Here is a 55,482-nt window from a genome sequence, read left to right as displayed (position 1 = left end):
CCTCCCTCCCCCCCCCCCCCTCCACCGCAATCCACTCGCCCTATGCAGAGCGAGACATAAATCTGCATCGTACCTAAATTACATCCTGTCCATATCTCTCCACTCGCCCTATGCAGAGCGAGACATAAATCTACATCGTACCTAAAGTAGAAGTTGTCCATTTCAATCCACTCGTCCTATGCAGAGCGAGACATAAATCTGCATCGTACCTAAAGTAGAAGTTGTCCATTTCAATCCACTCGCCCTATGCGGAGCGAGACAGCGATTTACGGATATCAAACGATATGCACACTAAAAGTTGCATTAGTTTATCCCAAAATCTATTACGCTCACATTCCATTTTATGTGAAAATTATTTCATTGACAATATTTTTAAGTGCGAATTTTCTGTTCACTTAGAACCTGTACTTCGACATCTTGTTAAGTAGACAAACGTTCTTTACGTTTAAGTCACTCAAAAGAGTCCAGTACTGAACGTACGTTACAACAATAGAGAGATGATTTCATTCGGTTTGTTAAATGGCTGACCATATCGTTTAGCACAGCGGAAATCGTTAAAGCCTCTTGTACGATCCAATTACTACCTGATTGCCATTTATCACTCATACGCATGTTCGGTACAAACAAAACCACGATGAAGAGTAAATTCACCGTGGCTTTTTTGTATTTTCATAAGGGGTTTTTCAAAAATCTATTCTTAGTGTTTTGTAATACATGTATTACACTTTTCTTCTATTGTTGTCAATGTGTTGTCGTTAAGCTTTCGTTCTTTTAAATCGGATATTCACGGTAGCCATTTTGAACGCCAATCCATTTTACCGTTGTGAACTTTTCAATCGCCCATTCTCCATTAAAGCGACCAACACCCGAGTCTTTTTCGCCACCAAATGGAACGTGCGCCTCATCATTTACAGACTGGTCATTAATGTGCACCATACCCGTTTTGATTTGTTTAGCAAGTTCTACGCCGTGATGTAAATTTTCTGTAAAAATAGAGCCTGTTAAGCCATACGGAGAGTCGTTGGCAATCGTCAGCGCATGTGCTTCATCGTTCGCTTTAATAATACTTGCAACCGGACCAAATGCTTCTTCTTTGGCAATTGGCATATCATTTGTGACATTCGTTAACACGATTGGCGGAAGGACACAATCTTTTACAGCTCCTTCCACTTCAACAGTAGCACCTAGCGCAACACTTGCTTGTACATCTGCTAAAATGCGCTCGACTTGCTCACGATTAATGAGTGGCCCAATAAATGTATCTGCTTCATGTGGATTGCCGACTTTAAAACTACGAACAATCGCTGTAAAGGCATCGACAAATTCATCGTGCACATCTGCTTCCACAATAATACGGTTTAATGACATACAAATTTGTCCTTGGTGCATAAAAGAACCAAATGCAGCTGCACGTGCTGCGCGTGCAATATTAGCATCCTTTAATACAATCATTACATTGTTCCCACCAAGCTCTAACGCCACATCTTTTAAATGATAGCCCGCTAACTCGCCAATGCGACGCCCTACCTCTGTAGAGCCTGTAAATGAAATTAAACTCGGTACGGGGTGCTTGACAAATGCATCGCCAATTTCTGAGCCACGCCCGACGATAACATTGACTAAACCAGTTGGGAACCCTGCTGCTTCAAAAATTTCACCAAATAATAAGCCTGATGTCACGGGTGTATCAGAAGCCGGCTTAATCACAACACCATTTCCTGTCGCAATGGCAGGCGCAATTGAACGCATCGCTAGTAAAAATGGGAAGTTCCACGGCCCGATAACACCGATAACTCCTTTAGCATTACGGTAAATACGGTTTTCTTTATTTGGTATATATGATGGTAATATTTCACCTGTAATGCGCGTTAAAAAGCTGGCTGCTTCTTTCACCATACGTACCGATGAATCAAATTCGGCATTCGCTTTTAGCTTCGTGCTTCCTGCCTCATCGATCAGCCAGTTTGTAATATGCTCGCGTTTTTCTAGCAATACTTCGACTAATTGTTCAAAGCGTTGTTTCTTTTCCACGAGCGGTGACTGTTCCCATACTTTTTGAGCGCGGGCAGCCGCTGCGTACGCATCATCTAAATCTTGTTCATTTGCAGCTTGAATCGTTATAAGCTCTTCTCCTGTATACGGGTTATAGCTTGTAATCGTCTTCTTGCTTGCACCTTCTCGCCATTCACCATTAATAAATTGCTTCGTCAATTGTTGCTGTGTTAATTGTTCCATCTCTATCCCTCATTTCGATTATGAGTTTGCGAGCGCATGCTGCTTGCGTGCGCGATAAATTGTTTCAAAAATACCTCCGTTATGATACAGCTCAATTTCAAGTTGTGTATCTAAACGTAAATAGACGTCAATCGTCAATTGTTCCCCGGTTGGACGCGTCACATGCATGTGTACACGTTGTTTTGGGGTAAGACTTGCTGGCAACTCAATTGTATATGTTTCTTCGCCTGTTAACGCATACATGGCCGCATGCTCTCCGTCAATAAATTGAAGGGGCACTACGCCCATCATTGCTAAATTGCTACGATGGATGCGTTCAAAGCTCTCGGCGACAACCGCTTTGACACCAAGAAGAGCTGTACCTTTCGCAGCCCAGTCACGCGCACTTCCCGTACCATATTCTTTTCCGGCAATGATAATAAGAGGTGTACGTTGTGCTTCATAGCGCTTTGCGGCTTCATAAATATCAACCGTGTCATGTGTTGGTAGATAGCGTGTGTAGCCGCCTTGTTTATCCACAAGCGCATTTTGTAGACGTGGATGCGCAAACGTACCACGCACGAGCGCTTCAAAATTACCGCGACGTGCGCCGTATGAATTAAAGTCTCGATAACTCACACCTTGCTCCGCTAAATAACGACCTGTTGCGCTATCTTGTTCAATGTGCCCAACAGGTGAAATATGATCGGTCGTAATCGAATCACCAAGCTTTAACAGCACACGCGCATCTGTTATCGAGCGATTCGCTTGCAAGTTAAAGAACGGTGACGGCTTGAAGTACGTAGAGTGACGATTCCATGTAAATGTTGGGGTCGCTTCATATGGCAAAGCTTGCCACGTAGCATCGCCTGTCAACACATTGGCATATGCTTTTTCAAATAAAGCAGGCGTAATTATTTGTGATATTAAGCGCTCGACTTCTTCATGTTGTGGCCAAATATCTGCTAAGTAAACCGGACGTCCGTCTTGTGCGTAAGCAAGCGGTTCTGTTGTGACATCAATATACATTGTCCCTGCTAAGGCATACGCAATCACAAGTGGTGGGGACGCTAAATAATTTGCTTTTACAAGGCGATGGATACGTCCTTCAAAGTTACGGTTGCCACTTAATACAGCCGCTACTGTTAACTGATGCTTCTCAATCGCCGTGCGTACATCTTCTGCTAGCTCCCCTGTGTTCCCGACACATACTGAGCATCCGTAGCCCGTAACATAAAAGCCCAGTTTTTCTAAATACGGCAACAACTGTGCTTTCGCTAAATAATCCGTCACCACTTTTGAACCTGGTGCTAAACTTGTTTGAATAGTTGCATCTACAGTCAAGCCATATTCAACTGCTTTTTTAGCGAGCAAACCTGCCGTCATCATATTGTATGGATTGGCAGTATTCGTACAGCTTGTAATCGCGGCAATCACAAGCGAACCATCTCCCAATGTGCGATTACGTACTTGCGCATGTTTCGTCGTATGCGTAAACTGACCTTTTACATCGCGTAACGCTAAGCGGTCTTGCGGACGTTTTGGCCCGGCAATACTTGGTGTAATCGCGGCAACGTCAATCGTAATTACCTTCGTATACTGTGCTTCCTTCGTCGCGTCATAAAATAAACTTTGTGCTTTACAATACGTTTCGACGCGTAAGACGTCTTCTTCCTTTTTACCGCTTAAGCGTAAAAAACGAAGTGTCTCATCATCTACGGGGAAAAAGCCGCATGTCGCACCGTATTCTGGAGCCATATTTGCAATTGTTGCACGGTCTGGAATGCTAAAATGAGCTAAATCACCAAAATACTCCACAAATTTCCCAACGACATTTTCATTACGCAATGTTTCAGTAATTGTAAGGGCAATATCTGTTGCGGTTACACCTACTTGTGGCTCCCCAATTAGCTTCACGCCGACAACCTGTGGAAGTGCCATACTTGTTGCAACGCCCATCATCGCAGCCTCTGCTTCAATTCCGCCTACACCCCAACCAAGTACGCCAAGCGCATTGACCATCGTTGTATGAGAATCTGTGCCAATGACAAGCTCCGGATGTACAACTCCGTGTTGCTCGGTCACAACATGCGTTAAATATTCCATATTCACTTGATGAATAATACCGTTTGCTGGTGGAATAATGACGACGTTTTCGAAAGCTTGTTGTGCCCATTTCAAAAAGGCATAACGCTCTTCATTGCGTGCATATTCCTCAGCTAAGTTTTCAGAAAAGGCATGGGCATGTCCGAATGTATCTACTTGGACTGAATGGTCAATGACAAGCGCCACCGGAATGACAGGATTCACACTTTGTGGATCAACCCCATCATGCGCTAATGTTTCACGAAGCGTGACTAAATCAACGAGCGCTGGAACACCGGAAGCATCCTGCATAATCACACGCGTTGGTAAAATGGGAATGTCCACGCTTTGGCCTGTTGCTACTTGCTTGATGAGCGCTTCACATTGCTCATTTGTTAGCTTCAACTTTTGTGCATTGCGCATCAGTGATTCAAGCACAATCTTAATCGTATACGGTAATGTGTGAAGCGGCACACCGATTATTTGTTCAAGCGATTGTAAACGGTATAGCTGCATCGCTTCAAATGTTTGTTGTTTCATCGCGTATGCCCCCTACTTACGACTCTACTTTTACTTGCGCTGTTGGTGTTGCTGATAAATCAGAGCTTTTTCCTGCTTTCAAAATAAAGCTATCAATGTATGCTGGTAGCTGTTCTTGAATCACTGCACCCGCATGAATGACGGCATCAAGCGATACATTCGTTGGAATCCCCATCGCTTCAAAGCCATGAATTAAATCCTCAGATGCGATGTTGCCGCTTGCTCCTGGTGCATACGGACAGCCGCCTAAACCACCTGTTGAGCTATCAAAATGACGAATACCTTCTTCATAACCTGCTACTGCATTCGCAAATGCCATGCCGCGCGTGTTATGTAAATGCAAGGTGAAAATAAGCTGCGGGAAACGCGCCTTTAACACACGAACCGTCTCTTTAATCTGTGTTGGATTGGCCATCCCTGTCGTATCCGCAAGTGACACTTCTTCAATACCAAACGCTGCGTAGCGCTCGCAAATCATCACTAAGCGCGCGAGTGGTACTTCACCTTCATAAGGGCAACCAAATGCGACCGAGATTGAGCCAGCAATTTCAATATCGCTGTCTTTTGCGCGTTCAATTAACGGCTCAAATTGTGCAAGTGCTTGTTCTGTCGTACAGTTTGCATTACTAATACTGTGCGAATCAGATGCAGATAACATGAGCTTTGCTTTATGTACACCTGCATGAATGGCACGCTCTAAGCCACGAACATTTGGCACAAGTGCACGGAATGTCACACCAGGTGGACGTTTAATTTGTGCAAGTACTTCATCTGCATCCTTTAACTGTGGAATGGCTTTTGGATGCACAAAAGACGTGACTTCAATTTGCTTGTAGCCACAGTCAATTAACGTATTTATAATTTTGACTTTGACATCGGTTGGAATCCATTCACGAATGCTTTGGAAACCATCACGTGGACATACTTCCGTTAAATGAACAGCTGTTTTCGTCATAGTGTGATGCTCCTTTAAATAATATTTTTTTCTTTCAATTGCGCAATTTCTTCTACGCTATAGCCAAGTAAGCCATGTAAAATCGCTTCGTTATGATCCCCTAAATCAGGCGCAATTTCGCGAATCGAGCCAGGTGTTTCTGAAAACTTCGGCACAACGCCTGGAATTTTCACTTTCCCTAAGCGTGGGTGCTCCACTTCGACAATATTTTCACGTGCTTGATATTGTGGATCATTAAAAATATCTTCAATACTATAAATAGGGCTCATTGGTACGCCACATTCATCTAAATAGCTTTGTAGTTCGTCTTTTGTTTTCGTCTTCACCCAATCTGCGACAATACCATTTACTTCGTCAAAACGCTGTAATCGCTCTGAGTTTGTATGGTAGCGTGGATCGGTTAACATATCTGCTCGGTCCATCGCATGCGCTAAACGCTCAAACGTTTTATCAGAGCTTGTGACTAAAATAATCCAACTTCCATCTTTTGTTAAAAAGTTCCCTGCAGGTGCAGAGTGTCCACTAAGCCCTGGTGAACGTTGTTTAATGTGACCGGTTTGATCGTAATCCGTTACTAAAAACTCCATCATACGGAACATCGATTCATATAGGCTCACATCAACTGATTGCCCAACGCCATCTTGACAATCGCGGTAATATAATGCGGTCATCGTCGCAAACGCTACATAAATACCCGTCACATAATCTGTTAATGAAAACGATGGACTAATCGGTGGACGGTCCTCATAACCGTGTAAATACGTAAAGCCACTAAACGCGGTTGCCGGAGTACCAAAGCCTGCTTTATGTGCATACGGTCCTGTTTGACCATAGCCTGTGACACGTACCATCACTAAATCGGGATTCACTTCTTTTAACACATCATAGCCAATGCCCCATTTTTCAAGTGTGCCCGTACGGAAATTTTCAATGACAACATCTGATTTTTTGACAAGTTCTTTTAAAATTTCTTTCCCTTGCTCTTGTCGTAAATCCAGCGTTAATGACTTTTTATTGCGTGCAATACCTGACCAGCGTAGGCCTTCCCCTTCATAGTACGGACCTAAATTACGTAATGGGTCTCCAACGCCTGGCATCTCCACTTTGATAACCTCTGCGCCAAAATCACCTAGCAATGTCGCTCCAAATGGTGCTGCAATAACGGTCGATAAATCTAATATGCGAATGCCATCAAGTGCGCCTCGCTTCATTTGAACTGTCATGTCCTCACATCCTCCATGTACATAAAATAAAGAAGGAGCTATATCCTCCACTACGTAACAGAATATAGCCCCCTTGCTTATTGATCGTGCTACGCGTTACACAGACGCTGGTTTTCGTTCTTTATATAACCACTCTAAATACGTGTAGTCATCTGCGCGACGGTTTAACATAATTGTGTCACGTAATAAGCGTGTCACATCATCTTCTGCGTGTTTAATTTCGCCCCATTGACGTGCACCACGTTGTACTTGCGCTGTACGTGGCATACGTTCTTGCTCGTAGGCATGGAAAGCATCTGCTACATTCGAAGCATCGCGTAATTTATCCACTAAACAAGCGGCATCTTCTAATGCTTGGCATGCACCTTGCGCTAAATATTGCAGCATCGCATGCGCACTATCGCCCAGCAATGTCACACGATTCGTTGACCATTTTTCCAATGGCTCAATATCATGTAATTTTGAAACGAAGCCTTCTTGAACGAATTTTAGTGATTCTTGAATTGTTGGACAACAATCTTTGAACATTTCACGTAGTTCGTCTAATGAGCCCCAATCATCTGTTTCTTCGTTATAGCGATAGCTTTTAAATACAGCGACTTGGTTAATGACACTTTTATGGCGTACTGGGTACTGCACAAGATGAATCCCAGGACCAATCCATGTTAATTTTTCATCCCAATCGATGTTAATCGTCATTTCATCCATTGGTACAGTGAAACGGTAAGCAACATATTTTGATGGCACTGGCCCAGCTTGCGTAAATAATTTACGCGTTGCTGAGTGAATACCATCTGCTCCGACAACTGCTTCGCCGCGCAATACTTGGCCACCTGCACATGTTAACTCAACATAGTCCGGTGTTTCATTTACGTCCACCACTTTATGATCGGTATAAAACGTAATGTTCGGCAATTGCTGGCAATGCGTTAATAAAACATGGTGTAGATCTGAGCGATGAATCACGATATACGGATAGCCAAAGCTATCTTTAAACTTATCGCCAAACTCAACCGCTGATAATGCTGTACCTGCTAATGCATCCATAAACACATGCTTACGTGGGAATACTGCTAGCTTATACACCTCTTCTAATACACCAAGCTCATCTAATGCACGTAAACCGTTTGGTGCTACTTGTAAACCAGCACCTACTTCGCCAAATTTTTCTGCTTGCTCTAATACAGCGACACGTTTGCCAAGCTTAGCGATACCATAAGCTGCCGCTAAGCCACCAATTCCGCCACCAATTACGATTACTTCCTCCACATTCATGCGTTTCACCTCATTTTGTTATTCAATAACTACAGAGTCTTCTGCGAAATCTGGCTCAAACACTTTAACGATGTGTTGATGCCCTTCATTTTCACTGTACGCTTCTTCGCGTTCAAAGCCGAATAACTCCATGATTGGTAAGTCATTTGTTGAGAATAAAAATGCTTCTTCTGTTTCTGATGTATTCACATGCTCATGCACAGCCCATACCGGTACGACGAAGAAATCGCCCGCTTCCCAGTCGAAACGCTCGCCGTTAATTACTGTGTAGCCGCTTCCTTTATGCACAACATATACTGAGCTATGTGTATGACGATGCGCTTTACCTTTAAAGCCTGGTGGTAACCCTTGCATACGTGCACCAATGCGTCCATTTGCATCTTTACCAGTTGTTGGATTAATGTACTCTACTGCATAGCCATCAAATGGATCTGCTTCAAATTCACTTTGCCCATCAATTGCTTGCTTCGTTAAATCCCATGTATAACGACCAATTGGTGCTGGTGATGGCTTACGGTCAGAGATTGGACGCACCATCCCGCCTGCATAACGTTTTGTTCCGTAATCTTCTGGGAAATCAATTGGCTGTTTTTCCGCTGGATACATTTCAAAGAATGAGCTCGTTAACGCAGATGTGAATGGAATATCTAAGCAGTCCATCCATAAAACCGTTTCGTCTCCTTCGTTAATATGATCATGCCAGCACCATTCTGGTGTAATCACATAATCCCCTGGCTCGAAATTGTATTTCACGCCATTTACAACACCAGATGCACCTTTCCCTTCCATAATGAAGCGTAAGGCAGATGTCATATGACGGTGCGGTGGTGCAATTTCACCTGGATTTAATGCTTGTACAGCTGCATATAACGTTTGTGTTGCACCGCCCCAGCCATGTGGTTGTAAGTATTTCATCCCTGGGTTGACTAAATAAACCGCACGACGATCAATCGAACCTGTTCCTACTTGCAATAAGTTTTTCGCTTTCTCCAACATATCTAAAATTAATTGTTTCTTCCATAAGTATGGAATCGCACGTGGTGTTGGTTGCGATGAACTAAATACAGATGCCCAAAGTGGTCCCATATTTTTTGCTTGCAGTTCCTCGTGAAATTGTAGTAACTCTGGTGTCCATTGTTGATCTAATTTGTGTTCTGCCATTGTATATTCCTCACTCTCATATAAGTAATGGTGTCAATAACGTACAAACGCTGCTTCAATTAAATGCCTGGCTTATAGTCAACGTGCACCGAGAACTCACCGATACGCTCGATGTGAATGCGCACTGTATCCCCTTGTGTAATTGGCGCTACGCCTTCAGGAGTGCCAGTCGTTACGATATCACCTGGTAATAATGTCATGACACTTGATGCGGCTTCTAAAAACTTGTAGCAATCATAAATTAAGTCACTTGTATTTGCAGACTGGCGAATCTCATCATTCACCCATAAATTCATTTGTAATTCATTTGGATTTTGTACTTCATCATTTGTGACAATCCATGGACCAATTGGTGTGAATGTATCAAATGATTTACGCCATGGACGATCTTCTTTTCCACGCACTGTAATGTCCATTAATGCTAAGTAGCCAAAAATATAATCTGCTGCGTCTTCTGCTTTCACATCTTTTGCTTCTTTCCCAATTACGAATGCAATTTCTGCTTCATGGTCCACACGGCGGTCTTTAAATGGTAATAACACCGTATCATTTGGTCCGATAATTGATGAAGGTGATTTTAAGAAGAAGCCAAGACGGTCTACTGTTAACGCTGTATTCATTTCTTCTTTGTGTAAAATATAGTTAATCGGTGCTGCAACAATTTTACTTGGATTTGGAATTGGTGCACGTAATGAAATTTCATCAATTGTATACACCGGGCAATCATTTAAGCTCGTTTCAATTTTTGGCTTTAAATCATTGAAATTCCCCATAAATTTCACAAGAGAACCTTGTGGATCTTGTTTATCCCAACCTGTTAATTCGGTTACATCTACTATATTTTCACCATTTACGACCCCAACTGAATTTTCATTAAATAATGCAATTTTCATCAACTTACGCCTCCCTAATTTTTCAGTACTGGTGCTTGAATTGTTGTATATACCGTTTGTAGCCAGTCATCGAAGCTTGTATATTGCTCTAGCTTCATGCCATCTTCATAACACTGTATATACGCGTCTGTATGTACATCAGACGTATAAAACTGTAAACAGCTCACCCATTTATCACGATGTTCCGCTTCAGATAACGGTAATTCAACGGAGCCTGGCGCAATTGGTACAGCATGTTCATATACGTGTCCGTTTGCTGTAATACGCAACGTAACCGGTAATAGCCCTTTTACAGGCTCATTTGGCTCCTCAAGTGGTAGCACCGTCACTTTATGAAATGCTTGCTGAATGTGTGGGCGCTGTACTTGTTCGTCTGTAAAGCTTGTTAGTGATACATGTCCATCTTCAAGTGCTGCTAACACCGTATATTCGGCACTAAATTTGCCTTGTAGCCCACTTTGTGGACGTGAATGGACAAGTGGTAATAAGCTGCGCGACTGTGCATGAAGCACGATGTCCTCTACATTATCGAGCGTTAAATGATGTGCTTCTTTTAATGTAAGCATGCCATGAATGAAGCGATGCGTCGCAAAACAACATGGGAACTTCTTAACCGCTAAGCTTGTCAATAAGTCATACGGCGACCCAAGTATAAAGGCGCTACTTTTTTGCGCTACGTCTTCCTCAGTCATGCCACCATACGCTAAGAAAAAGCCACGGTCGTTAAAAATATAACGATTGCCGGTAAAGTTTGCGGCTGCTAATTTGACAGCTTGAATACCATTAGAAGCTGCCAGCCCGACATGTAACGGCTTTGTCATCGAACCGAAGTTCTTTTGTAAACCGCCACTCATCGATGCAGCAATTGCTACTGCGTGAGCACATTGCTCGTCTGTTAATTGTTCTAAATATGCGCACGCTGCGGCTACGCCAAGCGTGCCTAACGTATCCGTTGCGTGCCAACCAAGACGATAATGCTGAACCCCCATTACTTCGCCAATACGAATCATCACTTCTGTTCCAATTGCATAGGCTGTAATGACATCTTTGCCACTGCTTTGTAAACGCTCCGCTACCGGTGTAATCGCCGCTAAAATCGGTGCGCTTGGATGAATAATAACCCCTGCAGATGCATCGTCGTAATCAAGTACATGCGATGCTGTGCCGTTAATGAGTGCCGCAATTTCTTCCGGTACGGTACGCGCCTCTCCCCAAAGAGAAGCATCGCCTGACTGTGTACCATATACAGCAATAATCTTTTGTACCGCTTCTTCTTGCCAACCAGCAATCGATACACCGAGCGTATCAATAATTGCTTGTTTCGCTAGCGTGACAAGTTGTGTTGGCAACGAATCGTACGTCGTTTGTTGAATAAACGTAACGATTTTGTCCATGATGTCGTTATTGGTTTTTCCATTTTGGTTTACGCTTTTCATTGAAAGCCGCAACCCCTTCCAGACGGTCTTCAGATTTTACAAGTAAGTTATACGCGGCAATATCAAGTGCATACGCGCTATGATAATCCGTTTCTGAGCCGTTATTGATCGACACTTTCGCAGCACGTACAGCCATTGGTGCGCTGGCTGCAATTTTAAAGGCAATTTCAATTGCTTTGTCACGCGCTTGTCCTTTTGGTACGACTTCATTTACAAGACCCCATTCATACGCGAGACTCGCATCTAATTTGCGCCCTGTATAAATAACTTCTTTCGCACGACGTACACCAATTGCACGCGCCAAGTTTTGTAAACCACCACCGCCTGGTAAAATACCGCGCAGTGCTTCAGATAAGCCAAATACTGCTGTTTCAGAAGCAATAATAAAATCACTTGATAATGCAAGCTCACAGCCACCTGCTAATGCATATCCTTCAACAGCTGCAATAATTGGCACCGGGAAATCTCGCGTTAACAAGACTAACTCTTCAATAATCTGGTGCTGATTCCCCCATGATTTATTGCCCATGTTATTGCGCTCTTTTAAATCGCCACCTGCACTAAATGCTTTATCACCCGCGCCTGTGATGACGATGCAACGCAATTCACTGTTATATGCTTGCTCGCGGAACAACGCTAAGCGTTCCTCGAGCATTTTTGTATTCATCGCGTTCATTACATCGGGACGGTTTAGCGTGACAACCATCACTTCTTGATCTTCACCAAGAAATTCGACCTTTAAGGTTTCATACGTTTGTGTTTCGACTGTCATGTGCGAAAACTCCTTTCAAATTATTAATAAGAACGAGGCATTTTTAAAACGTGTTGACCAACATAGCTTAAAACTAAGTTTGATGAAATCGGCGCGATTTTCATCATGCGCGCTTGCATCCATTTACGATTTACATGGTATTCATTCGCTGCTGCGTATCCACCGAATGTTTGCATACATGCTTCTGCTGCGTGGTAAGCTGCATCTGATGCTAAGTATTTAGCCATGTTTGCATCTGCACCAGCTGTTGGATCTTGCGCATCAAATTTAGCAGCTGCTTCATACATTAATGCTTCCGCCGCACGTAGTTCCATATACGCTTGTGCAATTGGGAACTGTACGCCTTGGTTTTGTGTAATCGGACGATCGAATACTACGCGGCTGTTTCCGTATTTTACTGCTTGGTCGATAAACCATTTACCGTTTCCAAGTGCTGAACCTGATACTAATAAACGTTCTGCCACCATGCCGTCCATTACGCAATATAAACCGCGACCTTCTTCACCAATTAAGCAGTCTTCTGATACTTCTAAGTCATTGAAAAATAATTGGTTTGTATCACCGCCAAGCATCGTTGGAATTTTTGTTGCTTCAATACCATCGCCTACCTCGCGTGTATCAATTAAAAATAGACTAATACCATGTGTTTTCTTTTGTACTTGGTCAAGTGGCGTTGTACGTGCTAATAACAGCATTAAATCTGTATTGTTAAAGCGTGAAATGAAGATTTTTTGCCCGTTAATAATATATTTGTCACCTTTTTTGACAGCATATGTCGTTAATTTCGTTGTATCTGTTCCTGCATCTGGCTCCGTTACAGCAAATGTTTGTAAACGTAAATCACCTGATGCAATTTGTGGTAAATACTTTTGTTTTTGTTCTTCACTACCGTGACGTAATAGCGCACCCATCGTGTACATTTGCGCATGTACTTGGTTAGCGTTACCACCAGAGCGGTTTACTTCCTCTAAAATAATAGCGCCCTCTGTGAAGCCTAAACCTGCTCCGCCGTACTCTTCTGGAATTAATGCACCTAACCAGCCTGCATCGCTCATTGCTTTTACGAATTCTGTTGGGTATAAATTTTCTTCGTGCGATTTGCGCCAGTACTCTAAGTCAAAACGTGCACATACTTCGCGCACCCCGTTACGAATATCTTGTTGTAAATCTGAATAAGCTACTACCATGTTCCATTCCTCCAATGTGTATGTTTAATTATCCTTGCACGTGTTTCCATGTATGTGGGCGAATGTGTGCTTGTAAGCCGCCCTTTGTTAAATGTCCTGGCAATGCCCGACCGACAAGTTCTTCTGCTAGATTTGCACAATCAATTAACGCTGGTAAATGTAAGCCCGTATCAATGCCCATCTGCTCGCATAAAAATGCGACATCTTCCGTGGCAATATTCCCTGGTGCGCCTTTTACTGCTGCAAACGGACAGCCACCTAGGCCACCGATTGCGGTATCAAACTCCCATAAACCTTCTTGTAAGCCTGCATACACATTCGCTAAACCTAAGCCACGTGTATCGTGTAGATGCAGGTGAATATCTAAATGTGGCCATTTATCTTGAATCGTTTGGACTGTACGTTTAATTTGTTCCGGATTAGCCCAGCCCATCGTGTCAGCAAGCTTGACTTTTTGAATGCTTTCTCCTGCATCTGCTGCTAAGTTCATCACATTATCCATAAGCTTCATTAAATGTGACAATTCAATATAGCCTTCGAAATTACAGCCAAATGATGCCATAAAGCCCATTTGCTTCACGCGAATATTCGCTGCCTTGTACGCCTCAATCCATTGTGGCAATTTCGCAAACATATCTGCAGTTGTCGTGTTCATATTGCGCTGTGAAAATGCATCACTCGCTGATAACACTAAGCTGCCATCTAGTGTCACATCACTTTGTAGTGCGCGTTGTAAACCTTGTATATTTAAGTATGCCGCGCGATAAATAACGCCCGGTTCGCGCTCAATATCGCGCAGTAGTGCTTCAGCATCCGCCATTTGTGGCACCCATTTCGGGCTCACAAATGACGTCACTTCAATATGTCGTAAACCTGTACGACTTAACGCATTCACAAAGGCTACCTTTTTTTCGGTGTCGAGTACTGGCTCTGATTGAAAGCCTTCACGTGGCCCGACTTCGTATAATTGTACGCGTGCTGGTAACGTCATGTACGTCGCCCTCCTATCGCACAACAGATGCTTGTTGTAAGTGCTCTAATTGTTCTTCCGTTAAGTTTAAGCTACGTAAAATTTCGTCTGTATGCTCACCAAGAAGTGGTGGTAATGATTGAATATGACCACGCTCATCATTAATGCGGAACGGTAAGTCCACGATACGGAAATCTTCTACACGGAAATCCTCTACATCTTTAATCATGTTTAACGCATGAACTTGCTCATCTTTTAATACGCGGTCTAATGTATTAATTGGGCAGCTCGGTACGTTGTATTTCGCCATTAATGCTACTAAATCATCGACATCATACGTAACTGTACGTGCTTCGATTAGCTCTTGTACTTCTTTTCGGTGCTCCACACGCGCTGAGTTTGTTGCAAAGCGCGGGTCATCCACCATATGTTGTAAATCAAGCGCTTCGCATAATGCGCTGAACAAACGGTTATTTCCTGCTGCAATAATTGCCCATTGATCGCCTTTTGTTTTAAATGCTTGGTACGGTACAGTTGTCGCCATGCCCGTTCCCCATTTACGCGGTAAACGTTTTGATGCCATATATGTTGATAATTGAAGCGTTGTCCATGCTAAGCCTGTTTCTAATAAACTGCTTGCTACTTTACTACCTTCACCTGTTTGATGACGATGCTGTAGCGCGCTTAAAATACCGATTAAACACCACATACCTGTAGCCATATCCACAATTGATACCCCAACACGAGCCGGTGCATCACCTTCATTACCTGTTAAGCTCATAATGCCGCTATAGGCTTGAATTAATGGGTCATAGCCTGGCTTATTTTTCATTTTGCCTACATCTCCAAATGCACTGATAGATGCGTAAATAAGCGATGGGTTGTTTTTTGACAATTGTTCATATCCTAAGCCACGTGATTCTTCACTACCTGGCTTTAAACTGTGAACAAAAATGTCAGCTGTTTCGCATAGCTTCTGCACAATTTCTTGTCCAACTGGGTCATTCAAATCGACACATACACTTTTTTTGTTACGATTTAACGCTAAAAACGTTGATGATTCCTCGCCCCATAATGGTGGATGCCAATGTCTCGTATCATCACCATGCCCTGGACGTTCAATTTTAATGACCGTTGCGCCTAAGTCTCCTAAAATTTGTGAACAAAATGGACCTGCTACGTTTTGTGTTAAGTCAATTACTGTCAAACCTTCTAATATGTTCGCCATCAAATTTCCTCCTTTATACTGCTGGAACCTTTTTAAATTCTTCTGTTAGTAGTGGTACGACTTCAAATAAATCACCAACGATACCGTAATCCGCTACTTTAAAAATTGGCGCGTCTGGATCTTTATTAATGGCAATAATAATTTTTGAGTTTGACATACCGGCTAAATGTTGCACCGCACCTGAGATACCACATGCAATATATAAATCTGGTGTTACAACTTTTCCTGTTTGCCCAACTTGCATTGAATAATCACAATATCCTGCGTCACATGCTGCACGAGATGCGCCAACTGCTGCACCTAGTACGTCTGCTAGTTCTTTAATTGGTGCAAAGCCATCTGCACTTTTTACACCGCGTCCACCAGAAACGATAATTTTTGCTTCTGTTAAGTCAATCGTACCTGTTGTTTTACGTACAATATTTTGAATAACTGTGCGGATATTTGTTACGTCCACTGCTGTTTCAGTAACCTGTGCTGTGCGGCTTGTGTCCGGCTCAGCAAGTTCGATATTGTTTGGACGAATTGTCGCAAAAATCGTGCCGCTTGTTACCTTCTTCGTTTGGAAGAGCTTCCCTGCGTAAATTGGACGTGTGAAAATCACTTCGTCGCCCTCTACTGTGACACCCGTACAATCTGAAATTAAGCCAAGTCCTAAACGTGCTGCTACACGCGGTGCATAATCACGTCCAATGGCTGTATGTCCGATTAACACGGCATCTGGCTTTATCGTTTCTACCACTTGTGTAAAGGCCTGTGTGTAGCCGTCTGTTGAATACGTTTGTAAATCGGCATGTTGTGCAACATGGACCGTATCCGCACCGTATTGTGCTAACTGTTGTACTTGCTCTTCTGTTACAGCACCAAATACAACTGCTGTTACATTGCCACCGCTCGCAATTTTTTGCGCGGCTGTTAATACCTCAAATGATACGTTACGTAAAGTACCTTCACGACTTTCTACTACAACTACTACATGTTTACTCATTTGCTAATCCCCTTTCGTATCCTCGTTAGACAACTTTTACTTCGTTACGTAATACATCCACTAACTCTGCTGCTTGCTCGGCTAATTCCCCTGTTAAAATACGACCAGCTGTTTTCTTCTCTGGTAAGTATTGATTTAAAATAGCTGTTTTTGACGCGATGGCTGCTGTGTCTATACCTAAATCAGCAGCTGTTACGCGTTCGATTGGCTTTTTCTTTGCTTTCATAATGCCTGGTAACGTCGGGTAGCGTGGTTCATTTAGGCCTTGCTGTGCTGTTAATAACACAGGTAATGTAACTTCAATCGTTTCTAAGTCGCCTTCTACATCTTTTTCTGCACGTGCTGTTTGACCATCAATCACTAAGCTTGTAATTGTTGAAATATGTGGTAAACCTAACTCTTCTGCTACACGTGGACCAATTTGTGCTGCACCGTCATCTACTGACATATGACCTGCTAAAATTAAGTCATATGATTCTTGCTTGGCGAATGCTACGAGTACTTTTGAAATCGTATATTCGTCCCCCGCCAACGACTCATCATCAATTAGAACCGCTCGATCTGCACCGACAGCAATTGCTGTACGTAATGCTTCCTCTGCACGTACTGGGCCAGCTGTGACAACCGTTACCTCAGCGCCTTGCTGTTCTTTTAATAACACGGCTTGCTCTAATGCATACTCATCGTACGGGTTAATCACATATTTGACACCGCTTTCATTTAACGCATTATTTACTAACACAATTTCTTCTTCTGTATCAAATGTTTGCTTTAATAACACTAAAATTTTCATACATACCCTCCTAGAATTAGTCATGCATTCGGACTTTCGTGAGTTCGAATATTCTGTTTTTTTAAAATTAACATGCTTTTTCACAGATTACTAATATCGGTATAATACCTTTAATATACTTTTTAAATATAGATAAGCATCTACCTTTCACAAACATTGATGTACCAAGCTTTAAGACTTTCACCTCCAGATCAATCCACTGGTAAAACACCAAAAAAACAATAAAATTTTCAAGCGAATTAAAACATAAACGCCAAAAAAACTGCTTAAAAAACAAAAAAAACGAGTAACGAATATTCGTTACTCATCTTTAAAAAATATTTTTCCGCCCTTATACAGTATATTTTTTATGTATTTACTCTTATATATAGACGAAAAATATATGCTTTTTACATCTCAACATCTGCTGCTAGCTTGCCACGTTTGTTTTTCACACCACTGAAAATACTTAACGCGAATACAACAAACGCCACAATTAAAATCACGGCTGAAATTGGACGTGTGAAGAAGATTAAGAATCCTTCGGTAGAAATTGATAACGACTGTAGCATTGCAGACTCTAATTGTGACCCTAAAATAAACGTAACAATCATCGCAGACATCGGAATATCTAGCTTCTTCATAATATAACCAATAATCCCGAATACGAGCATCATGCCGACATCCCAAAGGCTACCTTTTAAACTATATGTGCCGACTAGAATGACCATTAAAACGATTGGGTATAATAGCTTATACGGAATCATCGCAATTTTCGCCCATAGCCCGACAAGTGGTAAATTTAAAAATAGTAATAACAAGTTTCCAATAAACATACTAGCAATTAATCCCCAAACAAAATCAGGGTTTTTTGTAAATAATGCTGGTCCTGGCGTTAAGCCATGCATAATGAACGCACCTAAAATCACGGCCATCGTTGGTGAACTAGGTAAACCAAGTGAAAATAGTGGAATCAGTGCGGCACCACTATGCGCATTGTTCGCTGTTTCTGGACCTGCTACACCTTCAATCGCTCCTTTACCGAAACGACTTGGATCTTTCGCAACTTTCTTTTCTAGCATGTATGAAAATGTTGACGCAATAATCGAGTTTGCACCTGGGATCATCCCAAGCACCATTCCGATACCTGTACCGCGACCAACCGACTTCAATGTTGGATTCCACTCATTTTTTTGCGGTAATAATCCTTTTACTTTTGGGACCTGTCCAATACGCGTCGGTTTTTCTGCATTTAATAGAATTTCTGAAATTCCGAATAGACCCATTGCCATTACTGCAAAGTCGATTCCTTCCATAAGCTCTAGTGAACCAAATGTAAAACGGTATTCACCAGATACTAAATCTTGGCCGACCATCGCTAAAATTAAACCAATTATCGCTGCGATTAAACCGCGAACAAGTGATTTCCCCATCAGTGCGACAATCATCAACATGCCAAGTAACATGATGGCAAAAAATTCTGGCGGACCAAAGCTTAGCGCTGCTTGTGCTAAAATTGGACCAAAAAATGTAAGTGCGACAACTGCAACAATCCCACCAATAAAGGAACCAATTGCCGCTACGCCTAAAGCCGCACCTGCACGGCCTTTCTTTGTCATCTCATATCCATCGATACATGTAATTACTGACGCGGCCTCTCCTGGTACGTTTACTAATACAGATGTAATCGTACCGCCATACATAGACCCGTAGAAAATACCCGATAACATAATAATGGCAGATACAGGCTCCATTCCAAATGTAATTGGAATTAAAAGTGCCGTCCCTGATACTGGTCCTAAGCCTGGTAGTACACCAATAATCATGCCGAGCATAACACCGATAAAGCAATACAGTAGGTTCGACCACGTTAATGCTGTAGCGAACCCATCAAGAAGTAGTAAAAACGAATCTATCATCGCCTGTCCCCCTAAAATAGAATTCCATTGGAAGGTAAATGTACTTTCAATACGTTATTGAACATGATGTAAATAAATAAAGTAATACCTACTGACATAGAAACTGTCACAAATAACTTGAATTCTCTGACGAACAGTACGAATAAAAAGACCGTTCCCGCAATTAAAAAGCCACATAAAACAAATAATAGTAAAAATAGCATTAATGTAATCATAATGAAAATTAGATCTTTTAATGACCTTCCTGTCGGCCATTCCTCATCGCTTACATTTTTACCTTTAAAGCTTTCATAAATATACAGTACCGCTAAAATAATTAAGATAAGGCTGAGCCAGAATGGAAAAAACCCTGGCCCAGGACCAACAATCCCGGAGTAGCTGTACTGAAACGATATTATAAACGTGATAATGGCAAAGACAAGTATAATGAGCCCTGCCCATACCCCGACATTCAAGTCTTTTACGTTTACCTTCATATACGCCTCATTCCTTTCGCTCCATTACTTGTTAGTCGATTAACTCTAGCTCTTTTAAAATAACAGCTGCTTTTTCATTTTCAGCATCTAGCTCTTTTTGTACTTCTTCAGCTGTACCGTATTGCACTTGTAAACTTGCTTTTTCAAACTCCGCAATTACTTCTGGGTCTTCCATCGTTTTCTTTAGTGCTTCTTGTAATTTTACACGGATGCCTTCTGGCAAATCAGCTGGAGCAATTAATGACGTATTACTGTCATATGCAATATCAAAGCCTTTATCGATTAATAATGGAATTTCTGGGAAGTACGGAACTGGTACGCTACCTGCATTGAAAATCGCACGTAATTCACCTGATTCGATTAATGGCTTCGCATCACTTGGCTGTAAAATCGCCCCTTGTACGTGACCACCTAAAATGGCTGTAATCGCTGGTGGTGTGCCTTCAAATGGTACCGCTTTCACTTTAATGCCTGCTTGTAACTCTAGCTCTGCCATTGGTAAATGTGAGCCTGAACCAATCCCACCTGATACACCAAATGTAAATTCATTTGGATTTTCCTTTACATACGCTAACCATTCTTCAAATGTTTGCCATGGTGCATCGGCTTTTACAACTAGGATTTGCTGATTACCAAATACTTTAGCAATTGGTAAAAAGCTTTCATGATTGTATTTTGTTGTGCCATATAACGGCTGTAGTGCTAATGCGCGGTGAGTCGTTAATGCTAATGTATAGCCATCTGGTTTTGAAGCGTATAAATCAGAAAGGGCAATTGTCCCACTGCCACCTGGCTTATTAACAATAACAAATTGCGCTTCTGGTAAATATTGAGGTAAGTATTTCTCTAAAATACGTCCCCCAATATCTGTCGAGCCACCAGGTGCAAACGGTACAATAATTTCGATTGGTCGTTCTGGATAATCTGTATCACTAGACTGAGCTGTCTCACCTGAACATGCTGCTAACACTAAAGCCATCAGTAGTACACACGTTAACATGAATTTTTTCATTCAAGTTCCCCCTATAATTATAAATTCGACCAACCCTTTTACACGCTAGTAATCCGTTTGCGCAGAAATGGCTGCTAAACGAACATCAACAATCGCACTGCGTCCTGCTTTTACACAGTCCATCGCTTGTTGCAATACGGCTACTACATCCTGTGGGTCGCTCACCGTTTGTGCAAAAGCGCCTCCAGCTGCTTCTGCAATTTTTGCTAAATCTGCTGACTGATCAAAGTTTACCCAATAACTGTCTGTTTGTTTTGCTACTCCATCTGGATAGCGCTTCAGTAAGTTCATCTTCGTCGCGTTCCAGCCTTCATTGTTATAAATGACGGTTAAAAATGGTGTATCATAACGACGTGCCATCCAATGAACAGCTGCAGGTTCACTAAATAAATATGTGCCATCTCCAGTTAAGCTCACGATATGCTTCGTCGGATTTGCTAATTTCATACCGATTGCTGCACCACCATTCCAACCAAGAGAAGTTCCGCCACTTGTGAAGTATGTACCAGCCTTTACACGTGGTAAATATTTACACACTGTCATTGTACTCGTAATTGTTTCATCTAAAATAATTGTGTCATCGTCCACAACTTGTGCTAAGCAAGCGGTTAGCCATTCAGGTGTAATCACCTCGTTATGTGTGACTGCCTGCGCCCACTGTGCACGCTGCTCTGTAAAGCGCTGTTCCCACTGTGTAAAACGTGTCGTAACATGTGATACATCCACTGCCTGTTCTGCCACATAAGCGCCTAATTGCTTCAATGTTTCATACGCATCGGCACGGTATGATTGTGTTGTCGCAATATGCCAAAGCGGTATTTCTTCCTTAATAGGATCAGGATCAATGAAATACACCGCACAATCTGGCTTCGGTGTTGCTTGTGTAACAATCCATGGCACATCTGTATCAAGTGCCACAATCACATCTGCTTCCGTAATGAGCGCATGTGGATCATATCCTGCATGAAGTGCATGATTGCGCGGGAAGTTTACATATGTTGGAATATGCTCAATAACTGGAATCGCCAGTTGTTCGCAAAGAGCCACGAGCGCATCTACTGCTTGTGGATTTTTCCCTACATACGATGTCACGATAACCGGATTCTTCGCTTGAATAAGTGCATCTCCTACTTGTTCGATATGTTGTGGTGGCATGCCAGCTTCCGTAATCGTTGTCCAATTTGGCCATACATTTTCGCGTTGCTCGACTTGCTCCTCTAACACTTCACGCGCACCTGTTAAATACACAGGTCCTGCTGGTGTACTTTTCGCCATTTGCATCGCGCGGTACACTAATTGTTTAACATTTTTACCTGTACGAATATCACCCTCCCATTTTACATATGAGCGCACTATGCCACGCTGGTCGTACACATTTTGTAAATAGTTGACGTACGAGTTACGGCTTCCCGGCAACTCGCCCTCCATTGTGTACGGTGTTTCTCCAGCAAAAATAAAGACTGGCACGCGTGCGCGAAACGCATTGTGAATAGCGCCTCCTAAATTTTGCGTCCCCACATCGGTATGAATGATGACACCTTGGGCTTCCCCAGATGTCATCGCATATCCTTGTGCTGCTGCTAACGCAACACTTTCATGTGGACACACAAGCGCTTTTGGCAATGAACGTCCTTCTTGCTTCGCTTTTGCGAGTGCTTCAATAATTGAAGGATGGTCACTCCCTAAGTTGCAGAATAAATAGGAAATACCTACTTCCTGTAACGCTTCCATTAGTGCTTCACCCGTTGTCACGGTTGCTACGTGTTGTGCGGTTTTCATCAATTCACCACTCCTTTTGTATACACCACCGAACGATCAATAATTTCGGCAATATCTAATGTTTGAACATCTTCCTCTACTTCCATTGCCTTCGTACCATCTGATAACATTGTTAAACAGTATGGACAGTTACTACCAATCATTGTTGGATTCGTTTCAAGTGCCATTTCTGTACGTGCTAAGTTAATACGCGTGCCTTGACGGTCTTCCATCCACATACCGCCACCACCAGCGCCACAACATAATGCATCTTCACGATTACGTTTCATCTCTAAAATCTCAACACCTGGAATCATGCTTAAAATGTCACGCGGTGCATCATACATACCGTTATAACGCCCGATATAGCATGAATCATGATAAACAATTTTTTCTTCAACACGTTCTGTTGGTACAATTTTTTTCTGTTGAAGTAAATCACGTAATAGCTCTGTATGGTGAACTACTTCCGCTTCTAACCCAAACTCTGGGTATTCATTTTTAAAGCTATTAAATGCATGTGGGTCTGTTGTCACAATTTTTTTCACATTATATTGTTCAAATACTGCAATATTTTGTGCACACAAATCTTGGAATAAATACTCATTCCCCATACGGCGCGCTGTATCCCCTGAGTTGCCTTCGTGATTACCTAAAATCGCAAACTTCACACCCGCTTCGTGCATAAGACGTGCAAATGCTTGGGCGATACGTTGGTTACGAATATCATATGAGCCCATTGAACCGACCCAATACAACACATCGAATTCTTCTACTTCATCTACTGTCTTTACAATATCCTCCATACCTTCACGCCACTTCACGCGCTCGTTACGGTTTGTGCCCCATGGGTTACCTTGACGTTCGATGTTTTGGAAATAACGTGATGCTTCTGATGGCATTTCGCCTTGTGTCATTACTAAGTAACGGCGTAAATCCACAATTTTATCAACATGCTCATTCATTACTGGACATTGATCTTCACAGTTACGGCACGTTGTACATGCCCATAATTCTTCTGATGTAACAACATCGCCGATAAGCTGTGGCATTTCTACCGTATCAATTGTCGCACCACCACTGGCTTGTAACGCCAATTGATTAGCAGACGTGTCAGCTGAAAACGCAAGTGCTGGTACCCATGGCGCGCGCGATGTAATAAGTGCACCTTTATCCGTTAAATGATTACGTAAATTAACAATTAAATTCATCGGAGATAATGTTTTGCCTGTAGCAGATGCTGGACACATATTTGTACAACGACCACATTCTGCACATGCATACAAATCAATTAATTGACGCTGTGTAAAGTCTTCAATCTTCCCAACACCAAATTCCTCTAATGTTTCATCTTCAAAGTCAATTTTTAATAGACGGCCAACCGGACCTGCTTTTTTGAAAAATAAATTAAACAGTGCAAATAATTCATGCGCTTGTTTTGACTGTGGTACAAAGACCATAAAGACAAGCACCGTTAATAAGTGAATCCACCAGAACACATAAAACAGTACTGCACCAATTGTCGGACCTACAAAGCCAAATACAACTAGCACTAAACTTGAAAATGGTGCGTACACAAAGTTTGCTTCGCGCTCTAGCATGATGGATTCAAAGCCAAGCGTTAATAAAATCGTCGTCGTTAAAACTGTTAATGCAATGACAACAAAAGCTGCTTTTGCATCACGTTTCCACTGTAAGCGCTTTAGTTTCTCGATGTAACGACGGTAAAAGGCATACAATACGGCACCTAACATTAAAAACGTCGTCCATTCTTGTAAAAAACTAAAATATTTATGGAAGCTTCCTAATGGATACTCAAATCCTTTACTAAAGCCTTTAATAATGATTTCAATCAATCCAATTTGAATGATAAAAAAGGCATAAAATAAAATAGCGTGCATAATTCCACTTTTTTTATCTTTAAACAATTTCTTTTGTCCAAATCCATTGATGATAACAGTGCGGACACGCTCTCCAACATTCCACTCCATGTTCGGCTTTTTGCCTAATTTAATAAATGTATAGCGGCTGTACACCATTTGGAAAAATAAATACAGCGCATACGCAACGACAATAATAACTGCCGCTAAATTGATATACATTAACACAGAACCAACTCCCCTCAACCATACTTTTAAAGTTTACTTTCTTATTATTTTATGGCACGATATCTATAGAAGATATTTATGTGCATAAAACAAATAATCTACTTTTAATGAAAAATAAGCTCGAAAAATCAACTTTCTTCATCAATTTGATTATTCTGAAAATATTTACGTTTATCTTATCACCGGTATTACTATAGTACAAATATCTTTATTATATGTTTGAGATACATTAAAAGTATAGGAAGGATGAGACGATGGATATTCGACAATTACGCTACTTTGTTACGGTAGCAGATGAGGGGCAAATTACACGTGCGGCGAAGAAATTAAACATGGCACAGCCCCCATTAAGTCATCAATTAAAGATTATGGAAGAGGAGTTGGGTACGGCTTTATTTTTCCGCAATAGTCGTAGCGTAGAGCTAACAGAAGCAGGTCAATTATTGTACCAACGTGCTGTTAGTATTTTACATCAATTAGAAGATACCGTTGTAGAAGTTAAAGAGACCGGCGATGGCTTGCGTGGACAACTCGCAATCGGTACAGCAAAAACATGTGCAATTAATTTCCTCCCCGAACGTATTCAATCATTTCAGCAGGATTATCCACTTGTGACATTCCGCATAGTCGATGGACATCCGTACGAAGTGTTGAAGTTTTTAGATGAACGTTTAGTGGAATTTGCTGTGGTACGTTTCGCAGCAGATATTCATCTCGACTATGACACGAAAACACTGCAAGTCGAACCATATGTACTCTTTATTCCAAAACAATGGAATTGGCCATCAACGAAAACATCTATTTCAATGAAGGATTTAACAGATATTCCGCTTATTATGATTATTCGTGAGGAAAAATACGGCATGTACAATTCATTCCACAATTTATGCGTAAAACAAGGCATTAAATTAAATATCGTCTGTGAATGCCATGATGCCTCTATTATTTGCTCGTTTGTCGCAACTGGCATGGGCGCAGCTGTTTTGCCAAAGTCAACACTTTTATCACATGAGCATGAAATTGATATTATCGAAATTGAAGATTGTGACCTTTTTAATAAAACATCGCTCGTTTGGAATAAAGACCGTCCATTATCAAAAGTAGCTCAGCATTTCTTAGATTCATTTTAATAATAGACACGCTGACTAAAAAGAATCTCATTGCACAAGTGACTGTATCAGAATGAACCTCATTGTAATCGTAGAAAAATGCTCATCTGAACGATTAACTGCTTGAGTTGAACGTTTAAGCTTCTATAAAAAACAAGCAGCCGATTGTCACACTGGCTGCCTGTTTTTTATCTAGATACTAATGAGTCTACCAAACCGCTTGATCCCTTCACCCTTCCACCAAACTCTCTAACGCAGATTCTATGTCCTCTACATACGGTATGCTCGGCGCGTTCAGTTCTTCTCCATGCACATACAGTAGCCACACATTTCGTTTCGTAAATGCTTTATATGAAACGACGTTCATTGAAGCGGTCTGCTCAGTAAATTCCCACTCACTGTCTGCACGTTGCTCGGTATTTTCAAATACATATATAATGAGTGTTTGCTTATCCATGTCATAGACGCTTGGCTTCACCGAATTTAATGTAGACGTAAAAAGCTCATCCCCTCGCTTCGACGTTGGCGTAACAGGTATTTGAACATGTTGCAGTGCTGCAATAACGTCTTCCTCACTTATATACGAACTGTCATACACATTCGTTTGTACGCAACCCGCCAACAATAAAAACAGTATGACCATGACGATTTTCTTCATATTATTCCCCCTTCTTATCCGTTCGAGTGTTTCATATAATTAGTTTAGCATGACGACATAGTTTCTGTTATTAACACCAAACAAGATAATGAAGTCGACATTAAAACTAATATTGACTGCTAAAATAGTTTCAACATTGAATTCTATTTTAGTGAAGTGGCGCGCGTTCTCCACCAAAAATATACATGCTATTCTGTAGTTTTGTAGCGTCTGAGCGAATGAATTGTAAGCAATATTTCTTGGCGCATTGAAATGAAACGCCGTAGAAAAGCACGTTCCTTAAGACATGAACGACGCGAAATATAGGCGGCAAAAAGCCCATTGCACCGATGTGAAAAGCTAAATCATTGTTCATCAACACGTATAACTAAATATATATTTTTAAATCCGCACTTTACAACTAAGTTTTATTGTGTTTATAATTGAGCCATCCATACACGAGACCGACTAGAAAACTAGAGGCCTTTTATGTGCAGTTGCACATGAAAGGTCTTTTTTCGTTGTAGGACATAACAGCTCTAGAAATATCATACATTCAAATAACAGAATATTTTGTATATAGGAGGAGGAAATGTGACGTTACAATTTGCTTACTGGGCACCTAATGTGAGTGGCGGTTTAGTCATTTCCGATTTGCCACAGCAAACAGGCTGGACATTTGACGATAATGTTCGCTACGCCCATACTGCCGAACAATATGGTTTTGACTATGTATTATTACAAACGCGCTTTTTTGCAAGCTACGGTGCAGACCAGCAATTAGAAGCGGCAACATTAGCCGCAGCACTTGCAGCGAAAACGACATCACTCAATATTATTACAGCGGTACTTCCTGGCTTATGGCATCCAGGGGTGATGGCAAAAATGCTTGCAACGATTGACCATATTAGTGATGGACGCAGCGCCATTAATATTGTAAGTGGTTGGTTTAAAGGCGAATTTACAGGCTACGGCGAACCATGGCTTGACCACGATGAACGTTACCGCCGTTCTGAGGAATTTATTCGTGTGTTAAAGGAAATGTGGACAGCGGAATATGCGAATTTTAAAGGGGATTTTTACTCGTTAAATAATGCCCAATTAAAACCGAAGCCACTTGCACAACCAAAAATTTTCCAAGGAGGCAACTCAAAAGCTGCAAAGGAAATGGCGGGGCGCGTATCCGATGTGTACTTTATGAATGGCAATACGCTTGAAAATATTGCCGCACAAATTGAGCAAGTACGCACGTTGCGTGAGCAAACTGGACAAGGAACGATTCAGTTTGGCATCAACGGCTTTGTGATCGTTCGGAATACCGAAGAAGAGGCAAAACAAGTGCTGCGTGATATTGTGACGAATGCCAATCAGGAAGCAGTTGCAGGCTTTAAACAATCGGTAAAATCAGCAGGCGCTGCTTCCCCTGAAGGCGAAGGTATGTGGGCACATGCATCGGATGAAGATTTATTGCAATATAACGAAGGTTTTAAAACAGGTTTAATTGGCACTGCCGAACAAGTAGCGGACCGCATTATCGAGCTGAAAAAAATCGGGGTCGATATTGTGTTAACAGGCTTTTTACACTATGAAGAAGATTTAGAGGCGTTTGGCAAAAATGTGCTACCACTTGTACGTGAAAAAGAAAAACAACTGCAGCTGGAGGCGATTTCATGATGATTCATACCGCAGCGATCGACGAAGCGGTGGAACAGCTTATCACTACATTTGCCAAAACAGCCGCTAAGCGTGATAAACAAGGGGGTACTGCTTACGAAGAACGCCAACTGCTGCGACAAAGTGGCTTGTTGTACTTATTTCAAGACGGCGACATTCCGTGGCAAACGGTATTACGCATTACACGCCAACTTGCGACCGTTGATAGCTCACTTGCACATTTATTTGGCTACCATTATTTATGCATTGCCACAATTGAACTCTATGGTACACAGGCACATTACGAGCGAGCGATCACACAAGGTACGCAGCACCAGCACTTTTATGGCAATGCCTTTAACCCACTCGACACGCATGTCACTGCGACAAAACAAGCAGATGGACAATGGTTGCTACAAGGCACAAAATATTTTTGCTCAGGTGCAAGCGATGCGGACTGCTTGCTTGTATCGGCACAAAAAAAGGATGGCAGCGGACTACTTATGGCAGTCATTCCAGCAAATCGTGCTGGCGTTCATATTCATAATGACTGGGATAGCTTCGGGCAAAGACAAACTGATAGTGGCGCAGTGACATTTAATGATGTGTCTATACTTCCTCACGAATGTTTGGCACTACATACCGAGGAGCAACATTATTTTTCAACGTGTCGCACGCATATTGCGCAAACGATTTTATTACATGTGTTGCTTGGTACAGCTGAAGGGGCTTTTCAAGAAGCGAAGTCGTATACAAAAACGTCAGCTCGTCCTTGGGTGACAGCACATGTGAACGATGCGACTGAAGACCCGTATATATTACAGCATTACGGCACATTTTTTGCGAAGCTCCAAGCGGCTGATGCGTTACTTGAGCGCGCTGTTCAGACGCTTGTGACAACACTTCACAAAAAGCACCATGTTACAGAAGAAGACCGCGGCATTTGTAGTGTTGCCATTGCCACAGCAAAAGTGCAGGTCGTTGAAACGACGCTACATATTACATCAACTATGTTTCAAGTAATGGGGGCACGCGCAACAAATGCGCAGTACAACTTTGACCGCTTCTGGCGCAATGTTCGTACCCATACATTACACGACCCAATTGATTATAAATTACGCGATTTAGGGCAATACGCGCTCAATGACCGTTACCCAACGATTTCATCATATTCTTAGGAGGCTTTTATTCATGGAAATCTTTTGGTTTATCCCAACAAACGGCGACTTTCGTCAACTAAACAACCCGCTAGGTGCACGTCCTGCATCATATGAATATTGTAAGCAAATTGCACAAGCAGTCGATTCACTTGGCTATAGTGGGGTGTTAATCCCGACTGGTAAAACGTGTGAAGAAGGCTTTATCGTAGCATCTACCCTCGCACCGGTTACACAAAATTTAAAATTTTTAGTCGCAGTGCGCCCAGGCTTAATGTCGCCGAGTTTTGCGGCACGCATGTCAGCTACATTAGACCGTTTCTCAAATGGGCGGCTGCTCATTAATGTCGTAGCAGGTGGCGACCCCGTCGAGCTTGCCGGAGAGGGTGTGTTTTTAGACCACGACGCGCGCTATGATTTAACCGATGAATTTTTGCATATTTGGCGTGATTTGTACACGAAAGAACAGGTAGATTTCAACGGTGACTATTTACAAATTGAGCAAGGACAATTACCATACCCAACTGTTCAAAAACCATACCCGCCGCTTTACTTCGGCGGCTCTTCTGAAGCGGCACTACAAGTAGCAGCTGACCATATTGATGTGTATTTAACATGGGGTGAACCACCTGCACAAGTGAAGAAAAAAATTGATAAAGTACGCGCACTTGCTGCTGCCCAGGGTAAACAGGTGAAATTCGGTATTCGTTTACACGTGATCGTTCGTCCAACCGTACAACAAGCGTGGGAAGCGGCTGCGCAACTAATCGAGCATGTAGATGATGAAACGATTGCAAATGCCCAAAAGATGTTTGCACGCATGGATTCTGAAGGACAACGCCAAATGACGCAACTTCATAACGGCGACCGCACGAAGCTTGAAGTGAGCCCGAATTTATGGGCAGGTGTCGGCTTAGTACGCACAGGTGCAGGTACTGCATTAGTAGGTGACCCTGATACGGTGGCAGCGCGTATGCAAGAATACGCAGATTTAGGGATTGAAACGTTTATTTTATCAGGCTACCCGCACTTAGAAGAAGCGTATACAACAGCTGAGCTATTATTCCCGAAACTGCCAATCGCACAGAAAAAAGACGAGCTAGGTCGTACATTTTTAAGCCCGTTCGGTGGCGATATTAAACCAGCAACGGTATAAATATAATACAAAGGTAAATATCCTTCAGCAATGACAACTGCTGAAGGATATTCTTATGCGATTCCACATAGCGTACTACTACAGCTAGCTTTTCGGTCGTATAGTTTGCTTCACGTTTTCAAGTATGTCGTCTTCTAAGTCGAAGACAAGTGTTTGCATCGGACCGCGGACGATTAAGCTAATACATGTATCTAAAATTTCGTCTGTTGGTGTGACCATGTTTTCGTCCACCCAATGATCCAATATCGTCATAAATAAGCTTGATGCAATTTTCGCTAATAACGTTAATGAAAAATTTGCATGTGTATATTCAGGATTAGACGTTATGGTGAAATGCATTAAGTTCGCCATGCCAGCACGAATATGTTCATCAATTTGTGGCTTTTTAGGACTATTTAATAACACCTCTAATAATTGCTGTTGCGATTTTAGCTGTTCTAATAAAATTTTCATCGATTCCCGGCGTACTTCTATCATTTCAGCTACACTGTTTGTCTGTACTAAAGCACGGTCCATCGCTTCATCGACGGCGATATAAAATTGCCGCTCATACGCATTTAACATCATGTACTTATCTTCAAAATGCGTATAAAATGTCCCACGACTAATATCCGCTTCGCTCACGATGTCAACAATCGTAATTGTGTCAAACGGCTTTTGCTGTATCAACGTATGGACTGCATGCAAAATTTCCTTTCGTGTTTTTAACGCTCGACGGTTCATCTCCTCACCTCATTCTTATTATACAGAAAAAAGGCGAACCGGTACGTTACGCACGGTTCGCTTTCTGACTTACTGTTCGACTTTAGTGATACTATTTTTGACCCAAACTATGATAAAGGATACGACGAATATCCACATTAGAATGGTCGTATTATCATTTATCAGGCCTGAGCCAAAAAATAAAATATCCTTTAAGCCTTCAATTAAAAACTTAAACGGTATCCATGACACGATAAAATCTTGGTAAAACGCCGGCAACATTTCCGGTGCAAGCTGAATTAACGGTAAACCGTAAAACATTAATAACACGAAAACAGCAATAACCGGTAAGCCAATCCACACCAAAGCTGCTTTGATTAAAAATAAAAATGCTATACATGCCATGCTGACAAATAAGGCAACCGTATGGAAGCTTTCAAATTCAAAGCCCAGTATCCATGTCGTACACCATGTCACAAAATACCCTGCTATAAAAGAATATACAATGGCTACTACCGATTGCAAAATATTGAATGTCAGTTGCTCTTTTCGTGACAAGAACACGCTCTTCTTCCCTGCCATGACAAATAAAACTGCTCCTAAAATCGATGCGAACCATAGTGGCTGGAAAAACACAGTTGGCGCAGTTGCTAAATCGCCTGTCGTATTCACGACTTGCACATCCGCCTTCACGGGGGCGATGAGCCCTTCTACCTGTGCAGCTGGTACTGCTACACCACTTGCCTCCATTTGCTGTAGCAATTGCGCGCGCATCATATCATTGATTGTGCTATTCAGTTGTGTGAACATCGTTTGTAACATCGTGCTAACATTCGCATTTTGTCCTTCATTGATATAATATTGTATGTCCAGTCGCATCGGCGTTGGTGTCGCTAAACTCTGCACTGCCGCTGAAAAATTTTCAGGTATAACAATGCCCCCGTAAAGCTCACGATTCTGTAACGCTTGCTCCATATCTTGTTGTGAATCAAATAATTGAATATCAAGCGCATCATTACTCGCCATTGCTTTTTGTACATTTTCTTGAATGAGCATAGCCAGCTGTCCATCATCCGCAACGACAAAACCTATTGCTATATCTTTTGGTGCCATTTTCGTCATCGGAATTTGCGTACTGACAAAGACAAGTACTAATACAAGCATCACGATAAACGGTACAGCTAATAATTTCTTCTGCATAATACCCCTCCACATTTTTATATGTATAACTATATGACTGATGGCGTAAAGGAGCTATATGCAATTCATTAGTAACTGTTTAAAATTGAACAGAATATACAAAAGTGTGTAATTTTTGTGCGCTCAGTCAACTACTGGACATTCTATTCCATAATTTGAATATATCTCTGCACTTTATATCCTTCTTAATCCAGATAAAACTCTAGCGCCACCATCGTATTAATGACACCTTGCACTTTATATCCCTCTTAGTTCAGATAAAACCACTATACTCACGTAATGGTTTCCCGTAATAATCAGTCTTTATATCCCTCTTAGTTCAGATAAAACATGCGTCGGTTAACAAAAGAGCGTGTGGAGCGCGACTTTATATCCCTCTTAGTTCAGATAAAACTAAAAAGCCCTTGCATGATATTAGCACCAATGCTGTAACTTTATATCCCTCTTAGTTCAGATAAAACTCATGAACTACAACACGGGGTCAATTTCAGTTGCAACTTTATATCCCTCTTAGTTCAGATAAAACTGCCCGTGGTGAATGATTATGCAGCCGCCTTTATACACTTTATATCCCTCTTAGTTCAGATAAAACTTTCAGCCGCAACCGTTGGTTTCGCTTCAGCTACCTTTATATCCCTCTTAGTTCAGATAAAACATGAAAGCACTCGCAAACACGGTGGGTATGGTAGACACTTTATATCCCTCTTAGTTCAGATAAAACCCGAGGTATTTTCTATACACCTACATCGTTATTTAGCTTTATATCCCTCTTAGTTCAGATAAAACGGTGGTGTTGCAGCAGCAAGTACGGGTGCAAATATGATCTTTATATCCCTCTTAGTTCAGATAAAACTATCAGTTGAAGCGATTGTTACAAGCATTTCAAAACTTTATATCCCTCTTAGTTCAGATAAAACCTGACTTACTAAGAAGGCTATGATTTTCAACAAGCCTTTATATCCCTCTTAGTTCAGATAAAACAAAGATGTGTAGTATGTGGTGCGAAATTTAAAAATCCTTTATATCCCTCTTAGTTCAGATAAAACTTTTTTATTTGGTAGTGCCATGTCGCGCGTTTTTCAAGCTTTATATCCCTCTTAGTTCAGATAAAACCCCTGGCAAAAAACCTTTGTTTACAACGTTTATTCAACCTGTTTTGCAGTAAACGTCTAATCATGTAATTTGATATTTGTATTAACATGCCCGAATCCATTGATATCACTAGCTTTTATCAATAAATACGTTAACTTTCCAAAATGCATTTTAAAAGAAAATATCCATATCCCCTTTTTCTGCACCTACAAATGTTTTTTTCAAATGTTTCGGATTTTCCACTACGTAGTAATACAAACTATCTACATCTGGATCAATAATTTTTTCTAACTCACTTTTACATTTCATAAACTGTGTTTTCGTTATTTCACCTTCAAAAACTGAATTTTGCGTCCATGTTAAGTATTCCTTTAACTTTTTACACACTTTATTTACACGCTTTACATTCACATCGTAAGTGATAATGACAAACATTCAAATCACCACCAAGCTTGTAATGGTTTATACGATACATCACCGATTACATGTTTAATCAGCTTATAACATTCTAAGCGGATAAAGTAGCGATACGTTACATTCCTTTTTAGCTGTCTATGCTTAATAGAATCCGTTAACTTTTTATCAAAAGCAGCTATGAATAGTTTCTTTCCTTCTTCATTTAAATATACCATTCCCTCATGATCTTCAAAATGCTTCGGCTGAATTTTTTTCGTATTCACTAACGATACAATCAATGGATCTACAAAGAGTGGTTTAAAAATTTCTGCTATATCTAGGCTCAAGGAAAAACGTTTTTGCGATGGTTCATGTAAGTAACTCACTGTTGGATTTAATTGTGTTTTATACATTTCACTCAAAACAGTTGTATACATTAAAGTGTTTCCAAATGATATTAATGCATTAAATGGATCTCTAGGTGGGCGTTTTGTGCGCTCAGTAAAATAGAATTCTGGCAAGATCATTTCATTTAATGTACGGTAATAATGTTGACGCATCATACCTTCAATACCCATTAGTTGTTGCACATCACTCGCTTGTGCTATTTGTTTTTGCAATGTCATAATTTCTTTTACAAATTCAGAATGCATGTTATTTTTCTTTCGATTAAATCGAATCATATGAAAAGCTGCTGCTTTGACAAAAGCACGTGCAAGTATCATACGCTTTTCATTATTTAAATAATGTTCACTTTGTCTCACTGTCACAATACCAGAAACTTTTTGATCTCTTGGTACAAAACTACCCGTATAGAAACCATAGTAATTATAACAATGAATAAATACTTCCTTTTGCCCCATGTAATTCAAAAAAGTTGTATTTAAATTGACTTCTCCAAATAGATGTAAATTTTCAATTTGTTCAATTGGTAAAGGTCGTTTTTTATCATCTACTTCCGAAATTAAGTAGATTGTATTATCTTTTCGTTTCACTGTTCCATTCGAAAACATAAAAATATCACGTTGCATCTGCATCCTCCTCTGTGATGAAACAGAAATCAAAGTACGCACAATTTTTACAATAAGGCATTTTTTTTAATTTCGGTGCAAATTCTGATGTTAAAATGGAATTAATGTCCGCTATTTTTCTTTTAAGTTGTCGTTCCTTTTCCTCTGTTAAAGTAACTTCTACAACCTTTTTTTCCTTTGTATAAGCGATTTTCCCACGCTTTTCAATCCCTTTTTGTTTTAGCAAATATAAGTAATACAGCAATTGCCATTCATCTACACGTTGCATTTTACTCGACAGCTTTGTTTCTTGAATAAATTCTCCATCCACCACATCAATGACTGCTTGATCAATAGCCAGTTCCTTTTCTTTACGAGCGTAAGACGATTCATGCAGTAATGTGCCCTCAATTACTCTTTCATGCTCGGTTTCAAATCCAATTTGCTTACTATATAGCCACAATTTCCGCTTACAAACTTCATAGTATTGTATATGCAAACCGCCTATACTTTGCAATGGAAATCCTCCTTAGTAAAAGTTATCAAATTTTTCATCTAGCTTTAATTCTAACCCTCGTTGCTCACTGTATAATACATCCGTCGAATAGCGAATATGCGAAAAATCTCGATGATTAAACGTACCTACCGAATAATGCTCATTTTCTGCTGTAAATTTTAAACGTCGCTGATTAACCGAAATCGTATATTGCTCAATCTGTAAACGTAATTTTTTTCGTAATTTACTTTTCTTTACCGGATCTATTGCTTTAGGAATGTGCTCATATCGTTCAATTAACTTCATGACGATTTCGTAATTCTTTTGTCCTGGCACTAGCAGACAGGATTGAATATCCCTTAAAATCTTTTGCGCTTCCTCTTTCTTAAGTTCAAACGCCCGCATATTTTCTAATTCTTTGTTAGCTTGTTCAAATTTTTGAAGATAGTCTGTTCCAACTAGCTCCTTCTTGCTGAACGTTTGCGCGACAATTTCTGTTTTTTCCAATTCGCCAATTAACTCACCATCAAATGATGAAAGTTTTTCTAACCCATTTTCAACAATAGCGCGCTCATAAATCGTTTCCAGACCGGATACCTCGTTTAAATCGGTGAAAATAAAAACATTCGGAGTAGTTGGTGTTTCTCCATTAAAGCGCATTCCTTTTCGGTTACATCGGCCAAAACGTTGAAATAGCGCATCTGGTGTCGCAGCTTCCGTAAATAAATAGTCAAAATCTACATCAAGAGATGCTTCCACGATTTGTGTTGTTACCCACACACCTGGTGTAGTGTTATTTAATTGAGCAAATTCTTTAATTTCCTGTTCTTTAGGTGAACGGTCTTTTTGTGTAAACTGGCTATGTAATAAATGCAGCTCGTTCCCTTGTAGCTCCTCTGTCAATCGGTCATATACAGAAAGTGCTTGTTTCACTGTATTCACAACAATCAATACTTTCGATGTTTTTGCGAATGTACTAATTTGATGAATGGCGTCTTCGAACGTCGTACATAATTGTATGCGATGTCTTCTTGGCATTTCCTTATGTTGTTCGCGATCATCTGGAATAAGCATCGTTTCAACGAGTGTTTGTTCATCTAATAACCCTTTATTTTTTAGTTCATCTAAGAAAATCTCAGGTAAAGTAGCAGTCATAATCATCCACTGTCCGCCTAGCTGATGAATCATTTCTAAGCCCCTTATTAAAATCGCAACGATATGCGCATCATACGCTTGAATTTCATCGATAACGACTTTAGAATATGCCAATGTAGCAAGCTCTGTTTCAAAGCCTCTATATAACAATGGGAATTTAAATAATTGGTCTATTGTTGATAGCGTTAATTTTTTTGCTAGTAATCTAGTATGATCTGTTAAAACTACAGATTGCTCAAAAGAATCTACTTCATTTTCAGCATTTAATAGATGATCTAACGCTGCTGAATGTAACAAACCTGTGCTTTTAAAATGAATTCCATTATCTCCTCGAATTCGGTCATACATCGCATTCAAACTGACACGTAGTGGTAACGTAATGAATCCTTTTTTCTTGCCAATCCATAAAAGTGCTGCCTCCGTTTTGCCACTACCTGTTTGAGCGATCAGCACAATATTTTTATGTTGATTGTTATACGTAAAATGTTGTAATGGTCGAAGTGTATAATTGTTTTCTAAATACGTTTTTGTACGCTGCGCTACATCGCTTTCTACATCTTCTTCAACGTAACATGAAATATCTTCGCCTTTTCGTTTAGCAGAAGCAGCATGGTCTGCTCTTTGCAGTAAACCTTTCACTAAAATATATTTATACCAATTCGTTTGTTCAAATCGAGAAATGATACTTTGACGATTGCATACTGTTTTAACGGAATAGCGGTTTACTTTTTCTGGAACATCAAAAGGCAATTTTATTTCTTGTTGTATTGTTTTCACATGCTTCGCCATGTAGTCATGATGAAAGCGTAGAATGATGTCTTCTTTAGGCTGTATGTCTCGTTCATGATGAAAACCGACAGTTAATACAACAATTTCAGCTTCCTCTTTTGAGTAGATTCTTTTCAATTCACCATATGGGATTATAGCTGTAGAAAGATAATTATGTGGATAGTTACTTTCTGTTATACGCTTTTGTACTTTATCAATCGATGCTCGAATAACATTTTGAAAACTATCACTATATTTCCCTAAATCGTGATATAGAGCAGCAATTTCGATTAGCTCAAAATCTTTCGGTGTAAAGAATGAAATCTCATTACCATAGCTTTTCACAAGGCATTGTACAGCTGCTACAACATCTGACGTATGCTCTGCAATTGTTAAAACATCTGGTTTAGACTTTGCATAATACATATAACATTTATCCTTTCATTAAGAAAATGCTATAACTACCATCAGTTAAGACACAGGTATCTTCACTTATTAATGTATCCTTTAGCGCATAAATTACGACTGTATAATCCCATTCCCGTCTACCATTTACGATGGTATATTTTCGTGGTAATCGATAATACGCCAGATGACCGGTAACAAAAAGTACATCCTCATGCTCTACTGGTACATATTGGTTGTAAACTGTTGCTTCAAAAATTTGCTCACTCGCTTCGACAAAAGTTACTTCATCAATCCTTACTAAATCTTCCCAGCGACCTAAGCTAAGCGTCGTATTCAAATGATGTAGCTTTTCATATAGTGCATTGAGTATAGCTTCTTCTGCCTCCACATGAATGACATGCTCCACATTAAAAAGCAAGTGCTGATACATAGGCATCGTAGAATACACAGATGTATCTGGCTCTGGTTCCTCTCGTAACCCAGCTGTCGTAACTATCGGTGGTACTTCTAATTTCTTATACATATATTTTTTTTGATAATCAATGACAAAGCTTTCTGATTGACCTTGAATCGAAATATTCATCGGGATGTATTCTTTTGCGTCAAGTACAGCATGTAGCATCCCTTTAACCGTTGAAAATGGTGCTAATGGAAACGTTTCTCCGACTTTAAACGCAAACGGTTTTAAATAACAAGCAGTCTCCTGAAAAATTTTAAGCCTTAGCAATTTCATAAGAAACCTCATAATAATTCGCTACTGCTTTAATCATTTCTTGGAAGAATGTTTCAACTGATGCTACTTCCGGCAAAGCTGCTTGTATCGCGTCTTCATTCGCAAATGTTCCACTCGTTAAACCTGCTTTTGTAAATTGCTTCATTGCTTCCCCACCAAATGTAAATTCCGTTGTTTCAACAAGAGCATCTACTTTGAGATTTTTTCCTTCTAATTGAATTCGCCCTTGGAAAAATGGGTTGGCTACTGGGTACACACCGCCAATGACAAACAACGGTGTTAAGTTTTCTTGACGACCTCTAATGTTGCGAGAAAGTAACTTTAAAATGTCTAATAATTGATGGATACGTGTAAAACGTTCCTCATTAGATAGTTCAATCGCATTATTTGCATCCACACCGACTTTATCCAAATCAATTGTAATCGTATACGTGTAGTAGCTTACGTGATTTTCAATATTCGCTAAGTTCGCTGTGTCACCTAATCGCTCTGCTAAGCCCATATTCGTTAAAAATTCCATATCTCCGTTATATGGCTCTAATGAGATTGCATGGCTTAATCGCACAGTTGCTGGACGTTTCAAAGATTTCTTCCCCGTCTTCAAATATCCAAATAAATCCATTTCTACAGAATCTTCAATTGTTAATTCATCTTTAAATTGAACCGTTCCTTTTTGTTTAGATACTGTATTTAAGTTCCAGCCGAATAGTTCATTGCCTAATCGTACGACATCATAACGAATTGCTTGGCGTGATGCAAATGTGTATGTATTCCCATTTACACGGCTAAATTTTTTTAACTCTGAAATATTCGAAAAACCTTCTCCATAATTTAAAGAACCTGCTTCCATAACAGCTGTAAACGTTAATGTTTTGCTCATGATTTTACTTCCTCCGTTTTTTCTTTGACTTCATACTGAGACATTAAGCCAGCAATAAATGCGAGTGACATTGTCGCAAACTCGTGATCACTTACAGCTTCACGGTCTAACAAACTTGCAAATTCCTTACTAATTGGTTTACTAGCTGATAAATGTAAACGTAATACTGTATCGAAAAATACTTGACGATTCCCACCTTTTGCTGCATTCAGTAGGCGATACGAAATCGTTGCTAATTTTTTTTCATTTGGTGCTCTATAATCGTCACCTTCAGATTTCTTTTGAGTAAAATATTTATTAATGCTTTGACCACGTCCATACATGCGATCTGTTAACGTTTTTTGCTCCATCATTTCCCCTCCTTTTGAAATCAACTCTCGTAAAACTAAAGCCATTTTGATACTAATATATATTTTTGAATTTTCAGTAATATTTCTGCGAAGCTCTTCAAATATAAGTGTTTTTGTGTCATTATTACGTAACGATTGATGTACTAGTTGTTCTCTAAAGGTCACTGGAAATATTTTATTAAGGTCGAAGCGTTTAGGATGTTCCACTAAAGTTTTTATAAAGACTTCGTTAACAACTCGGTACTCTAACAATGTTTTTTTAGCCTGGCTATACGTAATCCATTCAATGAGCACCGTTAAATTTGTTCTTTCGTTTTCAACGTGTACTAATTTTTCATGACTACTTACTAATGCCTTACTAAACAGTTTATCCCTATTAAAAGATTGCAAAAAGATATCATTACGTCGCTTCGTTTCTAAACAATCTCCTTCAACATGTAAAAAGCCATACACAAATTGCTCTTCTCGACCAATCATTTTTTTATAACTCACACATCCAATGGGTGCAATAAATAACAAAATCCTTGCTAGCTTGCTTATTACAGGCGCATTTTTACGTTGTCCGTTATAAAAATCATTTGCACTATTAGACGCAAGAGGCATAAACATCATTTCTTCATAAGTAAGCGTTCCCCATTGTCCTTCAATACCACTACAATTTGGAAGTTCATAAAAATAAGAAAAATCCATAGTAGTAGCTTTCTTATTTTTCTTTTTCCATTCTACTGCTAAATCGCATTCACTCTCCTGAATGAGTTTCCATGCTTGTTCCGTATCTTGATTTTGAATACATTGTTGCATTTTCAATTCAAATACTAAAGGGTCGATAAAATCTTTACGAAATAATGCTATTTGTTCCTTATAACTCAACGCATTTTTCGTGACATTCAAGAATGACACTTGTCCACCTGAATTCGCTAACAATGTGGCTTTAACAACGTTTAATGTTAGTTTTTGATCAATTTCTGGTTGCTTTAACAAATCAATAGTTCTGGAAATATATGACTCTAATTTATCTAACGCAACTTCCTTAAGAGCCGTATTAATATTTAATACTAATTCCGTCACCTCATCTTTATAATCTGGAAAGTATTTGACGACACGATCTAAGCCCTCCTTCGCTGTAGACTTAATGATATCGCTATTGAATGTATATATTTCTTTTTTCTTCACGTCAGCGTCTTCTATGCTTGAGCTTAATTTTTGCAATGAACGTTTCAGCTGTTCTTCACGTTTATTGCCCATGCTATAAGTGTTTATTAAATAACTGAATAGGCGCTCTGGCAACGATTCAATCCATTCAATCGGAATCTCAAGCAAATTACTTTTACATATAATTTGCTTTTCTATATCCATTCGTAAAAGAGCTGTTGCTCCCATCGAAAATGGCCAATCATTTATTAAAACTTTAACCATGATTTTGTACCTCCAATAAGCCAAACCCTTGTGATCGTCTTAAACCTAGACCATCTTGATAAATAAGCTGTAAATCTTTAGGGTTGCCTTGAAGAACTAAATCACCTTTTTGTGCTGTATAATATAAGACTTTTCCATCTGCATGACGGTTTGTTTCTTTAATAACCTGCTTTTTCAATTTGTGGGCATGAATTTTAAGAGGTTCATATAATTCTCGACCATATAATGATTGGAATTGTTTATTCGTTATAACATTTAACTCTTTTTCAAAATTAGAATCTGTAAATAAAATAGGCTTTTTATTCTTATCTTCTAGTAATACTGAATTTAAAATTGAAAACGCCGCTACATCTGACTTAATCAGCTGCTCTCTGCCGATTTCCTTACTTGTGATTTTGAATGGATATTCTGGATGAGTGAATTTGTCAGTTTGGCTTAATCCGTTAAAAAAAGCAACACCGATAGTAGGATTAGAAGTAGAAAAAATTAATGTGGCATCTTTAAGCTTATATTGCTGTGATTCTTTGTTCAAATGAAAGTCTTTCATATAAAGCGAAAATGTAAATGGCTTAGGGTTTTTGGTCCCATTGTATAATTGCTCATACAATTCTTCATCTCCTTTACGTATCATGTCTTTTATAAATGATAGTAAATACATCCGATACATTTGTGGTATTATTTGTACATCTAAAAAAACTTTAAACCGCAAATTTTATCCCCTCCTTTATTATTAAATAATATACAATACAACAAGTGTATATGTAAATAAAATAATGTAAAATGTTTACTTTTTATAGGAACTTATATGGGTTTTAAAATTATTTTTAAACAATAGAGTGGAATCATTTATCTGAATTTAGTAGGTTAAGCTAAACTTAAACAGAAGGCATTTGTGTAACAATTGGCTTTCCATCCCGATCACATCAGTAAAAATCATTCTATTTTTACGATTAATTTGTTTGAAAGCACATTATATAAAAGAAACTGGCGTATCACAGTTATAATCAAATTACTATTACATTTGTTCTAAAAATGACAAAATTTGACTGCTACTATCAAACCCGACTCATTCTAATAATTATAGTTATCTAAGCCTTTCCCATCTAATAGCTTGCTATCATTCTTTGGCTAATTGTCGTGAGATACATATGGCACAAAAAACCACAGCGCTGTCAATATCGCGCTGTGGTTTTTATAATACGTTATGTTGTTATACGGCTAGCTTTGCATACATATAACGAGCAAGCTTGAACAATAGCTTCAGCCCAATAAAGATGGCTGCGAAATAAAGTGCAAAGTTAATAAATTGATACAAGAAGTTCGTGAAGCCACTAAACATGACGTTCAAGTCAATATGCGTTGTAGCATACACAATGGCGATAATGAAAATAATCCAATTATAGACATTTGATTGCATTTTCAATGTCATCACATCCTTTTTTAAATATGGCCGTTTGTTTTACAATAATCAACAAACCACTTATAGCCATTTTTATATTTTTGGCATGTCTTTACAATACCATATGTCATCGCCTCGTCAATAATTTTCCCCGCTGCTGCGCCACCTAAAAATGAAAGTGCGGCAATCACAATTGGTGCAAGTCGTGGCTGTGGCCCATCACCGTACATCGCTTCGATTGTTTGCGCGTACAATGCATCTAGGTCAACACCTAATGCACGTAAAAGCTCTTCTGATTCCGTTCTTGATAAAGAGGAAAATCCTTCATGATAAAAGTCTAGCTCCTGTTGTGTAAATGAGTAGTTATCCGTTGCTACTTCCACATCTAACATAATTTTTCCAGTATTAAAGTTGTACGACATAGCACTAAATAAAGCATTGTACTTGTCCTCGGTATTCGTTGCTGCGCTCACTTGTACGCTCGGTGCCACGACAAACGATAATAGCATCATAAATGTCACGACAAAAGAAATTGTTTTGTTCATATGTATTGCTCCTCCCAATGAATTGTTTGTTACTGTCTACATCATACAAGAAGTCGCAAATAGCGGATGTATTTTAAAATACATTGGTTAAATCAGCACGTTTTCTTCAACGTTAATCGCTCGACAATATTACATAATTTAACCTCTAGTATTCAACCACATCTACTCTTTATGATAGAAGCAACAACATAACGGAGGGTTACTTGATGAAAAAACTACTACTTGCATGTCTACTATTTTTTACGATTTCAATGGGCGCACAAACACTATCACCACTACTTGACGAGCCAACGCTACTTAGTGATAAAGGCTTACAACCTTTACCGATTTTAAAAGAACAGCGAGGGCTATATGTATGAAAACAATTTTAGACACGTATCAATCTTCTTATTCGATTCCTTGCACCATTTTAAAGCCGGATAGTTATCAGCATTTTCAACAGATGGACTATGTCATTGATAAAGATGTACTGGCACAAATGTTATACGAAGGACGAACAACTGGCATATGTCCGATTGTTTTTACGTTTCACGACCATTTAATCAATGGGATGGCAAGAAAAGGCGCGTACTTATTTGATGATAGAAAGGAGCAATTTATTTACGCATTCGGGGAAGCCGAACATCCTTTCCTTTGGCACACATGCTTAATGAAAAATCGTGCGCTTAGCCGCAATGCGGTACTCGTGTCATTTTTCACACCTGATGACCAATTATATGACGATGCCGGTCCTCATCTGACGCGCTTTATCGAGCTACACGGCAATTTATGTGTAACGGTGCAGCACAATATTGCACTATCCATTCAACTCGACACACAGCACGGCACACTACAAACATTTTATTGGATTACACCCTATCAACAAGAAGGAGCGAACCAACATGACATTTACGGAACGCGTGTTATGCCCGCACGAGATCCTCACACTCGATGAAGAGATGATTTATTACGTCGATGAAGGTGTGTTACAGCTTTGGGAATTGCACCACGACGGCACAGAAATTTTAGTCAATTTACTCAAAGAAGGCGATGCATGGAAACGAAACACGGCACTTGATTATGTATATGAGCTGCGTAGTACGAGTGAGCCAACAACCGTTTATGAATACAATTGGCAATCGGTTCACAACGTTGAAGAAAAGTATTTTTTATTGCGTAAAATCCAAGAGACCTATATGCGAGCAGAATCCTTTAACATTATTAAACGCATTAAATTTGTGAAGGACCGACTCCAATCATTACTGCAATTACTCGTACAAGAGTTTGGCGAATATGCGCATAACGGTTATAAAATTAGCCTTACCTTAACACATGAACAACTTGCTTCGCTCATTCTTTCGACGCGGACGACCGTTACAAAATTATTAAACGAATTAAAAAAAGAACAGGTTGTGACATTCGAATATCAAACGATGCATATTCACCTGTCTCATATTATAGCATCACCTACGCAGGAAGTGGTTTTCGCCTAGTGAACCATTTCCTTTTTATGTGCGTTTTAATGCTTTTGCATAAAACATCGCCGCTTTCTTATAAAATCGTTGGTCATAATAATATGTGCCTAGTTGTGTTGCAATGCGTTTAATGAGCAAAAAGTTCTCATGCTGTTCAGCAAGCTCCAGCGCTTTTTTTAAATGTAGTTCATAACTTTGTTCATCGCCGCGTGCTTGAAATACTTCTGCTTGCATACACTGTAAATCAATTTCGAGCGACCTTATCGCATGCGTCTCCGTTAATTGCAATGTTTCTTCTAACAAGTTTTTGACACATTCCCACTGCTTCAATTGCACATAAATCTCTACTAATGATTTTAAAATATGCGCTTTATATGTCGGCACTACTGCTTGCGCTAAACACCATTCATAATACGCGATAGCTTGCTCCTCATTCCCGATACTTTGGTGCACACGCCCGATATTATACTTAATCATCACTTCATTACTCGCTTTATTCGGCGAGGCGCTTTGTTCGATATAACGCTCCGCTTCTTCAAGCACGTGCAATGAGCGCTCAAATTGCTGTGCAAAATGATACTGTACCCCTAATGTAATTAGCGCATTAATCACATTTTCACGGTCATTTTGCTTCATGAAAAGTTCATATGCGCGCTCACTATAAAAAATCGCAATAGATTTATCTTCTAATAAGCGCTGCTTCACAAGGCTAATATTATAGTAAATTTTTGCGCGTTCCTGCTGGTGACGTTCGTCAATGCACTGTTCGGCCACTAAAAAATGATAATCCGCCTGTGCAAAATGATCCTTCATATAAAAGTATTTCCCTAACACATTATGTAAATGGAAATAAACGTGTTGGTGTTGCGTAACGTCCATCGCCTGTAAATCCATTAATTTACTTGCCGCTTCGTATACTGCTTCTGCCTGCGCTACATGACCACGCTGTAAATAATGCTTCAGCAACACCGTGACGACACGAATAAGGATATATTGTGGCACAAATTCAAGCAAGACCATCTTTAGAAGTGCCTCATCATCTTCTTGAAGCGTCTCTGTACGCTGTTCGACACGTGCCAATACCTCTTCGACGCGTTGTAAAAAATCATCGGATGACGACGGGTCAATCACCGCAACACTTACTTGTAAACGTGCGGCTACTCGCGCTAAAAAAGAAGAAGACGGCTTCGTTTTGCCATTTTCTACTTTACTTAAATACGCAACCGAGCAAAGCCCTTCGATTAACTGCCCTTGCGACAATCCTTTATGTATACGTAAATGACGTATCTTTTCTCCGATATTTTGATGCATTACAATAACCTCCCATACACTCTTATTATCCCCTATCGGCTTATGGCAAAACAAATATGTGCACCGCCTATAAAAAAGCTGTACGAAAAGCAACGATAGCTTTTCATACAGCCTGCTAAACATCGTTTATCCGCGTATCGCCTTTTCCGTTTCCTTTTTACTTCGAGACACATAATCAAGAAGTGCGATAAGAAGGGCAAATACCATTTGCGTGATGAGCTCGATCTCGATAGAACTCATCCATTGGTTTAACAACGATACAATCGTCCAGTTAACAAAGAAAGAATACATAATAATACTATATTTTTTGTATGGGATTGACCATTTCGCAGACATGCTCGTTAAGATGACAAACACTTTAATCATAATGTCACCAAAAATACCCAGGAAGAAGTAAAATAGTGTAAACCAAAGTAAAGACCATAATGATGCGTATTCAACGCCCAGTACTTGAAATAACCCGACGATGCCAAAATAAAAAGCGCCTATCACAACGCCAATCGATCCAAGTAATAAGAAAGAGACGACTGTAATAATGACGATTTTCGTACCTAGCTTTTCCTCTTTAAATGAACGTTCGTTGCTCATAACATACCTCCGTATGTAGCTGACTATGTATGGATATTACTACATATACGGCATAACAAAAGAAAAGTTTCATCTTTTTACGACATGCTTTCCTTAGATGTTTTTGTATATACACTGTATGCTTTTCGATTCGTAAAGCCCAATGTCGTACCTAAGTAAATTGAAGCAACGTTATTCACATCGCAATCCCAGCGAGGTTCAAGTTTATGTGCAATACAATCGTCAATAAATCGCTCCCCAATGATTTTAGCTAAACCTTGTCCTCGGTAATTCGCATGTGTAAAAATATCGATTTCAGCATACGCTTGCGACCTAAAAATCGACACCGCTTCACTAACTACTTTTTCATTGTCCATGATACAAAAACCAATACCGTGCGTGAGAAAATTTTCTACTGTATCCCAATACGCCATATAGTATTGCTTAGTAAACTCAACAGATTGCTCGATCAATGGTTGATTGATTCTTTTAACATCGTATGATTGCTTTAAAGGACGTTTGCCATTTTCATGATATCCCGCTTGAAAGGAAAACGTATACCACCTTACTTTTGTTAGCTGATGACAAAAGCGCCTATCAAGTTCTGTTTCTAAAAGACTATCATCACAAAATAATGTAAATCGTTTTTGTTCGTGTAGCGCTTGTTCATACATGTTACGCAATTGATGCCATGCGGTTTCGCACGGCTTCCCCGTTATATAATATAAGCCTGCATTTGTTTTCACCAATATCGTTTCTTCCTTTACCGAATGTGTATAGACAGCCCCATCAATCATTTGGTCTAACACACTATATACGAAGGTCGGTGCATCCATCATTTTTTCTTTTAGTAAATGAAATTGCTCTTTCGGTACAAGTAACATGCTATTTCATTCTTTCTTTTTTGTTTAATAGAGTGCCTATCCATATGAAGCTGAAAATCACTCTGTAATACTAGTGCTTCCACTTATTTAACACATCGTCAAGGGACTACCCTACATAAAGTAACGTTAAGTCCGTCGTCGAACACGCTCGATTTTGCCCATTACACATGCTGCTTCATTTTCCGCAACCAATACTGTATTGTCTTGGGAGGAGGGATCGATATGGAATTAAAGCTAAACGCATCTATATACAAAGTAGGAATCTATGCATTACTTGGCTCCGCTATTTTGACATCGATTAGCCAAGTTTTTTACGCACATCACGTGCAGTCGGTGCATCCTTTGTTATTTACGGGTATTAGCTTTTTGATTACCGCACTTTACTTTCAATTATTTGCAGTGAAACAAAAAATGACTGTGCACTGGGCTACCGACAAAAAACCGTTATTCAAATTAAATATCGCTTCTGCTATTACCTTTCTTAGTTTCTATGTTGCATTAAAATATGTAGTGCCTGCCATTGTGAGCGCATTAGAAATGGGCGTTGTGCCTTTATTTGTCGCCTTGCTCCTACTGCTACAACGTCAAAAAATTTCGAAGAGGAAGTGGCTCATTTCATTCGTTACGCTCGCCGCTTGTTTGCTGTTAATTTGGGCTGTGTTCAGTGGTACGTCTGGTATCGGCACTACGCTTTCATTTGAACTTCTATTAGGGATTTTAGCCAGTATTATCGCAGGCATTGGCGCTGTTTTTTGCTCGGAATACTCAAAAGAGCTGAGCAACCGTGGATGGTCAAGCTCGATGATTTTAGCGAAGCGCTATATTGCAGTTATTATCATTTCAATGATCTTTACATATGATATCATTATCCCTTACTTTGTGGACAACATTATATGGATTTTACTCATAACAGTCGGTGGCGTACTGTTGCCAAATTATTTATTACAAAAAGGCATTCAATATACGAACACTTTTTTAGTCATGATGTCTCTTAGTTTTATTCCCGTATTGACCTTTTTCTTTCAGCTCTTCGATACACGGATTCAATTTTCAGTCGTGACGTGTATTGGTGTGCTGTTGTTATTTCTTTGTGGCTGTAGCAGTTTAAAAGAACAACAGCACGAAAAAGCCACTCATGCGTGACTGCGTGAGTGGCTTTTGTTACATGGTCTTCGGCTTTTTCTTTAACGATAGCAGCATCAATGGAACTAAACAAAGCGCTAGAAATGCTCCGCCTATCGACAAGTACTGATAACTTGTATTCGCAAATAAAACCCCTGATAGGCCACCACCCGCTGCGCCTGATAATGCGACGAATACATCTGCAGAGCCTTGTACTTTCGCACTTTTTGACGGCTCTGATGCATCGACAATCATTGCTGTCCCCGCTAATAAGCCAAAATTCCAACCAATACCGAGTAAAATTAAGGCAACAATCATCCACACAAGAGAATGTGCTGGTGCCAGTGCGGCAACAACCCCAGCAACTAGCAATGTCCCACTTGCCATATACACCATAAACATGCGGCCAAGTCGGTCAAGCATATATCCCGTAAGTGGCGACACAAAATACATCGCCCCAATATGTAACCCAATCACTAAACCAACCTCGCTCAAGCGATGACCGTGATGTCCCATATGAATGGGTGTCATCGTCATAATAGCGGTCATGACAAGCTGTGCAATGACCATTACGACAACCCCTAGCACAATTTTTTGCGTATGATGCATTTTGCGAGGTGCGTTGCCATGCGCTGCTTCTTCTGCTGTGTGAGAAGCACGAATGGCATTGGCCACAAATAACGGGTCGGGTCTTAAAAAAATAAAAATAATACAGCCTGCCATTAAAAAGGCACATGACGACATTATAAACGGCCCTGCAAGTGTCGGGATGCCGAGTGACGCGGCAAAGGTACCCATTGGACCGACTAAATTTGGCCCAAGCACAGCACCAACCGTTGTCGAAACAAGCGCCAAGCTAGCTGCAGTTGCCTTTTGGTCCACTTGTGCTAAATCTGTTCCGGCATAACGCGTTTGTAAATTCGAGGCCATCCCTGCACCGTATAGAAAAAGCGCCACAAATAATAACGGAATATATGTTTCTATCGCAGCAATAATAATGCCAATACCGCCGAGCCCACCAATGATAAAACCGCTCGCTAAACCTAAGCGGCGACCATAGCGCTGTGAAAACCGCCCAATCAAAAAGGCTGCAACGGCTGAACCAAAAGTAAATAGCGCGACTGGAATACCAGCTGCACTGTTGGAACCAAGTAACTCACGAGCTAATAGCGCACCGACTGTAATGCCGGCACCAAGACCAGCACCCCCGAAAATTTGTGCAATCATTAAAATAATTAACGTTTTTCTATACAACTTTTGTTGTTGTGCTGGCTGTTCTATGTATGACTGATACTGCATGTGAATTCCCTCCCCTATTGTGTTTTAGTATACGCCAATATGGAAACGAACGACACAACCGTTTATCGCAAAAAAGCACCACACTTGTCTAAAGAGCTTAACAAGTGTGGCGTAATTTATCTTTTGTTCACTTCTTTACACAAATTGCTTTACTTTCATTGAACCTGTTTCGATTAAACGCGTATGCCATGACAACGCTTTGTCTAAACGATGTGGTAAATGGTGATTACCTGCAACTTCACATGCATCCTGATAATATGCCCATAGCGCTTCACGATAATCTGGATGTGCACAATGCTCGATAATACGCCCCACGCGTTCTTTTGGTGCTAAGCCGCGTAAGTCTGCAACGCCTTGCTCAGTCACGATGATATCGACATCATGCTCGGTATGGTCATGGTGTGACACCATTGGCACAATCGACGATACATCGCCGTTTTTCGCGGCAGATTTCGTCACGAAAATGCCGAGACGAGCATTACGCGCAAAGTCGCCTGAACCACCAATACCATTCATCATTTTCGTCCCACAAACATGCGTTGAATTAACATTGCCGTAAATATCTACTTCAAGTGCTGTGTTAATCGCAATTAAACCGAGACGACGAATTAACTCAGGATGATTTGAAATTTCTTGTGGACGCAATATCACATGCGGTGCATACCGCGCAAAATCACGAAAGACCGCGTCGCTCATTTCTTCTGACAATGTAATGGACGCCCCGCTCGCAATATTTACTTTACCAGCTTCAATTAATTCAAACATCGCATCTTGTAGCACTTCAGAATACAGATTAAGCATGTTAAATTCCGACTCTTTAAAGCCACGCATCACCGCATTCGCAACGGCACCGACACCTGCCTGCAGTGGCGGTAATTGTTCGGTCATACGCCCTTCTTGAATTTCACTGCGTAAAAATTCGAGTAAATGACGCGCCATCGCATCCGTTTCTTCATCACTCGGCGTAATCGGTGACGGAACATCCGGAATATTCGTAATCACGATTCCCTTTACTTTATCAATGTCGAGCGGAATGCCAATTGTACCGATACGGTCATGTGCCTTCATCAGCGGAATTGGCTCGCGCTCCCCCCACTGTTTCGGAACGTACACATCGTGAATCCCTTCTAACTGTGACGTATGTGCCACATTTAACTCAATGAATACTGCTTTTGCTTGCTCCACGTAAATCGGTGAGTTGCCCAGCGACGTTGTTGGAATTAAATAGCCATCTGCTGTAATCGCACTCGCTTCAATCACCGCGACGTCCAGCGGTCCGTAAATACCTTGTCGGACAAGCTCCGGTGTATGCGATAAATGAGCATCCGCATAAATAACTGTGCCCTCGTTTACCTTTTTACGCATAGCAGCCGCTCCTTGATATGGTCCACGACGACGAATCACCCCTGCTTCGGTCATCACCGTATCAATTTCAGGTCCTGTTGATGCACCAGTATACACATCAATTTGGAACGGCTCGACTTTCGCACGTTCTGCCAACGCTACCGGAATCGCTTTAACATCGCCTGCGCGTGTAAAACCGCTCATCCCAACAGCCATGCCATGCTGAATATACGAAGCGGCTTCCTCCGCTGTCATAATTTTTTGTTGTAACCCTTTATGCCGTAATTTTTGCTGTACCAATTCCTTCATCGTTCATTGCCCCATTCCCTTTATAATTTTGACAACAACTTGAAATAAACTGTAATAATTTTACTTAAATTATCATTTTTATTGTACCGCAATAATTTTTATAAATACATATTTTTCTACAAAAGCGTTTTATATTTCTCACTCTCGTAAACTATTCGCTATTTCTCCATTTTTATTATTCTCACATATAGATTACGCTTTCATTGCTGTGAAATTATGGCGAAATGAAGGCGATATATTGTCAAACTCAGCTACTTTTTTACACAATAAGCATAATTATTGTATGGCAAAATAAAATAGCAACAAAGTGCATAAGAGATTCCATTGTTTCTCCCATCACTTTGTTGCTGTCGTTGTCACTTCCATCAGCGCTTATTTTTCTGCCGTACAGAGGCAAACATGAAGTTTGTTACTCGTACGATTCCGCAAGAAGTTCGCTCTACTTATCATAAAATGTTTTTTTAGTTCACAAATACGCGACTTCTATCTCAAACTTTTTCCATTATACATCATGCTGCTCAAACGCTTCATGCAGCGGTAAACGGATGTGTACCGTTGTGCCGTAATAAGGTGTACTTTCAAAGGTTAATGTGCCTTTATGTTCTTCAATAAATTGCGCAACGATGGCTAAGCCTAAACCACTGCCACCATCACTGCGAGTTCTCGCTTTATTCACACGGTAAAAGCGCTCCGTCACATGCGGTAAATCTTCTGCTGGAATACCGATGCCTTCATCGCGAATTTGAATATGCGCAAACTTGCCATCCACGTCCGCCACAATCGTAATCGGCTTTTTCGGTTCACTATATAAAATAGCATTTTCAATGACGTTAATCAGCAGTTGCTTTACGCGACTTTCATCGGCGTGGATTAACAATGTTTCATCGAGTAGCCACACAATATACAGTTGCTTTTGTTCTAGTTTTAAATGGAGAAGCTGTGCCACTTCGCGCAGTAGCTCCCCAACAATGACAACACCTAGTGACAGTGGTTGCTGTTCGCGGCGCACTAATTGCATAATGGCCGTTGTTAATTGCTCCATGCGCGTTGCTTCTCGTGCAATAAGCTGTAAGATTTCCTGTTGTTGTTCTTTTGGCACATAGCCTTTTTGCAGTAAATCACTATACCCTTTCACATAGCTAATTGGTGTGCGCAGTTCATGAGAAACGGTAGCTAAAAAGGTTTTTTGCGCATCATCTTGCTGCTGAATCGACGTTGCCATTTCATTGAACGCTTGTGATAACTGCCCAACCTCATCGCCGGAGCGAACGGTGACGCGCGTATCATATTTACCAGCAGACATCTGATGTACCGCGTCTAGTAATGCACGCATCGGTTTTAAAATTTGGCGCAAAATAATTAAACATAACAGCGCGATTAAACCTGTAAATACGACCGCGCTAATGGCTAAATAAAAGAAGTCGCCCGTCGCAAATTCTGTAATTTTCGCGAGTGGATAATACATATATAAAATCCCTTCTAGACGCTTATCATCGACAAGTGGCATGACAACTGTAATTAAATCTCGGTCAAATCGCTCGACATACCCAATTTCAGTAAAATGCTTTCCTTCTATTAATAACTTGCGCTGCTCAGGACCAATCAATGTATCATAGTCAATATCAAACGGTACACAAGCGCTCAGCTCTTTCGGATTACGTACCGCAAAAATATTGTAGTTGGAATACACATTATACGCTTCAACATCTGCAACATACTCGTCGGTCACAGGACCATCTATATAGCGACTTTGTAGCTTCGTGCCAATTTCAATTAGTGCTACCTCTGTGTCTGCCACATAAAGACGTTCATATAAAAAGTCGGTCAGCGCATACATAAAGCCAATTGTTACTAAAATACACGTTACAATTAATAAGCCAATTTTGGTCGCAATCGAATTCATTGGACTTCGTAGCGATAGCCAACGCCCCAAACCGTTTGAATCGCTTCACTCGCTTCTTTTGATACATTGCCTAGCTTTAAACGTAGCGTTTTAATATGCGTATCGACTGTCCGCAAGCCCCCAACATAATGGACATCCCATAATAGTTCTAATAACTGTTCGCGGGAATATGCCTTATTCGGATGCTGGACAAATAACATTAGTAGCTCAAATTCTTTAAACGTTACATCAATCGCTTTATCATGCACAAATACTTTACGCGCGGTTTCGTCAATTTTAATACAGCCGCTCACATAATACGTTGGCTCGGGCATCGTGCCTGCTGTTCGGCGCATGACAGCTTCAATGCGTGCGATCAGCTCCTCCTCAGAAAAAGGTTTCACAATATAATCATCCGCCCCTAATCGTAACCCCTTCACCTTATCTTCACTTGCATCAAGCGCCGTTAAAAAGATAATCGGCACCGTTGAAAAAATACGTACTTCTTCCAGCCATTCAAAGCCAGAACGTCCAGGCATCATCACGTCTAACAACACCAAATCAATATGCTCCATTTGTAAAAAGCCCATTGCTTCTTCACTATTTGCAGCTAAACATGTACGATAGCCGTTATGCTGTAACATTAAATCAATTAGCTGACGCATCGGCTGCTCATCATCGACAATTAAAATTGTTTGCATCATTAATCCCTCACTATCAATTGAAACGGACCTTTCTCCGTCTCTACCTTTTTTGTTATCGCATTGTCGTCAATAAAATATAAAATTTGGTCATCATAGCCTGCAACGAGCCACTGGTTTTGCCAATAGTTTACCGCAAATGGATTCGCACCTACTGTAAGCTTTTGAATAACCTCATAGTCTTCAATAAAATACAACGCATTATTGCCATGGCTAATAACGGCCTTTTGTGTCGGTGACATCGCAATATTGACAGGCATTAACGGAGCGGGAATGATTTGTCGCTCCTTTCCTGTCTGTAAATCGTACACATGCACAAGTGTATTCGATTCCGTTCCTTCACCGTGCCCACCGACCCATACTTCCTGCGCCTTTTCATCAATCATAATGCCATTCGAATATGCAGCAATTGGCCATTCCGTGACTACCTGCTGTGTCGTCATATCAATGACTGATAACCATGTGTCTTTGTAATTAATAATATAGGCGTAATTGTTATACATCGCCATTGCCATCGGATAATTGCGCACCGGCACTTGTGCTCGCTCTGTTCCGTCTAACGCATAAAAGCGTACCGTATTCGTCTGTTCATTCGTCAGGATCACTTGCGCATTCACTGCGTCATACAATGCATTTGTCGTGCCTGCATCCACAGTCCATTTGTCAATGAGCTTGCCAGTTTCCAGCTCATAGACAACGGCTGTTGGCAACGCGTGACTATAGAGGAACAGCTGCTGTTCGTCTAACAATACTGCACCTGTATAATATTCTTCTAACGCCCATGTTGTTAGTAATTCTCCATCTTCGTCAAAATATTGGATTGACGGTTCATCTATATTTAATGTGGCGACAAAGGACTGTTCAGGCGCAACTGGAGGCAATGTTTGCAAATTACAACCTACTAACATACATAAGCTCAGCAGCAGGATGATATATTTCATCTGAACGCTCTCCTTTCCTCCGTTTCCCTCTGATGCTCATTGTAAAGAAAAAATATGAAATTAACGTGAAATCTGTGATTTTGTCAATAGATTGGCACACTTTCCATTGCTGGTCTGACATCATTTCCTTTTACCTATGCATTTTAAGGTTTTTCAAGAGGAAACTACGTTATATTTAGAAAAACGCTAGATTTTTATACTTTTTTCCTATAAAATGTGATTTTATGATAATTTTTTAGGAGAGAAAAGTATGAATCTTATTCGGAATTTGCAGGTACAACGAAAAATTGCGCTGATGATAGTTGTCGCAATGTTTGGTATGGTGTTAATTGCTACGCTATCGTTTAAGCAAACAAGCACCGTGACGACAAATGTAGAAACCATTTATGAGGAGAAATTTATTCCAAATGACTGGCTCAGTAATGCAATTGCTG

Annotated in this window: 49 protein-coding genes and 1 CRISPR repeat array (1 of these 50 running past the window's edge); of the genes, 9 read left to right on the top strand and 40 right to left on the bottom strand. The window is 40.4% G+C overall.

Annotation, left to right across the window (positions count from 1 at the left end):
* Positions 1–771: 771 nt before the first annotated feature.
* The 19 genes from A6M13_RS11200 to A6M13_RS11110 all read right to left on the bottom strand — a co-directional run bounded on the left by A6M13_RS11200 (position 772) and on the right by A6M13_RS11110 (position 24,972).
* Positions 772–2,235, bottom strand: coding sequence for an aldehyde dehydrogenase family protein (locus A6M13_RS11200; protein WP_066546225.1), 1,464 nt, complete (start codon positions 2,233–2,235; stop codon positions 772–774).
* 18 nt (positions 2,236–2,253) lie between these two features.
* Positions 2,254–4,839: an aconitate hydratase AcnA gene (gene acnA, locus A6M13_RS11195; RefSeq protein ID WP_066546223.1), complete on the bottom strand. Its 2,586-nt coding sequence runs from the start codon at positions 4,837–4,839 to the stop codon at positions 2,254–2,256.
* Positions 4,840–4,855: 16 nt separating this feature from the next.
* Positions 4,856–5,794, bottom strand: a complete 939-nt coding sequence (locus tag A6M13_RS11190; protein WP_066546221.1) for a hydroxymethylglutaryl-CoA lyase — start codon at positions 5,792–5,794, stop codon at positions 4,856–4,858.
* Positions 5,795–5,808: 14 nt separating this feature from the next.
* A complete protein-coding gene (locus tag A6M13_RS11185; RefSeq protein ID WP_066546238.1) occupies positions 5,809–7,005 on the bottom strand; it encodes a CaiB/BaiF CoA transferase family protein in 1,197 nt (398 codons plus the stop codon).
* A gap of 108 nt (positions 7,006–7,113) precedes the next feature.
* The gene (locus tag A6M13_RS11180) at positions 7,114–8,292 is read right to left on the bottom strand and encodes an FAD-dependent monooxygenase (RefSeq protein WP_066546220.1); all 1,179 of its coding nucleotides are present in this window, start codon (positions 8,290–8,292) and stop codon (positions 7,114–7,116) included.
* 18 nt (positions 8,293–8,310) lie between these two features.
* Positions 8,311–9,453 (bottom strand): cupin domain-containing protein, encoded by a 1,143-nt coding sequence (locus tag A6M13_RS11175; protein WP_066546217.1) that lies wholly within the window; start codon positions 9,451–9,453, stop codon positions 8,311–8,313.
* A 59-nt stretch (positions 9,454–9,512) separates the two neighbouring features.
* Positions 9,513–10,346 carry a fumarylacetoacetate hydrolase family protein gene (locus tag A6M13_RS11170; RefSeq protein ID WP_066546214.1) on the bottom strand — a complete coding sequence of 278 codons (834 nt, stop codon included), beginning with the start codon at positions 10,344–10,346 and terminating at the stop codon, positions 9,513–9,515.
* 14 nt (positions 10,347–10,360) lie between these two features.
* On the bottom strand, positions 10,361–11,782 hold the full coding sequence (locus A6M13_RS11165) for an MmgE/PrpD family protein (RefSeq protein WP_066546211.1): 1,422 nt from the start codon (positions 11,780–11,782) through the stop codon (positions 10,361–10,363).
* Positions 11,748–12,554 carry an enoyl-CoA hydratase/isomerase family protein gene (locus A6M13_RS11160; protein ID WP_083998336.1) on the bottom strand — a complete coding sequence of 269 codons (807 nt, stop codon included), beginning with the start codon at positions 12,552–12,554 and terminating at the stop codon, positions 11,748–11,750. The genes A6M13_RS11165 and A6M13_RS11160 overlap by 35 nt, the downstream gene beginning before the upstream one ends.
* A gap of 23 nt (positions 12,555–12,577) precedes the next feature.
* Positions 12,578–13,741, bottom strand: coding sequence for an acyl-CoA dehydrogenase family protein (locus A6M13_RS11155; protein WP_066546208.1), 1,164 nt, complete (start codon positions 13,739–13,741; stop codon positions 12,578–12,580).
* Between the two features lie 28 nt (positions 13,742–13,769).
* The gene (locus tag A6M13_RS11150) at positions 13,770–14,732 is read right to left on the bottom strand and encodes a hydroxymethylglutaryl-CoA lyase (RefSeq protein ID WP_066546205.1); all 963 of its coding nucleotides are present in this window, start codon (positions 14,730–14,732) and stop codon (positions 13,770–13,772) included.
* A gap of 13 nt (positions 14,733–14,745) precedes the next feature.
* A complete protein-coding gene (locus A6M13_RS11145; protein ID WP_066546202.1) occupies positions 14,746–15,939 on the bottom strand; it encodes a CaiB/BaiF CoA transferase family protein in 1,194 nt (397 codons plus the stop codon).
* 13 nt (positions 15,940–15,952) lie between these two features.
* Positions 15,953–16,927, bottom strand: a complete 975-nt coding sequence (locus tag A6M13_RS11140) for an electron transfer flavoprotein subunit alpha/FixB family protein (RefSeq protein ID WP_066546199.1) — start codon at positions 16,925–16,927, stop codon at positions 15,953–15,955.
* Between the two features lie 25 nt (positions 16,928–16,952).
* On the bottom strand, positions 16,953–17,720 hold the full coding sequence (locus A6M13_RS11135; protein WP_066546196.1) for an electron transfer flavoprotein subunit beta/FixA family protein: 768 nt from the start codon (positions 17,718–17,720) through the stop codon (positions 16,953–16,955).
* A gap of 389 nt (positions 17,721–18,109) precedes the next feature.
* A complete protein-coding gene (locus A6M13_RS11130) occupies positions 18,110–19,618 on the bottom strand; it encodes a tripartite tricarboxylate transporter permease (protein WP_066546194.1) in 1,509 nt (502 codons plus the stop codon).
* 11 nt (positions 19,619–19,629) lie between these two features.
* The gene (locus A6M13_RS11125) at positions 19,630–20,094 is read right to left on the bottom strand and encodes a tripartite tricarboxylate transporter TctB family protein (protein WP_066546191.1); all 465 of its coding nucleotides are present in this window, start codon (positions 20,092–20,094) and stop codon (positions 19,630–19,632) included.
* A gap of 31 nt (positions 20,095–20,125) precedes the next feature.
* Entirely contained in the window at positions 20,126–21,106 is a 981-nt protein-coding gene (locus A6M13_RS11120; protein ID WP_066546189.1) for a Bug family tripartite tricarboxylate transporter substrate binding protein, read from the bottom strand.
* Between the two features lie 45 nt (positions 21,107–21,151).
* Positions 21,152–22,885 carry a thiamine pyrophosphate-requiring protein gene (locus A6M13_RS11115; RefSeq protein WP_066546187.1) on the bottom strand — a complete coding sequence of 578 codons (1,734 nt, stop codon included), beginning with the start codon at positions 22,883–22,885 and terminating at the stop codon, positions 21,152–21,154.
* A complete protein-coding gene (locus A6M13_RS11110) occupies positions 22,885–24,972 on the bottom strand; it encodes a (Fe-S)-binding protein (RefSeq protein ID WP_066546185.1) in 2,088 nt (695 codons plus the stop codon). Before A6M13_RS11110 ends, A6M13_RS11115 begins: the two co-directional genes overlap by 1 nt.
* Positions 24,973–25,226: 254 nt before the next feature.
* On the opposite strand from A6M13_RS11110, the gene A6M13_RS11105 reads away from it, so the two are divergent.
* Positions 25,227–26,102: a LysR family transcriptional regulator gene (locus A6M13_RS11105; protein ID WP_066546184.1), complete on the top strand. Its 876-nt coding sequence runs from the start codon at positions 25,227–25,229 to the stop codon at positions 26,100–26,102.
* A gap of 208 nt (positions 26,103–26,310) precedes the next feature.
* Here A6M13_RS11105 and A6M13_RS11100 read toward each other — a convergent pair whose 3' ends face one another.
* On the bottom strand, positions 26,311–26,739 hold the full coding sequence (locus tag A6M13_RS11100; protein ID WP_066546182.1) for a hypothetical protein: 429 nt from the start codon (positions 26,737–26,739) through the stop codon (positions 26,311–26,313).
* 573 nt (positions 26,740–27,312) lie between these two features.
* Between A6M13_RS11100 and sfnG the strand changes: the two genes are divergently transcribed.
* The 3 genes from sfnG to ssuD are packed head-to-tail and all read left to right on the top strand — an operon-like array spanning position 27,313 to position 30,684.
* A complete protein-coding gene (gene sfnG / locus A6M13_RS11095) occupies positions 27,313–28,392 on the top strand; it encodes a dimethylsulfone monooxygenase SfnG (protein ID WP_066546175.1) in 1,080 nt (359 codons plus the stop codon).
* On the top strand, positions 28,389–29,549 hold the full coding sequence (locus A6M13_RS11090; protein ID WP_066546173.1) for an acyl-CoA dehydrogenase family protein: 1,161 nt from the start codon (positions 28,389–28,391) through the stop codon (positions 29,547–29,549). Before sfnG ends, A6M13_RS11090 begins: the two co-directional genes overlap by 4 nt.
* 13 nt (positions 29,550–29,562) lie before the next feature.
* Positions 29,563–30,684: an FMNH2-dependent alkanesulfonate monooxygenase gene (gene ssuD, locus A6M13_RS11085; protein ID WP_066546172.1), complete on the top strand. Its 1,122-nt coding sequence runs from the start codon at positions 29,563–29,565 to the stop codon at positions 30,682–30,684.
* A gap of 84 nt (positions 30,685–30,768) precedes the next feature.
* On the opposite strand, the gene A6M13_RS11080 is transcribed toward ssuD, so the two are convergent.
* From A6M13_RS11080 to A6M13_RS11025, 12 genes are all read right to left on the bottom strand, one after another.
* Complete coding sequence (locus A6M13_RS11080) at positions 30,769–31,407, bottom strand: TetR/AcrR family transcriptional regulator (RefSeq protein ID WP_066546170.1); 639 nt, start codon at positions 31,405–31,407, stop codon at positions 30,769–30,771.
* A gap of 69 nt (positions 31,408–31,476) precedes the next feature.
* On the bottom strand, positions 31,477–32,586 hold the full coding sequence (locus A6M13_RS11075; protein ID WP_066546168.1) for a YhgE/Pip domain-containing protein: 1,110 nt from the start codon (positions 32,584–32,586) through the stop codon (positions 31,477–31,479).
* 172 nt (positions 32,587–32,758) lie between these two features.
* Positions 32,759–33,699: a CRISPR direct-repeat array (repeat unit 29 nt; unit sequence CTTTATATCCCTCTTAGTTCAGATAAAAC).
* Between the two features lie 150 nt (positions 33,700–33,849).
* Positions 33,850–34,113, bottom strand: a complete 264-nt coding sequence (gene cas2, locus A6M13_RS11070; RefSeq protein WP_066546165.1) for a CRISPR-associated endonuclease Cas2 — start codon at positions 34,111–34,113, stop codon at positions 33,850–33,852.
* Between the two features lie 5 nt (positions 34,114–34,118).
* Complete coding sequence (gene cas1b / locus A6M13_RS11065; RefSeq protein WP_066546163.1) at positions 34,119–35,105, bottom strand: type I-B CRISPR-associated endonuclease Cas1b; 987 nt, start codon at positions 35,103–35,105, stop codon at positions 34,119–34,121.
* The gene (gene cas4, locus A6M13_RS11060) at positions 35,095–35,601 is read right to left on the bottom strand and encodes a CRISPR-associated protein Cas4 (RefSeq protein WP_066546160.1); all 507 of its coding nucleotides are present in this window, start codon (positions 35,599–35,601) and stop codon (positions 35,095–35,097) included. Before cas4 ends, cas1b begins: the two co-directional genes overlap by 11 nt.
* Positions 35,602–35,613: 12 nt before the next feature.
* Positions 35,614–37,929 carry a CRISPR-associated helicase/endonuclease Cas3 gene (locus tag A6M13_RS11055; RefSeq protein WP_066546157.1) on the bottom strand — a complete coding sequence of 772 codons (2,316 nt, stop codon included), beginning with the start codon at positions 37,927–37,929 and terminating at the stop codon, positions 35,614–35,616.
* Between the two features lie 7 nt (positions 37,930–37,936).
* Positions 37,937–38,644 (bottom strand): type I-B CRISPR-associated protein Cas5b, encoded by a 708-nt coding sequence (cas5b, locus tag A6M13_RS11050; RefSeq protein ID WP_066546154.1) that lies wholly within the window; start codon positions 38,642–38,644, stop codon positions 37,937–37,939.
* Positions 38,625–39,524: a type I-B CRISPR-associated protein Cas7/Cst2/DevR gene (cas7i, locus tag A6M13_RS11045; protein WP_066546151.1), complete on the bottom strand. Its 900-nt coding sequence runs from the start codon at positions 39,522–39,524 to the stop codon at positions 38,625–38,627. The genes cas5b and cas7i overlap by 20 nt, the downstream gene beginning before the upstream one ends.
* Positions 39,521–41,290, bottom strand: coding sequence for a hypothetical protein (locus A6M13_RS11040; protein ID WP_066546148.1), 1,770 nt, complete (start codon positions 41,288–41,290; stop codon positions 39,521–39,523). Before A6M13_RS11040 ends, cas7i begins: the two co-directional genes overlap by 4 nt.
* On the bottom strand, positions 41,283–41,999 hold the full coding sequence (cas6, locus tag A6M13_RS11035) for a CRISPR-associated endoribonuclease Cas6 (protein WP_066546145.1): 717 nt from the start codon (positions 41,997–41,999) through the stop codon (positions 41,283–41,285). The genes A6M13_RS11040 and cas6 overlap by 8 nt, the downstream gene beginning before the upstream one ends.
* A 501-nt stretch (positions 42,000–42,500) precedes the next feature.
* Entirely contained in the window at positions 42,501–42,713 is a 213-nt protein-coding gene (locus A6M13_RS11030; RefSeq protein ID WP_066546142.1) for a hypothetical protein, read from the bottom strand.
* A 17-nt stretch (positions 42,714–42,730) separates the two neighbouring features.
* Complete coding sequence (locus A6M13_RS11025; protein ID WP_066546139.1) at positions 42,731–43,234, bottom strand: hypothetical protein; 504 nt, start codon at positions 43,232–43,234, stop codon at positions 42,731–42,733.
* A 206-nt stretch (positions 43,235–43,440) separates the two neighbouring features.
* Between A6M13_RS11025 and A6M13_RS16330 the strand changes: the two genes are divergently transcribed.
* Genes A6M13_RS16330 through A6M13_RS11015 form a run of 3 tightly spaced genes read left to right on the top strand, consistent with a single transcriptional unit; the run spans position 43,441 to position 44,706 of the window.
* Positions 43,441–43,593, top strand: coding sequence for a hypothetical protein (locus tag A6M13_RS16330; protein WP_169817439.1), 153 nt, complete (start codon positions 43,441–43,443; stop codon positions 43,591–43,593).
* Positions 43,590–44,168, top strand: coding sequence for a hypothetical protein (locus A6M13_RS11020; RefSeq protein WP_066546137.1), 579 nt, complete (start codon positions 43,590–43,592; stop codon positions 44,166–44,168). Before A6M13_RS16330 ends, A6M13_RS11020 begins: the two co-directional genes overlap by 4 nt.
* On the top strand, positions 44,116–44,706 hold the full coding sequence (locus A6M13_RS11015; RefSeq protein ID WP_066546134.1) for a Crp/Fnr family transcriptional regulator: 591 nt from the start codon (positions 44,116–44,118) through the stop codon (positions 44,704–44,706). The genes A6M13_RS11020 and A6M13_RS11015 overlap by 53 nt, the downstream gene beginning before the upstream one ends.
* Positions 44,707–44,721: 15 nt before the next feature.
* Here the strand turns inward: A6M13_RS11015 and A6M13_RS11010 are convergent, their stop codons facing one another.
* The 3 genes from A6M13_RS11010 to A6M13_RS11000 form a co-directional block, all read right to left on the bottom strand.
* The gene (locus A6M13_RS11010; RefSeq protein WP_066546131.1) at positions 44,722–45,999 is read right to left on the bottom strand and encodes a helix-turn-helix domain-containing protein; all 1,278 of its coding nucleotides are present in this window, start codon (positions 45,997–45,999) and stop codon (positions 44,722–44,724) included.
* A gap of 126 nt (positions 46,000–46,125) precedes the next feature.
* Complete coding sequence (locus tag A6M13_RS11005; RefSeq protein ID WP_066546129.1) at positions 46,126–46,587, bottom strand: YrvL family regulatory protein; 462 nt, start codon at positions 46,585–46,587, stop codon at positions 46,126–46,128.
* 77 nt (positions 46,588–46,664) lie between these two features.
* Positions 46,665–47,450 carry a GNAT family N-acetyltransferase gene (locus tag A6M13_RS11000; RefSeq protein WP_066546127.1) on the bottom strand — a complete coding sequence of 262 codons (786 nt, stop codon included), beginning with the start codon at positions 47,448–47,450 and terminating at the stop codon, positions 46,665–46,667.
* Between the two features lie 222 nt (positions 47,451–47,672).
* Here A6M13_RS11000 and A6M13_RS10995 point away from each other — a divergent pair, with 222 nt between their 5' ends.
* The gene (locus tag A6M13_RS10995) at positions 47,673–48,593 is read left to right on the top strand and encodes a DMT family transporter (RefSeq protein WP_066546126.1); all 921 of its coding nucleotides are present in this window, start codon (positions 47,673–47,675) and stop codon (positions 48,591–48,593) included.
* Between the two features lie 18 nt (positions 48,594–48,611).
* Here the strand turns inward: A6M13_RS10995 and A6M13_RS10990 are convergent, their stop codons facing one another.
* From A6M13_RS10990 to A6M13_RS10970, 5 genes are all read right to left on the bottom strand, one after another.
* Positions 48,612–49,871, bottom strand: a complete 1,260-nt coding sequence (locus A6M13_RS10990) for an MFS transporter (RefSeq protein ID WP_066546125.1) — start codon at positions 49,869–49,871, stop codon at positions 48,612–48,614.
* A 135-nt stretch (positions 49,872–50,006) separates the two neighbouring features.
* Positions 50,007–51,524 (bottom strand): succinyl-CoA:acetate CoA-transferase ScpC, encoded by a 1,518-nt coding sequence (scpC, locus tag A6M13_RS10985; RefSeq protein ID WP_066546124.1) that lies wholly within the window; start codon positions 51,522–51,524, stop codon positions 50,007–50,009.
* Between the two features lie 502 nt (positions 51,525–52,026).
* Complete coding sequence (locus A6M13_RS10980; RefSeq protein ID WP_066546121.1) at positions 52,027–53,427, bottom strand: sensor histidine kinase; 1,401 nt, start codon at positions 53,425–53,427, stop codon at positions 52,027–52,029.
* Complete coding sequence (locus A6M13_RS10975; protein ID WP_066546119.1) at positions 53,424–54,107, bottom strand: response regulator transcription factor; 684 nt, start codon at positions 54,105–54,107, stop codon at positions 53,424–53,426. The genes A6M13_RS10980 and A6M13_RS10975 overlap by 4 nt, the downstream gene beginning before the upstream one ends.
* Positions 54,108–54,109: 2 nt before the next feature.
* Positions 54,110–55,048 carry a YncE family protein gene (locus A6M13_RS10970; RefSeq protein ID WP_066546116.1) on the bottom strand — a complete coding sequence of 313 codons (939 nt, stop codon included), beginning with the start codon at positions 55,046–55,048 and terminating at the stop codon, positions 54,110–54,112.
* Positions 55,049–55,298: 250 nt separating this feature from the next.
* Between A6M13_RS10970 and A6M13_RS10965 the strand changes: the two genes are divergently transcribed.
* On the top strand, positions 55,299–55,482 hold the start of the coding sequence (locus A6M13_RS10965; protein WP_066546113.1) for a methyl-accepting chemotaxis protein. 1,532 nt of this gene lie beyond the right edge of the window; only the first 184 of its 1,716 coding nucleotides appear in the window; it begins with the start codon at positions 55,299–55,301; its stop codon lies off the right edge, out of view.

The sequence above is a fragment of the Caryophanon tenue genome, assembly GCF_001700315.1.
Classification (GTDB): domain Bacteria; phylum Bacillota; class Bacilli; order Bacillales_A; family Planococcaceae; genus Caryophanon; species Caryophanon tenue.
Note: the sequence above shows the minus strand (reverse complement) of the source record. Positions and strands in the feature narration are given on the sequence as shown.

Excerpts from the sequence above, each read along its gene's own strand:
- A6M13_RS11200 (WP_066546225.1), bottom strand. The coding sequence starts at position 2,235 with ATGGAACAATTAACACAGCAACAATTGACGAAGCAATTTATTAATGGT.
- acnA (WP_066546223.1), bottom strand. The coding sequence starts at position 4,839 with ATGAAACAACAAACATTTGAAGCGATGCAGCTATACCGTTTACAATCG.
- A6M13_RS11190 (WP_066546221.1), bottom strand. The coding sequence starts at position 5,794 with ATGACGAAAACAGCTGTTCATTTAACGGAAGTATGTCCACGTGATGGT.
- A6M13_RS11185 (WP_066546238.1), bottom strand. The coding sequence starts at position 7,005 with ATGAAGCGAGGCGCACTTGATGGCATTCGCATATTAGATTTATCGACC.
- A6M13_RS11180 (WP_066546220.1), bottom strand. The coding sequence starts at position 8,292 with ATGAATGTGGAGGAAGTAATCGTAATTGGTGGCGGAATTGGTGGCTTA.
- A6M13_RS11175 (WP_066546217.1), bottom strand. The coding sequence starts at position 9,453 with ATGGCAGAACACAAATTAGATCAACAATGGACACCAGAGTTACTACAA.
- A6M13_RS11170 (WP_066546214.1), bottom strand. The coding sequence starts at position 10,346 with ATGAAAATTGCATTATTTAATGAAAATTCAGTTGGGGTCGTAAATGGT.
- A6M13_RS11165 (WP_066546211.1), bottom strand. The coding sequence starts at position 11,782 with ATGAAAAGCGTAAACCAAAATGGAAAAACCAATAACGACATCATGGAC.
- A6M13_RS11160 (WP_083998336.1), bottom strand. The coding sequence starts at position 12,554 with ATGACAGTCGAAACACAAACGTATGAAACCTTAAAGGTCGAATTTCTT.
- A6M13_RS11155 (WP_066546208.1), bottom strand. The coding sequence starts at position 13,741 with ATGGTAGTAGCTTATTCAGATTTACAACAAGATATTCGTAACGGGGTG.
- A6M13_RS11150 (WP_066546205.1), bottom strand. The coding sequence starts at position 14,732 with ATGACGTTACCAGCACGCGTACAATTATACGAAGTCGGGCCACGTGAA.
- A6M13_RS11145 (WP_066546202.1), bottom strand. The coding sequence starts at position 15,939 with ATGGCGAACATATTAGAAGGTTTGACAGTAATTGACTTAACACAAAAC.
- A6M13_RS11140 (WP_066546199.1), bottom strand. The coding sequence starts at position 16,927 with ATGAGTAAACATGTAGTAGTTGTAGTAGAAAGTCGTGAAGGTACTTTA.
- A6M13_RS11135 (WP_066546196.1), bottom strand. The coding sequence starts at position 17,720 with ATGAAAATTTTAGTGTTATTAAAGCAAACATTTGATACAGAAGAAGAA.
- A6M13_RS11130 (WP_066546194.1), bottom strand. The coding sequence starts at position 19,618 with ATGATAGATTCGTTTTTACTACTTCTTGATGGGTTCGCTACAGCATTA.
- A6M13_RS11125 (WP_066546191.1), bottom strand. The coding sequence starts at position 20,094 with ATGAAGGTAAACGTAAAAGACTTGAATGTCGGGGTATGGGCAGGGCTC.
- A6M13_RS11120 (WP_066546189.1), bottom strand. The coding sequence starts at position 21,106 with ATGAAAAAATTCATGTTAACGTGTGTACTACTGATGGCTTTAGTGTTA.
- A6M13_RS11115 (WP_066546187.1), bottom strand. The coding sequence starts at position 22,885 with ATGAAAACCGCACAACACGTAGCAACCGTGACAACGGGTGAAGCACTA.
- A6M13_RS11105 (WP_066546184.1), top strand. The coding sequence starts at position 25,227 with ATGGATATTCGACAATTACGCTACTTTGTTACGGTAGCAGATGAGGGG.
- A6M13_RS11100 (WP_066546182.1), bottom strand. The coding sequence starts at position 26,739 with ATGAAGAAAATCGTCATGGTCATACTGTTTTTATTGTTGGCGGGTTGC.
- A6M13_RS11090 (WP_066546173.1), top strand. The coding sequence starts at position 28,389 with ATGATGATTCATACCGCAGCGATCGACGAAGCGGTGGAACAGCTTATC.
- ssuD (WP_066546172.1), top strand. The coding sequence starts at position 29,563 with ATGGAAATCTTTTGGTTTATCCCAACAAACGGCGACTTTCGTCAACTA.
- A6M13_RS11080 (WP_066546170.1), bottom strand. The coding sequence starts at position 31,407 with ATGAACCGTCGAGCGTTAAAAACACGAAAGGAAATTTTGCATGCAGTC.
- A6M13_RS11075 (WP_066546168.1), bottom strand. The coding sequence starts at position 32,586 with ATGCAGAAGAAATTATTAGCTGTACCGTTTATCGTGATGCTTGTATTA.
- cas2 (WP_066546165.1), bottom strand. The coding sequence starts at position 34,113 with ATGTTTGTCATTATCACTTACGATGTGAATGTAAAGCGTGTAAATAAA.
- cas1b (WP_066546163.1), bottom strand. The coding sequence starts at position 35,105 with ATGCAACGTGATATTTTTATGTTTTCGAATGGAACAGTGAAACGAAAA.
- A6M13_RS11055 (WP_066546157.1), bottom strand. The coding sequence starts at position 37,929 with ATGTATTATGCAAAGTCTAAACCAGATGTTTTAACAATTGCAGAGCAT.
- cas5b (WP_066546154.1), bottom strand. The coding sequence starts at position 38,644 with ATGAAATTGCTAAGGCTTAAAATTTTTCAGGAGACTGCTTGTTATTTA.
- cas7i (WP_066546151.1), bottom strand. The coding sequence starts at position 39,524 with ATGAGCAAAACATTAACGTTTACAGCTGTTATGGAAGCAGGTTCTTTA.
- A6M13_RS11040 (WP_066546148.1), bottom strand. The coding sequence starts at position 41,290 with ATGGTTAAAGTTTTAATAAATGATTGGCCATTTTCGATGGGAGCAACA.
- A6M13_RS11025 (WP_066546139.1), bottom strand. The coding sequence starts at position 43,234 with ATGAACAAAACAATTTCTTTTGTCGTGACATTTATGATGCTATTATCG.
- A6M13_RS16330 (WP_169817439.1), top strand. The coding sequence starts at position 43,441 with ATGAAAAAACTACTACTTGCATGTCTACTATTTTTTACGATTTCAATG.
- A6M13_RS11020 (WP_066546137.1), top strand. The coding sequence starts at position 43,590 with ATGAAAACAATTTTAGACACGTATCAATCTTCTTATTCGATTCCTTGC.
- A6M13_RS11015 (WP_066546134.1), top strand. The coding sequence starts at position 44,116 with ATGACATTTACGGAACGCGTGTTATGCCCGCACGAGATCCTCACACTC.
- A6M13_RS11010 (WP_066546131.1), bottom strand. The coding sequence starts at position 45,999 with ATGCATCAAAATATCGGAGAAAAGATACGTCATTTACGTATACATAAA.
- A6M13_RS11005 (WP_066546129.1), bottom strand. The coding sequence starts at position 46,587 with ATGAGCAACGAACGTTCATTTAAAGAGGAAAAGCTAGGTACGAAAATC.
- A6M13_RS11000 (WP_066546127.1), bottom strand. The coding sequence starts at position 47,450 with ATGTTACTTGTACCGAAAGAGCAATTTCATTTACTAAAAGAAAAAATG.
- A6M13_RS10995 (WP_066546126.1), top strand. The coding sequence starts at position 47,673 with ATGGAATTAAAGCTAAACGCATCTATATACAAAGTAGGAATCTATGCA.
- A6M13_RS10990 (WP_066546125.1), bottom strand. The coding sequence starts at position 49,871 with ATGCAGTATCAGTCATACATAGAACAGCCAGCACAACAACAAAAGTTG.
- scpC (WP_066546124.1), bottom strand. The coding sequence starts at position 51,524 with ATGAAGGAATTGGTACAGCAAAAATTACGGCATAAAGGGTTACAACAA.
- A6M13_RS10980 (WP_066546121.1), bottom strand. The coding sequence starts at position 53,427 with ATGAATTCGATTGCGACCAAAATTGGCTTATTAATTGTAACGTGTATT.
- A6M13_RS10975 (WP_066546119.1), bottom strand. The coding sequence starts at position 54,107 with ATGCAAACAATTTTAATTGTCGATGATGAGCAGCCGATGCGTCAGCTA.
- A6M13_RS10970 (WP_066546116.1), bottom strand. The coding sequence starts at position 55,048 with ATGAAATATATCATCCTGCTGCTGAGCTTATGTATGTTAGTAGGTTGT.